Raw genomic sequence first — 57671 nt, 5'->3', positions numbered from 1 at the left:
TTATGTTCTCACCAAACTTGACTTTGCTCTTCTCAGCCCATACATTAGTTGCAGCATGAGCTTTGTTTTCAATAAAAATCCCGTTAAATAAACCAAAATAAAAAATAACTCCAAGAATAAATACCAATGCGAACTTTCGATTAAATGTTTCTCTCACGATATAAGCTCACTCTCTTCTCTACTAATTTATTCACAATAAGATTCATCACTACAACTTACTTCTTTGCCCTTGTCAATTACAATTGAGACATGATTGACATTCGCTTTGTCTATAATAACTAGCCTCACGTCTGTCTCAAATGACATACTAACTAGTGGCTTAATCTCGTTTTTTTGTAAATCTCCTTCCGTTTTCGTATTCATATAGACAACCGTTCGAATCGCTTCATCCTGGGTTTGTCTTTCACTTACTTTTTGATCTATAACAAATGGCAGTTGGTTACGATCAATAACTTCTTGAACTTGACTTTGAATCTCCGATTGGACATGTTTCGAAGGCGTTCTAAAAAAGTCGAGAATTGCGCTTTGGTTTGGAACTACTATAAAATACATTACAACAGATGCTATAAAAGAAACGATAATGGTTCCAATTATTCCTGACTTCTCCTTCTTGTTAAGTACATACACCGCGACAACAAAGGGGAGAAGTGTTAACACAAGATACAAGAGAGTATGACTTGCTGGAGGAACGTCAAAGATAATGAGGCCATCGTCTCCGGATAGCATTAATAGCAATATTAAATAGGCAAAAAGCCATCCTCCTCCAATACTCAATATCGATGCGATAATAGGTAAAATAATTCTCAAAATGAAATTCACCTCCTTCTCATATTAAAATCGGAATAAATTACAAATAATTGAATAGAGAATCAAGCAAATTGTACAACTATTTTTACAAATTATTTCAAGTGAAAAATTAGGCAACTACTAACACATAGCTAGATTTAGAGCCTGTAGATTTAAAAACAACAGAAAAAAGACTACCTCCTGCCGTATCATCCAGCAAAAGATAGTCCTTTTTCCTACCACTTCATTCCGTTACCTACACCAGCTTCTTCCGAATATACCCCGAGATCAGGTCAATGATCGTGATCATCACGATAATGCCGAGCAGGATAATGCCGACACGCGGCCAGTTGCGTGTGCTGAGTGCAAAGATCAGCGGTGTTCCGATCCCGCCCGCACCGATCACACCGAGGATCGTGGCAGAACGAACATTAATTTCGAACCGATACAATGTATAGTTCAGGAATCCCGGAATAACCTGCGGCAAGATGGCAAACCATAGCTGCTGCATCCGGGTCGCTCCGGAAGCCAGTAACGCTTCGGACGGGCCGTAGTCAATATTTTCAACCTCATCTGCGTACAGTTTACCCAGCATCCCGATCGAGTGAAGTCCAAGGGCTAACACCCCTGCGAATGATCCGGGACCTACGGCCTTAATGAACAAGAGAGCCATAATAATCTCGGGAAATGTACGGATGAAACTAAGCATCATTTTACCCGCGCCCGAGATCGCCCGATGGCCGCTCATATTCCGTGCAGACCAGAAAGCAAACGGGATACAGAGCACAGCGGAGATCACAGTACCTAACACAGAAATCGCCAGAGTATCCAGCAGTCCGCGCAGCAAATCCTCGCCTTCCGGCAAATAGACGAAATTCCAGTCGGGCGAGAAAATACCCGCAATAATAGCTTTCATGATCTGTCCAGCGGTTTCCTTGAATCCGGTAAAGGGTACGCCCGCAAGCGCCCACGCATAGACCAGAATTAACAGCAGAATGATAAGCCAGCGCAGCGGATTTTTCCGTGGTTTGGGTCTTGGCCGAATACGGCTCGCTTCATTTTTCATCATAACAATTTCTCCCGCAGCTTAGTGCTCACATAGTCGATCATCAGAACGATGGCCAGTGTGAAAATAATAATGGTATTCGTCTTGTCATACTCCAGGAATCCAAGTGTCGCTTCGTAATAAAGTCCGATACCACCCGCTCCAACGAGTCCAAGGATCGCGGCGGCACGTACGTTAATTTCGAAGGCATACAGTACATAAGACGTGAACTGGGCTGCCAGTTGCGGTACGACACCGTACACAATAAGCTGAATTCGATTCATGCCCACAGCGGTCATCGCTTCAAGCGGCCCTTTGTCAATCGTCTCCAGCGTTTCATACGTGAGCTTGGCGATCAGACCTACCGAGAATACAGCTAGTGCGAGAATACCCGGAACCGGCCCCAGTCCAAATACAGCAACGAACAACGCAGCCAGCAACAAGTCCGGAACGGTTCGAATCAGATTTAATAGAAAACGTGCCGGATAATAAATCCAGCGGCTCGGCATGAGATTCCCCGCACAGATGATGGAGACCGGGATGGCAAGAATGGCACCAATCGTTGTTCCGATCAAAGCCATACGGATCGTCTCCAGCATGCCCTGCACGATATTGTCAAAATAACTCCAGCGCGGCGGAAACATTTCCTTCAGCAGCTTCCACATCTCCGGGAAACCCGTGAAGAGTTCGGCAAAACTCGCATCTGTCTGCTTTGCGCTCGCCCACAAGAGCAGCACGATGATGACTAACGTCAGTAGATGTTTGGTCTTCCCCGGTGGTTTGGGGCGATTCACGATCTGCTTCGGGCTTGAGCCAGGTTCCTTGCCTGCACCTGAGCGCCCTTCATGTTCAAGTGAAACGTTGGATTGTCCTTTCATACCAGCACTTCTCCCTGCTCATGCACAGCTTGCTTGTCCAGCAACTCATCCGCCAGAATCGGTCTGCCGTAAATTTCAGCAAAACGCTCATCCGTCGCTTCTTCCACCGGACCGTCAAATACAACTTCCCCTGCCCGCAAACCAACAATACGTGTCGCATAATCTCTCGCCAGATCAATAAAGTGCAAATTAACAATCATGGTAATCCCGAGATCCTGATTAATCCGTTTCAGGTCATCCATGACCTGTTTCGTCGTCAGCGGATCAAGTGAGGCAACCGGTTCATCGGCCAAAATAATTTTTGCTTCCTGAGCGAGTACACGGGCAATCGCCACACGCTGCTGCTGTCCACCAGACAACTGATCTGCACGAGAGTAAGCCTTCTCCGAGATATTCACCCGATCCAATGCATCAAAGGCCAGTTCCACATCCTCTTTCGGAAAACGACCCAAAATGGTACGAAGTGTGGAATGGTACCCCACCCGACCAGCCAGTACATTGCGCAATACGCTGGATCGTTTCACCAGATTGAAGCTCTGGAAGATCATGCCGATATCCCGGCGTATCAGACGCAGGCGTTTGCCTTGTGCTTTGGTAATGGAGCTGCCGTTAATCAAAATTTCACCTTCACTAATATCATGCAGCCGGTTGATCGACCGCAGCAAAGTGGATTTGCCTGCACCAGACAAACCGACCACCGCGATGAATTCTCCCTGCTTAAATTTCAAATTTATGTTATTGAGGCCTTTCGTGCCGTTCGCATACGTTTTGGTCATGTTGTGAAGCTCAATCATCGCGTTAATCCTTCTTTCATCCATAATATTTATATCGTTTCCGTTGTTTCTATATAAATTGAACTATTCATTTACACTTGAACGGAGAGGACAGAAAAAACCTGAAAAAGCGGAGCGTTCGCCTTTATCACCGGATTTTCCCTTTTCGAAAAGGGAATCAAAAAAATCTGGGGATAACAGCGATTGGAAGGTTATTCTGTCATCGGAGTGGATTGTGTAAAAATTTCCACTTCAGCTTATATAGTTGAAACTTGTAATAACGGCACAAGCCAGAACAGCGTCAATCACGCTGAACTGGCCTGCTCACTGTGCAAAGTCACGAATGGCTTGTTGGAACGAAAAACTACTCGGTTTTCACTTTCTCGTTATACTGGCGAACGATATCGAACTTGCTGTCATCGGACTCCACATAACCTTCGTGCGTGTAGATTTCTTTGATGATCTGGTGGCCTTCTGTATCTTTACCGATATCGATGAAGGCTTGTTTGATCTTCGCTGTCCAATCTGCGTTCATGTCGGTACGAACGGCGATCGTATCGTTAGGAATAGGCTCAGTGAAAGCAAGTACACGTGTATCTTTGAACACATTCGGGTAGTCTTTAGAAACCGTGTTACGGGCATCCTGGAAAATAGCTGCTGCATCTACGTCACCGTTCAATACGGCAAGAACAGCTTGGTCATGGCCTTTAACGGTTACAGGCTGTACATCTTTGAGCGGATCAATGCCGCGATCCAGCAACAAGGCTGCAGGCCATACATAACCAGCGGAAGACGTTACGTTCTGGTAAGCCATTTTCTTGCCTTTCAGATCCTCAACCGATTGGATCGGGGAGTCTTTTTTGACAATAATCATCGATTTATACGAATCGGCCAGTTGCTCTGTCGGAGCGCCCGTCTCATCATTCACACCAAAACGTTGAGCTTGCAAAATAACTTGTGCTGCTCCTTTTTCTTTCGCAAGTACATAAGCTGTCGGAGGCAGGAAACCTACATCTACTTTTTTGGAAGCCATCGCTTCAATAATCGTGTTGTAGTCCGTGGATACGCTGACTTTTACCGGGATGCCCAGCTTGTCGCCAAGCAGTTTTTCCAGCGGTTTTGCTTTTGCTTCAAGGGTGTCTGCATTCTGGGAAGGAACGAATTGCACTGTCAGTTCCGTAGGTACATAACCTTCAGCGGTTTTGTCTTTCTCTGCTGTGTCGGTTGATGTGCCGGACGCGCTTGAATTGGCTTCAGCGCCGTTTGACGAATTGGATGTAGCATTAGACCCACATGCACTCAGGAACAGTACCAAAATCAACAATGGTAAAAATAAAGCCGACTTCTTCAATCGAACACCCTCCAAAAGTTTTTCTTATTTTCAATACTTGTCTACTATAATTGGCAAATATTTGCGTGATGTGAAACGAAATTTGGAGTTTTGTAAAGTTTCCTGGCAGGCTGTCAACGTGACATTCTTCTGTTAAAATAGGCTCATTATGGTCGATGAATTCGGAGAAACTACGTTTGGATTAAGGCTTTACACCCGTTATTCAGGCTAGTTCTTCTGCTTCTTTCTACGGTTTATGCCATATATCTAAACTTATATATTAGAGGAGATTGTAAAATGACACGCATTCCCCCTACGACAAACTTCGATATCTTGTTCACAAGTGACCTTCACGGAGCAATTCGCCCGATCCATTACAATACCAACGCATATCGTCATGCCGGTCTTGCTTTGCTGGCTTCCCTGATTCGGCAGGAACGTGAACGTTCGCCTGAATTACTGTTAATCGATAATGGAGACTTGCTGCAAGGCTCCCCTCTGGCTTCTTATGCAGCTTCTCATGCACCCAAAGCGCAGACGCATCCTTTTGTTCACGTCTTAAATGAGCTTGGATACGATGCGGCGGTCATGGGTAATCATGAGTTTAACTATGGTCAGGAATTGTTACGCGGTGCAGTGGAAGGTTCCACTTTTCCTTGGCTGTCTGCCAATATTGCAGAACTGCCGCTTGCCCCTCAAGGAGCAGGTATTCCGGCTTTTGGCGAACCGTATCTGATCAGGACACTCTCTAGTGGTGTAAAAATCGCCTTGCTCGGTGCAACCACCCATTACATCCCCAACTGGGAGCATCCGAAAAATATTGAAGGGCTGCATTTCATGGATGCGATGGATACGATTCGTACTTGGGTGAAGTACATTCGGGAACATGAACAACCCGACGTACTGGTGGTCAGTTATCATGGGGGATTCGAGTGTGATCTGGAGACGGGTGAACCGGCCGAGCGTTTAACGGGGGAAAATCAGGCATATGCCATCTGCCGAGATATTGATGGCATTGACGTACTACTGACGGGTCATCAGCATCGCCAATTGACCGGCGAAATCCATGGAGTAACTGTAATTCAACCAGGGTTTAATGGCAGTGGACTCGGTCAAGTGTCTGTGCAACTTCAGCAATCACCGGACACGGGCAAATGGGTGGTAACGGAGAAAAAAGCGGAGTTGCTGTTGCTTGAGGATTACCCTAACCTAAAGCCTGATCCTGCAGTAATGAAGCTAACTAATGAGCTGGAAGCTTCGGCACAAACATGGCTGGATCAGCCGATAGGCGAAGTAGCCGGAGACGGGGATTTATCGATCTCCAGCGCGACACAGTTGCGGCTTCAGGCGCATCCTTTTATTGATTTTGTACACCAGGTTCAGATGGAAGCAACCGGAGCCCAGCTTTCCAATACGGCTATGCTTAGCGAAGAAGCTCGTGGTTTCGGCAAGCAAATTACGGTGCGGGATGTGTTATCAAACTTTATTTATCCCAACACTCTAACTGTGCTTGAACTCAGCGGAAAGGATATTCGGGAGGCTTTAGAGCAGACTGCACGTTATTTCGAACTGAACATATCGGGGGAAGTCATCGTAAATCCGGCGTATATGCAGCCCAAACCTCAACACTACAATTACGACATGTGGGCTGGCATCGAATACGGACTGAACATCTCACAGCCTGTAGGCAGCCGTGTGGTGAAGTTGGAACGTGATGGAAAACCGCTGGAGATGGGTAGTACATACTCTGTCGTGATGAACAGTTACCGCGCGGCAGGCGGTGGAGATTATGCGATGTATCCCGGCAAAAAGGTGCTGCACGAAGGCGCTACGGACATGGCCGCACTGGTGGAAGACTTCATTCGCAGGAATCAGCCATTACAAGTTCGGGAAGTGCATAACTGGAAGGTGACCAACTGAAGTTTGGATTGTGAGAAAACGAGAATTAAACGAGTACGTGAAAAAGGACGGAGCCGGCTTTATCCGGTTTCGCCCTTTTTACTTTTTATGGAACGAAGACTATGGAATCAGTAGTAGGATCTACATTGCCCTATTAAAACAATGAATCCGAGAGAAGCAGTACAATGAGAAAAGCCCCTAACCAGACCAGAAACAAATTTGCAGTTGCGGTAGCCCATTTACTTTTGCCCGAATGATAGAACGCCCAGCATACGAAGGAAAATAATACACCCATGGGATACGTTGCCATAAGGATTGCCGCGATCGTATCTAATAATGGGTGGTCACCAGACTCCCGATAGCCATAAAAAAACAAACTAATCATCAGTGCATACGGATAGGCTACAAGCGTTAATCCATAAATAATATTGAAGAATATAAGCCGATGTGCAAGTTTTGGATTTTTCAAAACAGATGGACAACCTCCTTGGGAACACCAAACTCATTTCAGTATATCCACCTGTCCCTATCACGTCATGGTATATTTTACCATTCATTAATTTCGTATATCTCCACATACATCTTTTCAAACAGCAAGCTGTTGGTGTTCTCTATTCATTCGCCCAGCATATCAAAAAAGGATTGAAGCCCCCTTCCGGGCCCCAATCCTTCTGCTGTTACATCGCTAGCCTAAGTCCCACTCTCCTGCTTGCTTCATGCCAGCCTACACTCTATTGTGCTTTCTTCCGCAGTTGGCTGTTATACAGATCACTATAAAATCCACCCTGCTTCAGCAGTTCGTTATGTGATCCCTGCTCCAGCAATTTCCCGTCCTTAAGTACCAGAATCCGATCGGCTTGACGAATCGTATTCAGCCTGTGGGCAATGACAAAGCTGGTGCGGCCATGCATGAGACGTTCCAGCCCCTCCTGAATTTTGATCTCGGTCACCGTATCAATGCTGCTGGTCGCCTCGTCCAATACCAGAATGGACGGATCAGCCAGGATGGCCCGGGCAATGGCAAGCAATTGCTTTTGTCCTTGGCTAATGCCGCTCCCGTCCGCTTGAAGCACCCGGTCATACCCGTTCTTCATTCGCATTATAAAGGAATGTGCATTCGCCAGCTTGGAGGCAATCTCCACTTCTTCATCGGTTGCATCCAGACGTCCGAACCGGATATTTTCACGAATCGTTCCCTGGAACAAAAATGAATCCTGCAACACAAACGCCATGTGCGAACGCAGGTTTTCCCGCCGAATGGTTGTCACCTTGTGCCCATCCACCGTAATCGTTCCACTTGTCGGATCATAAAAGCGGGATAAGAGCTGAATCAGTGTCGTTTTCCCTGCTCCTGTTGGACCGACCAGCGCGATCATCTCGCCCGGCTTCGCTTCAAAACTTATATCGCGCAGAATATCACGACCCTCATCATATCCAAAGGACACTTTATCGAACCGAACGTTACCCTGAATATTATCCAAGGAAATCGCAGCCCCTTCATCCTTGGATTCCTCATCCTCATCCAGCACCTCGAACACCCGCTCTGCCCCCGCGATCGCAGACAACAGCGTGTTCCACTGATTCGCCAGATCGTTCAACGGACGTGTGAATTGACGCGCATACTCCACAAAAATAATGATAACCCCTACCGTAACGGAACCCTGTATCGCCAAAATACCGCCAATCCCCGCTACGATTGCAAAGCTCAGGTTGTTGAGTCCATTCATCAGTTTGGGAATAAAACCTGAAATCGTCTGTGCCCAGAATGCGGAAATACGAATGCGCATATTACGCTCCTCAAAGCCGCGAATGACCCGTTCTTCCTGCGAAAAGGCCTTGATGATCCGCTGTCCGGATAACGTTTCCTCAATATAACCGTTGAGTTCACCCAGATTGCGCTGTCTCTCTTTGAAAAGCGGACCCGTTCTGCGCGTTATCCAGCGCATCCCCAGAGCCATTAGAGGTACAACAATAAATGTGAGTAACGTAAGCAACGGGCTGAGCCACAACATCACACCCAATGTGCCGATTAGCGTTAACACACTCGAAAAAATCTGAATCGCTGAGCTGTTCAGCGTACTGCTGACGTTCTCGATATCGTTGGTGACCCGGCTCATAATCTCACCTTGCTGGCGCTTCCCAAAGAACGGAATCGGCAGCTTATGCAGATGAGCAAACAGATCATAACGCATACGGAATACGGTCTCCTGCGCAATTTCAATCATCCAAATATTCTGGAGCCAGGATGTGAGTGAAAAGAGCACATACACCGCTACCAGTCCAAGTAGAAACCAGGTCCAACTTGAACTGGTCACCTCTCCAGCGATAAATTGGTCTACTGCTACACCGACCATATAGGGCCCAAGTAGAGCCAGCCCAGAGCTGGCAAATACCATCAGCAGCACTAGCGAAAGCTTTATTTTGCGACGTGAGAGGTAGCTCCAGATCCGACCAAGTGTGCCTGACCAGTTTTTGGCTCTCACTTTCGGCTTACGCTGGCCTCCTGAACGGAGTGACTCGGAATCCAGAACAGGCCGTGGCTGACGGAAAGGCTCAATGAATGCTTTGAACATACTGTGCGCCCTCCCCATATTGTGATTCATGAATTCGGCGGTATAACTCCGACGACTCCATCAAGTCTTCGTGTTTTCCCTGTCCAATCAATCGTCCATCATCCAGGAGCAGAATCAGATCGGCCGAAGTGGTTGAACTGATCTTTTGCGTAATAAGAAACGTCGTACAGGAGAGGTCTTCAAGTGCATCTAGAAGTCTGCCTTCAGTCGCTACATCGAGTGCACTTGTGCTGTCATCCAGAATAAGAATGCTTGGACGGCGTACCAAAGCTCTCGCAATGGAGAGGCGCTGCTTTTGTCCACCCGAAAGGTTAAACCCCCTCTGACCGAGCAACGTATCATATCCGTTCGGCAACTGCTCGATGGTCTCATGAATCTGAGCCCGCTTTGCCGCTTCCATAATCTCTTCCATCGTGGCATCTTCTCGTCCCCAGGCAATGTTTTCACGCACGGAACCCGTGAACAGTACGACTTCCTGAGGAACATAACCAATGGCTTTACGAAGGGTCGGAAGATCCAGCTCGGATGCATCTGTAGCATCAATGCGCACCTTACCTTGTTCTTCCGTATACAAACGTGGAATGAGTTGCACCAGCGAGGATTTTCCTGATCCGGTAGCTCCCATAATCGCAATCCGCTCACCTGCTTTTGCAGAGAATGTAATATCTTCCAGCACTTTAATCTCGCTATTGGGATAACTGAAACCCACTGCGCGGAACTCAACTTCACCTTGTACGGTACGCTGCTCCTGCTGTATGGAACCAGAGCTATGCATTGGGTTCAACGAACTTTGGGCATCCGTGTGTCCGGCCTGTTCCCGCTGACCCGTACGCTCCGTCTCTGACGTATCCTCGGTTTCAAACACTTCATTCAGACGCTGTGCTGAAGCACTCGCCCGTGAAAATGTAACCAAAATCCAGGAAAGCGCCGACATCGCTCCAATCGTACGTAATAGATAGTTAATCACCGCAACGACTTCACCAACGGTTGCCGAACCTGATACGATGTCCCTCCGACCAAACCAAAGTACGGCGATAATACAACCGTTCATCATCAGCAGCATGAATGGCATCGTGGTCTCCGTCAGGCGAAGCGCGGAGATCGTGCCTTTCATCAGCTTGCCGCTGAAGCTGGCAAAGCGTTCAATCTCGTGGCCCATCCGTACAAAAACACGGATCAGCCGGATGCCTGTCAGATTCTCCTGGATGACACCGTTCACGGCATCCAGTCTGCGCTGCACATTACGGAACAGCAGCGCTGCCTTTTTAATCATCCAGATGACAACAACAAGCAACACCGGCACCATAACAACAAGCAACAATCCTAGCCTCGGACTGACCACCACTGCCATAATCATGCTTCCGATCACTACAAGCGGAACACGGGTCATGAAGCGAAGACTCATAAAGATGGTATCCTGCACCTGGGTCACATCCCCGGTTAACCGGGTGATTAGCGATGATGTCGCAAAACGGTTGAACACGGCATAGGAAAACGTTTGCATCTTGTCATACAATTTCTCTCGCAGATCATACCCGAATCCAAGACTCGCATGCGAGGCAAAAAAAGAACTTGCAATCCCGGCGGCAAATGCGATAACCGCACTGACAACAAGCACGCCACCCCACATCCATACGACGGCCAGGTCTCCCTGCTGGATGCCATTATCAATGATTTTGGAGATCAGATAAGGCTGAGCCAGCTCCACCGTTAATTCAATCAGCATCATAACTAACGCTGCAATGGCGGCGACCCGGTACTTTTTCAAGTGAACGAACAGCTTGAGCATTCCCATTCCTCCGGCCCGGAGCACGTTACTGGCGATACTGCATTACAATCACACCATCAGCTCCGTTATTCTCTTCCTTATAAAGCTATGTAAAATTTCACGTAACCAATACGACTATTATATCGCATTTTCCATCTGTACACCGTTATGTTCTTCTCATTCTTAGTATTAACCTCAAATTTTAACCTGCAATCGACTGCTCAAAAACATGCTATATAAGTTGAACTGAAGAATTTACACAGTCCACTCCGATGACAGAATAACCTTGAAGGCAGCTTATCCCCAGATTTTTTGGATTCCCTTTTTCAATGGAAAAATCTGGTGAAGCGTATGCTTTCGAAATATAACTTATTAAAAAATACCCGAGGCAGCGTCGCCCGTTGCCTGGGCATTCTTTTACAGCTGTTTTAACGCGGTGCCCACGTAATCACGGCGCTCTCTCACATACGTGCGAATCTTCTCCGGTTCATTCAGAAAAACATTCATGGGCCACTTCATATAAGGGTCGTTCCCTACATCTTCCCGGATTCCATCGTGTAATCGATATACTAGCGGCATGATTCTTTTCTCCGTAAAGGTACCCTCCAGATGTTGTTTCATCAGCTTCTTGTACTGCTCACGGAACGTGCGGAATGCGAGCAATCGCCCCGTAAGTTTATTGTACCCCTGAATGCGAACCAGATTCGGATTGACCTTGGCGCCGTAACAATTTCTCCCCCAAGTCCCTTCGTAATCCCAAGGTAGGATACCGTATTTTCCACTTTTCACTTTTTCGTACCATGTATAGTTCTGATGGAAGCCGTCGAAGTTGCCTGTCAGCACAGCCCCGCTCAACCATCGTAAATAGTTGTCAATATCCACACGCGATTGTAAAAAACGAAACAGATCCATCTTGGACTTCATATTCAATTGTTGAATAAACCTGCGTAGCCTTCGGCGGTCCTCTGTATTGCCGCGGATCAGGCTGTATCCAGATAACTGGCTGTTTTCTGAATGAGTTGATCCGGTTGATAATGCAAAATTGGCATTGTCGTTGACGGCATAGAAAATACTCCGGACAGGCATTCTTCGCTGGCGAAAATAAGAAGATTTCACGCCTTCAATTCTTACATACACCCCTGCGAGTTGATCATTGAGATACAGCACACAGTGGCGCGTAGCAGGTGCCGGAACTCGAATGGACTCAAAGAACTGAAATGAAAGTGCGTTCCGTAACAGTGAAGGGTCATCATATTCCGCATTGAAATGGAACGTACGGCTTGCCGTGCGAATCTCGAATGATTTTTTCTCATAAGCGCGTGTATGCCCACCCCGGTACCGAATTCGAATGGGAAGCTGCTTGCCGTCCATCTGCATCGTGCCGTTCACAAACGTTTCTGACCATATGTTCGATGTTAATCGCTGGTATTCATTCGTCGACACATGGATGTGGTAGACAGGTAGAGTCATTTCCATCCGCCTTTCGGTCACCTGTGAGTTAAGCCCGTAGGCTATTACATCATCCTATGCACAAGCACAGCAGACCGTAAGGGCGAATGCACAGCCCATTTGTGGAACCATCCGCGAAGTCACAATGTAAATTTGCTGAAAACATATCACACCAATCTATAAATTACCATTTTTCTCATAGATTACTGCCAATTTGCTATACAAATGGTTGTCTGCTGGTTCCTGAGATGCTAGGTACACATATGATTAAACTACAGACAGACTCCAATGACGAGTGGCAGGGATTCAACAAACATCAACGAACAACCGTCAGCGGCCTATCTGAACTTATATCTGGGAAGGGGCAAAATACAATGTCTATGAATGGTCAGGGAATGAGAGGTTTGGTTGGAAGGGAAGTCAAGATTAATCGTGGTGGACCCGATTCAATCCAAGGCACATTAATGGATGTACGCTGGGACTACATGGCTGTGAGCTGCAAAGAAGGTATGGTGTATGTGAATGATGCTCATGTCAAAAGTATTACTGACACAGGTCGTTCCGGCGGAGCCAGAGGACCTATGGGGAATCCGATTCCGGCGAACACATTCCTTGGCGTTATGCAGGCACTTCGCTTCCGTCCTGTACAGATCAACCGTGGAGGCCCGGAAAAAGTGGAAGGCATTCTGGCCGATGCCAACCAGAATCAATTAATTCTGACGATGAAAAATCAGGAGATCATCCGTATTCCTTTACAGCATGTGAAGTCCGTTTCTCTGGTTCGCGGAAGCAGCAACAACAATAGCAATAACAACGGTAAAAACACAAGCCAAGGAAACAAAACACAAAATACGCAGTCTGGCGGCAATCGTTCCCAAGGGAATCGCAGTGCAGGCAACCAAGCGTGCGGTAACAAATCACAGGGAAATAAATCGGGCAACAACAAGTCGCGTGGCAATCAGTCTCACGGGAATAAATCGGGTGGTAACAAATCACGGGGAAATCAATCTCGCGGAAATAAGTCCGGAGGCAGACGGTAATTTGTAAACAACAAGAAGCCCAGCTACTACCAGTTTAAAGGGGGGAATGATCATGCTGATCTTTATCGCAATCGTCTTGACAGGTGTGCCTTTGTATTGGATCGTTATGCCAGGAAGGCCCACTTCGACTCATGAACATCTGAAACAGTCTTCACAAGGACTTCTCCCCCTGGGAGGTGAATCACAGTAAATGCCTGATTACCAGTTGTGGTTAACCTTCGGGGTATTTATCATCACTGTCATTTTCCTGATGTGGCGGCCTGGCGGATTAAATGAATCGATCCCCACTTCGCTTGGCGCGCTGCTTCTTATCCTGACCGGTGTAAGCAGTTTGGGGCACATCCTGGGTATTTTCGAAATTGTATCTGGCGCAGCGATTACGATTCTTTCCACCATTGTCATGTCCATTATTCTGGATAGCATCGGCTTCTTTCGCTGGATCGCTGTGAACATGATTGAAAAGGCACGAGGTTCCGGCTTCCGATTGTTCTGGCTGATTCTATTGCTTTGTTTTCTCATGACCATCTTCTTCAACAACGACGGTAGCATTCTGATCACTACCCCCATCATCATTCGAATCTGTTCTATGTTACGTCTCAAAATTCATCAGCAGTTGCCCTACCTCATCTCTGGTGCACTCATCGCTACAGCTTCCAGCGCTCCGATCGGACTCAGTAATCTCGCTAACCTGATCGCCTTGAAAATGGTCGGATTAAACCTGAACACCTATACTCAGATGATGTTTGTACCATCCATGCTCGGAATTATCGCTATGACTTTGCTGTTACTCTATTATTTTCGCAGAAGCATACCCAAAGTTATTCATCAGTTCCCCGTATCCATGCAAAGTTCATCTGGATCAGGCTATCATCCACTGCAGACCACAGAATCCGAATCGGATAACTCCAAAACGAATGTAGACTGGTGGTTGTTCCGTGTTTGTATCGGGATTGTTGTGTTCATCCGGGCAGGATACTTTCTGGCTGAGCAGATCGGTATACACATGGAAATCGTCGCCATTACCGGTGTGGTTCTGATGCTTGCTGTACGGTGGTATCGTACACGATCAGGACTGAAAGATGTCGTCACACAGACGCCATGGCATATTCTTCTCTTTGCCTTCAGCATTTATATTATTGTGGACAGTCTTCACCGAGCCGGGATGACAACATGGATTACCGAATTCACAGGCCCGATTGCCGAAAGAGGCAATGCCAGTCTGATTGCTGTATCCGGGTTATTGCTAACGGTGCTGTCTAATTTATTCAACAACTTGCCCTCGGTCATGATTGGAACATTCGCTGTTACAGACCTTCATTTGAGCGATACTCAACTTCATCTAGCATATCTCGCTAATATACTAGGCAGTGACATCGGAGCATTATTAACACCCATAGGCACGCTTGCCACCCTAATCTGGATGTATATATTACGGACCCACCATATTCGGGTCTCATGGAAACAGTATATGAAAGTAACCTTCATTGTGATACCCATCAGTTTAATTATCAGCCTATTTTCCTTATATATCTGGGTGGCTATGCTGTATTGAGAGGAGGTATACTGTGAAATCTGCAACGACGTGGTTAGGTAAAACGATAGAGTTTGAATTATCCGGCTGCAAGTTGCCTATTCAGGGCGAGGTCATTGATGCAGGAGAAGATATCATCGTTGTCTATGGTAATCATCGCTACATTTATGTGCCGCTTCATCATATTCAAACGATGCATTTTACGAAATCAGAGGCAACTTCTACTAGCATGGACGTACCTTCACCTGATCCCGAAATGGACCATGACAACATCTCTTATCGAAAAGTACTAATGAATGCTCGCGGGAGATTTAGTGAAATTTCCATTGGTGGGCGTACGCTACACGGTTATGTTACCAGCATCATGAACGATTATTTTATCTTCTATTCTCCGTTGCATCATTCGGTCTATGTTTCCATCCATCATCTCAAATATATGATTCCTTCTCCCGCCAATAGCAGGCCATTTGCGATGGAACATCAACATTTCCCCATACAGCCATCATCCATCTCGCTATCTCGCACACTCGATCAACAGCTGCAAAAAATGGCCGGAGAACTCGTCATCCTAAATCTGGGTTACAAACCTGAACAGACAGGACTACTCAAAAGTATCAACGACAAGTTGCTTGAAGTCATTGATGCTGAAGGTTCCACGAGGTTCATGCACACCAGCCATGTTCAAACGCTTCATTTACCTTAATGGTTAAATAGAACGCAAACAGGGATATTCCAAGGTTCGCACGACGACCCGGTATATCCCTGTTTCATTTATTTTTCCGAGCCTTAACTTACTCTGATTTGAAACCATGCCCATTACAGTGCATAGATGGCGATAACCCCGTAAATCTAGTGACTCATTATTCCAAAATTATCCGCTTTCACCTTTACTCGTGTATCTGTATCTTCGCGGTTTAATTGCTTATAAATTGCCTATTTAATTCCTTTAGCTTTCGCCATATGCTCGGCCCGAATCTGATGATCCGTTGAATTTACAGCGTTCAGCATGTTCCAGATCGCCTGAGTGTCCTGTTCTTGATACAAGGTCTCCGGAAGCTCTGTCTCCAGTCGTTCCGTTTTGCGCTGAATGGTCTCCACCAATTCATGATCATAAATAATCATTTCATCGGAATTAACATACCTTACCGCAGGATCAACACTGATCCGGCAACGGTTCGTGAACGTCACCATGGAAACCAGCCGAACACGCTTGTAATCTCCGAGATGTGCCTGAATTGCTTCAACATGAGCGCGGTGTTGCATGAGCGGATTATACATTTTGACCCTGCTGCTGCTCACGGACCAATTTGCCTCGCGGCGGCCCCCGCGAATCTCTCCAGTTGTCAGATTCCGGGTTTCGATGACAAAGATCGCCCGCGGGCCAATCACGACATGATCAATCTGGGAATATCCCGAACGCGACTTCGGATTGGTCACCAGCAGATCGTTCAACACTTTATATTCACTGGGCAAACCAAGCAGTAATTCGGCGGTTGTTGGTTCTTGCGGCGTGCTGATCCAATCGGGTTCGGACTTCTTCTTTTTGCGCCGACCACGGGCCAGACGTGGAGGAATTGCTGTAACTGGCTGCAGAGCCGATGCTGCAACAGAATCGGTAAGCGGGCTCACAAGCTCTGGCTGCGCCTTGAACAGAGACCAAATTTTCTTGAACATGGGCAAGCTCCGTTCTATTTGGAATGGTTAATAAAATATAGCTTATGAATTATGGTTTATGTAGATGTGTAGAACCTTTTACATGAAAACTTCTATACCTTATGTCGGATAAAGTCGAACAAAAATAAAGAGACATTGGCCAAATTCATTGTTTCGTTAAATGTGCACGACAGTATATACCCAAACCTGCGACTTTAGACGCACATTAAATCCATAATAATTCCATATCAAATCCCTATCAAGTTCATTTCGATTTCAAGATATAAAGAAAAAGCAGCATCCCCTTTTCCCTAAGCAAAAGAGTCCGCTGCTGTCTTCCCATGTTCATCTTCTAAGCCTGGAGATAGTACGTATAGAGCACTTGTGTACCTTTCTCATCCAAGCCATTTTTCGATATTTCCTGATAGAGCGATTCCGCCAAAGCCAGTCCCGGTGTGTTCATGCCCATCGCTTGAGCAGATTCCAGTGCAATGCCCATGTCTTTGATAAAATGTTTCACATAGAATCCAGGCTCATAATCGCCTGCGATCATGCGCGGACCCAAGTTGCTGAGGGACCAGCTTCCGGCTGCACCGGTCGCAATACTCTTCAGCACATTCTCCGCGTCCAGCCCCGACATCTTGGCATAGGCGAGTGCTTCGCATACGCCAAGCATGCCAGAGGCGATGGCAATCTGGTTGCACATTTTGGTATGCTGTCCGGCGCCCGGCTTGCCTTGCAGCACAATGTTGGTGCCCATCTGCTCAAAGATCGGACGAACCGCTTCAAAAGCTTGCCCGTCACCACCCACCATAATGGACAGCCTGCCGTCCCTTGCGCCGATGTCGCCGCCAGATACAGGCGCGTCCAGGGCATGCAAACCTTTGGCTTCCGCAGCTTCGGCGATGCGCGCAGCCAGCAGCGGGCTGGAAGTCGTCATGTCAATCAGGGTTGAACCTGATTTGGCATGAGCAACAAGCCCGCCTTCTCCGAGATAAATTTCCTCGACATCCTTGGGATAACCGACCATAGTGATGATCACATCACAAGCAGCAGCCAGTTCTGCGGGCGTTTCATGCCAGACAGCACCTTCCTTCACGAGCGCTTCTGCCTTAGCGGCAGTGCGCGTGTATACATGAAGCGGATAGCCTGCACGCTGAATGTGACCAGCCATGCTTTTTCCCATAACGCCTGTTCCAATAAAGCCTACTTTGATCTCTTCAGGTGATTTAGTTGATTGTGTCATCGCAAGTTTCCTCCCTCGTATCTTGAGTGATCCATAGTGTGACATGAAATGCTACATGGTGAGATTGGGTGCTGCATAGTGAGATCGGGTGCTACAAGTGCTTATCCATACTCTGTTGAAGAAGATGCAGATACTCAGTCACGAATGAGGATAAGGCGATGCCATTGTTACTCCATAGCCCCGGGACCGATTGCATATTTTTTCTAACGATCACCAGGAACGCTATTTGAGCAATATCACACCTTTTTATATTCTAACGATCCCAGGAGACCTTATTTCGGAGAATCGGTTCAACAATGGGTGTTAATCTTGTCTTTTCAGCAAAATAAGGCTTCTCGTGATCGTTAGAATTCCATAACTCCCCATTTCGCTTAAATAAGCTCATCTGAGATCGTTAGAATATTTAAGTGGTGAGCGAGAGCTCACTTCTCATACCTTCTGCTTCATACCTTGACCTATACCTTATATCGTATATGTTATAGCTTTCTTTCCCCTCCGTCCATCTCGGGCTGATTTTTCTGTGAAAAAATCTGAAAAACGAATCATTTTCTCATAGACTGTACAATCTAACGAAAACACATCGAAATGGGAGGGGATGGACATGGATCAGGAAAAAGGACAGATCACCATCTGGTTATCCATCTCCATTATTTTGCTCAGTGCCGGGCTGGTCTGTCACGTCTTGTCTGTCCCCGCCATTCTGGATGTGGCCGGAAGAGATGGCTGGCTCTCTGTTCTCGCTGCAGCGCCATTGTTCATGCTGTTCCTGGGTATGATGTACATCATTATCCGCCGTATTCGCGGACAGCGCTTGACCGATTGGATCACGCGTGAGTTCGGCGTCGTTCCCTCCTGGATCTTTCGCATTACTGCGGTCTTGTTGCTCTTCTCGCTAGGGACACACACCTTATATGAAACCACCAACTGGACGGTATCCACCTATCTCCCTTTTACACCGACCTATGTGCTGGCTGGTGGAGGTGCTCTGGTTGCTGCCTGGTCAGCAGCCAAAGGCATTCGTTCGATTGCAATGACATCCAGTATTCTATTACCTCTGGTCATTCTGCTTGGCTACTTTGTCATGTCGGCCAATATGAAATACAAAGATTACAGTCAGCTCTTCCCCATGATGGAACATGGCTGGACTCCCGTCATCCGAGGAATGATCTACTCTCTAGCGGGACTCATGGAGATCTGGGTGTTGATGCTCTTTCAACATGACATTAAAGGCAAGCTACGCTGGTGGCATGTGTTGTTGCTTGGCCTCTTCATGATCAGCATGGCGCTGGGACCTACACTCGGAGCCATTGTTGAATTCGGGCCAGAAGAAGCGGCTAAACAGCGGAACAGTCCATACGAACAATGGAAACTCGTCAATATCGGCAAACTGTTTCAGCACGTTGATTTTCTCTCGATCTACCAATGGCTCAGTGGTTCATTTGCACGTGTTGCCATCTCCATGTACCTGATTGTTGATCTGCTGGATATCCGCAGACCTAAGAAACGCTACATTACCATCCTCTGTCTCACGCTGATCATGTGCGCTTTGGCTATTCAGTGGTGGCGCATTGATTACGTTGATTATTATGTCGATCACATTCAGTTTCCAGCCATGCTCTCTTACGTGGCAATCATCACCACTCTTTTGACACTGGCCGCTCTTATTCATAAAAAGGACAAGGAGGCTCCTGCTCATGGCTCAAACGCCGCGAACGAAACCAACCCGTCCAGGGACTAAACGGTTCCGTATCGATCAGCATCATCTGGAAACTTTTTTTGCAGGCTCCGATGATGTGATTATCGACAGCCACCGGCTTGGTGACGGACAGATGAAGCTCGTTGTCGCTTATTGCAGCGGCATGGTCGATACACAGATTATCCATGACATCATCTTGCCGGAAATGAAGCGAACCTACGAGATCACACATTTCATACGCAAGTCTGACATTGAAAAAAATATTAACCTACAATGGAACAGCGTTGACCTTGATGATGCGCAGTATGGAACGGAGCTAATATCGCTTCGTGTTTTTGAAGGGCATCTGCTCCTATGCCTTCCCTCTCTGCAGACCATGTGGAGCATCGATATCTCCAATATGGCTACACGGACACCAGAAGAGTCAACGACAGAAGTCTCGATCCGTGGAGCAAGGGATGGTTTTATTGAACCACTTGCAGTCAATGTATCCTTGATTCGTAGCCGGTTGCGTACGGCTGAACTTGCATGCAGTATCGAACTCATCGGATCACGTTCAGCAACCAAAGTGGCTCTGATGTATATGAAAAACATTGCCAACCCAGAGTTGATCAAGGATATAAAACATCGTCTCCATGCCATTCAAACCGAACGTCTTATGACGGCAAATGATCTGGAAGAATTGCTCTCACCTGCCAAGATCACCTTGTTTCCATTGACGCATTACACGGGCAGACCTGATTTTGCATCGGAATGCTTGCTGAATGGTCGCTTCGTTCTGATCGTAGACGGTAATCCCAGTGTGATTATCGGACCTGTAAACCTGTTTTTGCTACTTAAATCACCCGAGGATGCCAGCTTCCCCTTCCTTCCGGTGAACATGGGGCGTTTGCTTCGATTCATTGGTCTATTTGTCACTATATTTTTGCCCGGTTTCTATATCGCGCTGACTTCTTTCCATATGGATCAAATTCCGTTTCCCCTCGTCGCAACGATATCTGTCGGCCGCATGGGGCTTCCTATGGAGTCTGGCATTGAGATGTTTCTCATTATGCTGCTCATGGAGCTGTTCCGGGAAGCCGGCGTCCGTTTGCCTAGCGCCATTGGACAGACGTTAACCGTCGTCGGTGGTCTAATTATCGGAGATGCAGCCATTCGGGCCGGTATGGTCTCTCCGCTCATGATTGTCGTCATCGCCGTTACCGTTGTAGCTGGAGCAACCATTGTCAATCAAGTCATGACCAGTTCTATACTCATTTTGCGCTTTCTTTGTTTTATCTTGGGAGCGACACTGGGGATTTACGGGTTCATTCTGTCCATGATCCTTTTTCTAATATATCTGACGGACTTAAAATCGTTTGGAATCCCATATCTTACACCCTTAACACCGCTGAATTTCAAACAAGCTATTGCCTCTCTGTTCAAAGTCCCTACGGGTTTGGGAAAACGTAGACCTGTCTACCTGGAGACACAAAAACCGCGCAAGGATGGCAAAGGTCGATGAGCCGTATACTACCTAGCTGGTTACAACGCTGGTTACTGAGTTTATTGAGTCTGTCGCTATGCATCATGACCACCGGATGTTGGAGCGCATATGAAATCCAGCAAGTAGACTATGCCAAAGCGATTGGTATCGAATACAAGGACGGTATGTATCATATTTACGTGCAGACTCTTGATTTTTCGAGCATAGCCAAAAGTGATAATTCAGGCAAAACAGCCGAAGCCCCTCCCATCTGGGTCGGACACGCTCAAGGAAAAACAATGAGTCTCGCCATTAACGAGTTATGGCGTGCCTCGCAGCTTCACATCGCCTGGGGACATGTCACAGCCATCGTTATGGCTGAAAGTGTGCTAAACACAAGACACATCAAGGATGTATTTGATATGCTTGGACGATTCCCGGAAGCAAGGTATACCACTTGGGTATACGGTACAAGGGAGCCTTTGCTGAACATTCTGAGCACCGCTTCAATCTACAACTTGTCTCCACTGGACAGCATCCTTCACAATCCGTTGCCCAGTTACATGGAAAATTCGCTGTTTGCGCCTGTACTCAGCTTCGAACTGATTGCCAAGCATAATGATCCTGCAACCACGACGTATCTGCCTGTCATTGCCTTAAACAAGGACTTATGGCTGCAAAATAAAAAGGAACATGACTTGTTTCTGATTGAAGGAGCTTATTTTGAAAGGATGGGTGAAAAGTTCAATTTTTTGTCTCGAGACGAATTGTCCGGCTATCATTGGTTGATTAAAGGTATGCGCCGGGCTCCTCTACTGGTTCAAAAAAATGATGTAATCTACGGAGCACTCAGTGTTGGACTGCCCACAATAAAAATAGAGCCGATTATCCGAGGAGAGAAAGTTACCTTTCGAATTGATGCCAAATATCTGACCGCACTGTATGAATACCTCGTTCCCATGACTTATGACGAGATGACCCGCTTGAGTGAAGCCAAACTCAAAGAACAGATAATGCAAACCTATCAGAATGGCTTGAAAAAGGGCGTAGACGTATACGGTCTGCAAGAAAAACTGTATCGTAAAAACCCGAAACTGTGGCACAAGTTATCCGGGGATGGGGAAAACCTCATTCTCACGGAGGATTCCATTGAAACTTTAAATATTCACCTGACGATTCCGTATACCGGTAAATACAAGAGGAAAGTGTAATGGAAGAAACCCTTCTGCTGAGCACCAAACATGTTCAGCAGGAGGGCTTTTAGACATCATTTTTTTCAACGTAGGTATGGATATAAAGGTAGGAAATAACAATCAGGCTCTGCACCTGGACAAGCAACAAACGTTGCCATCAAGACTTCGAGCGTAAACGCTGCACTAGCTCCAGCACCCAGCCGATGATGACTGCGAAGGATACGCCAAACAGTAAAATCGGAAAGTTGTAGTATAGCGTATTCGTATATTGGTTCAGCCATCCAAAACGATATACTGCTGATTCCGGGTCATGTGTATAACCGTTAAGCTGTACGCGCAGGTCTTCAAAGATGTAAATCTCCCAGAAGACAGACAATACACACAATGCTGCGGCAACAACACTGACCACCGCATTGCCCCATCTCCCCCAATACTCGCGTTGGTCATAGAACCACCATTTCGTGACATATGCCGTCCAGAAACATAAGATCAGAAATGTAAGCACGGATGGAAATAAAGCCAGAATACCCAGATTGCCATTCCCAGATACCCCTTTACCCATTTCATGCTTAATGGTCATTCCATCTACGGCAAAAACCATGAGCACATTCCATATCAGGAAGATAAGATACGGCTTGTTAATGCGTTTGATCACTTTCATTCTATCCCCTCCTATCCTGTTTTACTTCCTAATCATGCTGAATAGGGATCTATCCTTAAAAAATCAGGCATGTTTTTGGAAAAAATAGCTCATACTACCTTCAGGAAAATATTGAAGGAGTGACAACATGAGTTTAAAACGCATCGTTGCTATTGGAGCGATACTGGCATGTACCTCTCTAGTTTGGGGATGCGGCAATGGCAACAACAGTAACAACATGCCTACTGCCGAGCAAACGAACCCGAGCGGACAACAAGCCCGAAGCTGGGGAGATCCCAAACGGTTAGAAGCTTCTCACCTAGAAGCTCTGGAAAGAATGGAGAAAGATCATATCCATCGCATGGTTTCTCTAAGCGTCAACACGGATGGAGATCAGGTCATGACAACGCTGGAGCGTTCAGGTCAAAAACTTGAAGAGATGAGACCACTCGCCGAGATGCTCCAATATGAAGGTCACCCTGCTTTATTGCAGCGGATTCAGGAAATGTCAGGAAATATTGAGGGCTCCAAGAATGCAGTCACCCAGATGAAAAACAATCCTCCGTCCGGAAAAATTAAAATCCAGTCTGCGAAAACAGATGCCCTGCAACACATCAACAGTTTTCGTGACTACCATGAATATGTGCAAGATCAGGTCAAGGTGATGAATAAGTAACAGCCCACCTCGTTCTCTCAGGCCAGCCACATTTATATTATAAATATAAATAGTTAGACTCGGAGCTTCTTGCTTCCCGATTCTAACTATTTCCTCGTTATTCGCCGTATTCAAGGTTAGTGAGACATTCGTCTTGCTCTGCGATCTTCCCGATCTGCTTCCTCCATCTTACGAATATATCGTTTGAGTTCCTCTTTATGGGCTTCAAGTTCGGCAAGTTTAGTGGAGGCTCCTTCTACAAAAGACTGCATTTTGGAGGTTAGTTCAGTTGCCGATGCACCTACCCAATCCTGCTCTAATCTTCCATGGATCGTTCGCATTTTCTGCTCCTGCTGCATAAGCCGTTGTTGTAACTGCTCACATTGCTGAACTGCTCTTCTTAAGTCTGATAAGGATACGGAAATTCTGCCCATGTCCTTCCTCCTGTTAGTCTGAATAAGATGCCTTGTTCTTTACTGCTGGTCTGCAATGACAAAATCTTCTCGCTTACGCTCAATGTAATCTGCAATCTCACTAATCGATTCCTGGTACCAACGATTGATCCGTTGCAGGGTAGCTGTCGCGTTATACGCAATTGGGGTAAAAGACTGACTTTCGCTTGTGGAAATATGCGTCTGAAACATCTGAATCGATGCTTGCGCATCACTGGAAAATCCAGTTAGACTCATTCTCATTTCACGAGCAGACTGAGCTAACTCTTCCGGTGTTAATTGTATCTTTCCTCCGCCTAGTCCCCCTTGGTTGCCAGCAATAGCAGATATCAAAGTGCCGACAGCTCCTGAGGTAATCTTAGAGAAGGCCGAAAGAGCCTCTTGGTGCGCAGTCCACCTAGGTGAGATGTCGAAGGTAGCCCCTGTTTTCCGATCAATTAATGGACCGATCAAGTTCCCTTTCTCATCAAAACGATATTGTTTCATGGAGTGATACCCTTTCCCCTCATCCTTGGAAAAGGAATCCATGAGTCTGACAATGTTGCCCATTTGCAATTTATCCAGATCAAAACCGAGTTTTAAATCATGCACCAGCATCGGTGATCCAGCCCCCAGAGGTTGAAACGGGAGTTTCAGCTGTAACTGAAATTTCCAATCCTGGTACATCGCATTGGCCGACTCGAAATCTTGCCCTTTATATACGGTAACACCGACATGTCTGTCATATTCGACTAATCCGCCCGCACCTACAGAGTCATTGGGATGAACAACATTAAGTATTTTGTTATCGAAGTATCCTTCGTTAACCTTGGCAATGCTGGCATCATCCAGCAGATTCATCACACTTGGGGCACTGTAGGTCATCCCGGATACATCATTCCGAGCGGCAACATATTGAGCCAAGCCACCACCAAGAGAATGACCTGTCACCGTAATATCGGAGTCAGGATATGCCTTCTGTACCACCTCATATAGTTCCTCAGCTTGGTGAAACTGATTGTTTTCCCATTGTTCATTATCCACTATAGCTTTAAATGGACTATTCTTAAAAATGTTATAACGTTCCGGGTCGTTCACTGCATCTTCAAGTCTTCTGGTTCTACCGCCTAGAACGTCGAAGACATCTGTTTCCCAATCCGCTGCCTTATCTGTAAGCTTGCCTGCCGGTTCTGTTCCACGATAACCTATAATTACTTGATTCGTTTTTGGATTCTCAAGTACAACTGCATCAAACCCGGAATACTTTCTATGCAATTCTGCACCATCAGGTTCAACTGTAGTCCAATCTTTATATTCATCCTTATCCAAAACATTACTTCTTCCAGCAGGGACATTCGTATAAGCAAGTTCTGATATTTTCATATATAATTCGTCCGGCTTGTAAGAATTCAATCAAATCATCCTTTTCTCAATTTAGAAGAAGTTGTATAATGCACAATATCTAACGACAATATTAGGAATATGAGGTGAAATATTGAAAAAGTCATTTTTTCTTTTTCTAATACTAGGCACGGTTGCACTTACTTTATTAGGTTGTATGTCCGGCGAAAAAAAGGAGATTATCCAAAAGGCCGAGGAAGTAAGCTTGGTTTATTTCAAAGAAACTTACGACATTGACGTTGTGTTTACAGATCATAAGTTCATCCCCGCGGATCTATCTCATACGGTTTCACTGACAGGGTATGTACAAGGACACAAAGATCAGGAAATTTTTGCAATGGTTGATTATGATACGTATACGGTAAAAACCGGTTCAGTACCTGATGCGATCAAATCCTCTAAATAGAATATAATGTCACCAGCTTGACCCTGCGTAAGAGCCTGATACTACATCAGGCTCTTTTTGGTGTACACGTATAGGATTGAAGCTATCCTGCATTTTCCAAAGAAGTAGAATCATTATAGATCATCTAATACATATCGTGTATAACAACGCCTATAAATGAGTAAATGGTCATTATCAACATCCTAATCTAAACCTACTTTATTTGATTTATTCATAGGACGTTGTTACCAGAACACTAATATCCATTGCATCTTTACACGTGCTATATGAATCGTTCTTCAACCACGCATCACGCTTCACTCCACCCAAAGGGATGCCCAGATAAATAAGCAGAAAAATACAACAGGAGCCATTGCTCCAGCGGCAATCCAGATCCATAACTTAACTGGTTTAGCTTCCCTCCAGTACTCCTTGATCCCATCCAAACGTCGATTGCGCCAGTTGGCGGACTTTAACTGACGAATCAGTCGCTCCATCACTTGCTCCCGTTCTTTCCCTTGTGGCACGTCTTCCAGTGCACAACGAAGTTCCTCGTATAAACGCGTCTCTTCCTGGCTCATGTTGCCGTTCGGTTTATTCATAAACTCACCTCCTCGATTCAATGCTTTCAACTACATTAAATAACACTGTAAAAGACGGCCAAGTTTGCTGTTTTACTAAATATTCTATCACATGATACGCAATCGGTTTACAAATTCAGGATTGAAATCCAGTTTACATTATCATACATTTATATTATTCCAATTCAACAGTCAACCTGGCTAGTATGAAAAAAGACCAACATTTCATCTACGAAACGGAGGAACGAATGAAAATCGAATCAAAATCTACGAAACATAACTACTCCAAGCTGTTCGGTGCCTTTTCCCTTACTTTTCTAGGGGATGGATTAACTCTTGCCGCTGTCCCTTGGCTCGTCTCCACGCTAACGACGGATACGTTATACGCATCCATTACGATGACAGCCTTGCGTCTGCCCTGGCTTATTTTTAGCTTGCCAGTTGGCGTGCTCATCGACCGATATTCACGCAAACATATGCTGGTCGGAGCCAGCTTTACCCGTATGATGTTTCTATTCATGCTAACGATCTGTATCTGGGGAGGGTGGATCAGTATACCGCTGCTTGCCTTGTTTATGTTTGGGATTGGTCTAAGCCGCGTTGTCTTCGACAGCACCGTGCAGACGATTATTCCTCAGATTGTGGATGAGAAAAAGCTGGAAAAAGCCAACGGCCAATTTACGGCTGGTCAGCTGATTACCAGTGATATTCTGGGCGTTGCGTTAGGCGGATTTATTATTACGATGCATATCGTCTATCCTTTTGCCATCGACACCGTAACGGCTCTCATCTCACTGCTACTCATTATGGGTCTGCGAGGTAGCTTCAAGCCTGCGACGAAATCCAAAGAATCGCAAGCCCAAGAGGCGTCAGCGGGAGCTGCGAAACAAACGACTCCAGATGAATCAGAGCAGAAAACCCGTCCGATGAAAAATTGGAGACGTGAGATGTGGTCCGGTATCCAGTACGTGGTTCAAGATCGGTTTCTTCGCGGCCTAGCCATCTTGTCGGTTACGATTACGTTAATGTTCTCTATGATTCTGGTGACTCAAATTTTCTTTGTACGTGAAGTATTACAACTGGAAGCGTATGCATTTGGCATCCTTATATCGATTGCAACCATCGGTAGTATTCTGGGTAGTCAGGCTGTAGCTTATATGCGAAAACGCTGGAGTTCCAAGCAATTAATTCTTTTGTCCATCCTGTCGATGGGTCTGCTCTATGGGGCTGTTGGTCTGACGTCCAATGCCTATGTGGTGGGTGGTCTGTATTTCTGTGCAGCCTTCTTCATTGTTGTCTATAACGTGGTTCGTTCTTCGATCCTGCAACGCTCCGTCCCGAATGAACTGCTCGGGCGTGTAGGCAGTGTGTTCCGTTTCCTGTCGTTTGGCATCAGCGCTATTGGAACCTTGCTGGGCGGATTGCTCGTTCGCGTGAGCGAAACCTTTTTCGACCGTCTGTTCTCGCTGCAATTGCCTTACCTGTTACTAAGTGGCGTTTACATTCTCGCTTGCTTCCTGTTTGCATCCAAAATGCGTAATGTAGCTGAGAATTGAGTACAGCATTCGTCAATATAAAGATATCGTCAATTCGATTCCTGCAAAAGCAGTGACTATCTCAAAATTTCTGCATGAGGCTATTGGTGAATCTCAGTCTATAATAAAAAGCGGACTCGGAAGGAATATCCTACCCGAATCCGCTTTTATTTTATTCTGTCTTCTTATAGCTATAACCCGCCTGATTAATTCAGTTCTGCATTCAAGCAGATCGAACCATGCTGACGCACGTTAACGACAATAACTGGTGTATCCAGCATACCGTGCATCCAGTTCATATACTCTTCTGCCTTCTCGTTTGGCACAATCGCCAGAATAACACCTGCGAATCCACCACCATGCACACGACATGCGCCATCGCCAAGGTTGCTCAGGTAGTTCTCGGTCAAGGCAAGTGCCACGGAAATCTCTTGTTCACGGGAAGCCCCGCCTTGATACACGTTCTGCAACCATTTCCATGAAGAGTTACCCGATGCAGTGATCAGTGACAAGAAGTCAGCAAAACGTCCTTCGCGCAAAGCGGATACCTGTCCATCCACACGTTTGTTCTCAGCCAGGAAGTGCAATGCACGTAACACCGCACGGTCTCCGGCTGCTTCACGAATTGCAGGCAATTTGGCATAAATATCTTCTTCTGAAATCTCACGAACATACTCAGCGCCAAGTGCTTTCGCAACGGCTTTCATCTCGTTAGGCACTGAAGCATAATCTTCTGTCAGGTCGGCATGGTTGCCACCTGTATTCACGATGACCAGGGAATATCCGTTCTCTTGGAAATTCCATTCCACAGGCTCAATCACAGGTTCAGCCGGATTTGCAAAATCAATCGAGATCAGACCGCCATATGCACAAGCCATCTGATCCAGCAGGCCGGACGGTTTGTTCCAGTAATGATTTTCCGCATATTGTCCGATTTTCGCCAGCGTCACGACATCCAGCTTGCCATCGTTATAGAAATGGTTCAGGATCGTGCAGATCAACATTTCGAAGGATGCTGAAGAACTGACACCCGAAGCCGCAAATACGTTACTGGAGATATCCGCTTTGAATCCACCAATGTTGAATCCAAGCTCTACAAAGCCAGCTGCCATACCACGAATCAATCCGGTAGTACCGTCATCTTCCGCATTAGGTTTCAAGTCAGCAAGGTTGATGACATACTTTTTGTCGTATCCCTCGGAGTAAAACGTAATGACGTTGTCGCCTGTCGGCACAGCCACGGCAATCGTGTCCAGCGTAATGCTTCCCGCGAGCACTTTACCATGGTTATGATCCGTATGATTACCGCCGATCTCACTGCGGCCCGGGGAACTGAATAGATGCATGTGCTCCTGCTCACCGAAATGCTCGCGGAACGAAGCGTCCAGCTTCTCGTAACGGGCACCCTGCTCCTCTACATGCTGTGGTCCGTACATTTGCGCAAGCAAAGCCTGTCCCTTTTGTGATTGAATGAGTTCTGTTACCTGTGTGGTCATCTCTATTCCTCCCATTTCATATGCAAGCGGCATGTAACCGCTATCCCTTATGTCGTCTAAAATCCTTCATCGGATTAGCCATCCCCATTATCTCAGCTTCTGAGCCGAAAAGGTAGGGCAGAATTGAAATTTTGGAAGCGTTTTTTGAAACATGTGTCCATTTGTAAAAATGCGTAATCCCCAACTTGAACGAGATTATGGAATATGAATCTTGATGGTGTATTTTCTTCCATATTTTCGTTGAAAAGGGGCGGTAATATACGTACTGACTACAGGAATTTATTTGAGTAATATACATACTGATGTGCTTTAGTCTTTTTGGTTGCATATCTGGTCTGATCTTATTTTGTTTTGTTGATTTGTTCGCCCGCCTGAAAAAAGAAAAAACCTTTAAGACTTATGCTCCGTTGTGGGGGCATGGCTTCAAAGGTAAGGTTCGGATGGATCGGACTTCCTTCCATGAACAGTCTGCAAACATCGACCCATATCGTATCTAACTCAAACATCGTTGTGGACATGAAGCTATTGGATGCTCGACATTTGCGCTGAGATGGACACGTTCCCCTCTTTTACAATAACCTCGTTGAAAAAAGGTTCAAAGAATGAAGCAGGCACATAGGTTATGCCTTTTCTGGATTGAACGGGCACAGGCAATTCTACATCCTGAGTCAGATTGATGACTTTCAGTTTACCCGTAAACTTAGCTAGCGTGTTACCTTCCTTCACGATAACGGATTGAATGCTGTCTTCTACACGAATGGCCTTCTCTGCTGGCAACCAGCTAACCTTGTATCCCAAAGACTCTGCCGTAGCGCGCAAAGGCACCAAAACCGTCCCCTTTTGCTCGAAAGGCATCAGTTCCGTTTTACTCGTCTGTATCTCTTTGCCGTTCACGGTTAAGGTGTAGGCTGTTGTGGATGCCGCTGCACTAGCTTTGGTAGCTGAAGCATACAGCGCACCGGCTACGGTGACAACGCATAGTGCGGTAGCAAACAGTATCCATTTTTTCATAGCAATGTCATCCCTTCTGTTTCAGTTTCTATTGTCAACTTCTCTATTGTGGTAAACGTGATCGCAACGGGTTTAGTTTCATAGAAAAAATATTGTTTTGCTGATTTATGTATTCACTCTATAAACAAATAATTATAGTAGAATGATTACTATAGGAATTTCCTAGATTAACTTGTATTATTCCCCACCAAAAGATTTGAGCAATTATTTCGAATTCCAAATGTAATACTGTAATACTGAAATTATCAAATAACTCTATGAATTGATCATTGAAAAAACGTAGTCTATCTAACGCCTTGTAACAATAAAGGTATGTGTCTGCGTTTACCTGTGTTTATCAAATCTACTGGAAGGTGATCTCATTGAAGCATGTCCTTTTTATGCTATTTTTACTTTTTAGTACTCAGCTAGTTTCCTGCACAACCATAGATCAACATTCTGTTGTAGATTACACTCAAATAGATATCCAAGAGCCGCATCAACCTTATAGCGATTCACCATACAAAGATAAGATGGTCACTGCTGCCATCAACTATCTGGAGAAATTTTTAATTGATATGAAAAGTGGCGAACAAGCAAAGGATTGGGATCATGTGCAAGGATATTTGGTGAATTTCCAGGAGTATGACGAAACAGCGAATGCCTGGTTCATTAAAAGTAATGGCGAAGCCGTTTACGTACCATTTGCGTTTATTGAGAACAATGGAACGATAACTGTGGATGGCATCACAGGATATAGTGTGAAGAATATGATGGACAAGGCTACAGATGATCCGGATCGAATAATGTTCGAACGCCAGATTAATGATGCGGTTAAACAGCTATCCAGTTCATCAATTAAATGGGCGAGCATATCTTCTTGATTCTAAAATTGCTCTTCACTAAGCATCCAGAACAGCCAGGATACTGGACTACTCATCAGATTCAAGATCCATATTGCAAGAAAAGCTTATCCGCTTCAATAAGATGAAGTAATGATAAGCTTTTCTTTGTTTATTTTAGCTTTACCGCCTATTTCACAAGGGATGCAGAACCAGATGTAGGATTATTCGCTTTCTGCCGTTGAACCTCATCAAGATATTTGGTGAATCGGGATTCTCCAGAGTAGCTTAGAAATAACCATTCCAACGCTCGTGTCATTCCGATATAGAAACGAGACACTTCACGTTCATCGACTTCATCTTCTTTCCCCGCTTTGCGAGGCATTGTCTCAATCGAGATGATAAACACGGCTCTGAAATCCAGTCCCTTTGCACTGTCAATCGTTAATACTTTGATACTGTCCTCTTCGCGATTAAAATTCTTCTTGGACTGATCATCCCGCGTTACCCAATTATACGTCAGACTGTTATCGTCCAGAGTTTTTCCCAATTCTTCAATAATATTTACTTGATTGGATTCCTGTACCCTGTACAAAATGGCAATATCCTTCAGAGCAAATGATTTTTCACGACGTAAATAGTCTATGGATTTTGAAACAAACTCCATTTCAAGTTTTGTACTCTTACTTCGATAGATCAGAGGTTCAGGACCTCTGCGTTTCGTGAACTGAGGAGGAATAATCTCAATCGCATCAGCCCCGTTACTAATAACTTTCTGCTGTAACTTGGACTGATCTTTATAGAAATCCCAGGCAAACTGCACAATCTGTGCCGTATTCCGGTAATTAATCGTTAAAATCTTGGAACGACCACGGAAGTCTAATCCGGTATCCTGTGCCAGGCTGTTTTTACGTTTGAAGATGGTTTGTGCCCGGTCCTCTACGAGTAACAGCGACTGCGTCTCATCATTGAGGCATAAGCTCACCAGCCTCAGCCAATCTGCATCAAAGTCCTGTCCCTCATCAATCAGAATGGCATCATACTTCGGTAATTCTTGTTGCCCCTGTTCCACCTTTTCCAACAAATCGGGCAGTTTCCTGTCTATGATTCGAAACTGCTGTCCAAGCCACGAGTGGAACGTTTTCACCTGAATATTAGATTGGAGCTCGGAAGACGTAGTCTGCGCAGCAAAATCAAATAAATCCTCAGGCTCCGCCAACTTCTGTACAATGGCCTGTTTTAGATACTGTGACAAGGTTGAACCATAGCAAAGTACAAGGATATTCCAGTCTGGATGCTCCTTAGCGAGCATGCTTGCACGACTGACAAGAACGAGCGTTTTACCACTACCGGCAACACCGCGAATCAAACGATGCTTATCCCCAACCTGCTTCGACATCTTCTCCTGATGTAGGTCCATCGTCTTAATATTATGCAAGGATAATAGGAGCTGATCCTGATGAGGCACAACTTCTTTGCGCTCCGCACTGATTCGCACTTCAGGAAACAGATGGTAGCGGATCGCCTGTATATCTTCATGTGTCAAGCTATAACGATTCCGAGTAGGAACCGTGAACATATGTAGTAATTTCTCAATCAATATCTCTGCCGAGAAATCTTCATCATCTGGGTCCATTTCTTCTCTAGTCAGTACAAATAAGGGATCGATTACACTGTATAGGTCCATGTGTAGAAAATCTTGCTGCTTCAAACGACTGAATACCACACCGTAGCCGTAATTGAATTTTAAATATCCTGGTGTTCCCTCTTTGATCAGATTCTTATCCTTCTTCAACTGGTCTGTAATCAAAAAAGCATAATCCCTCGCTTGCTTCAAAGGGCTTCGGGCAGTGACCAACTCACCTGCTGTATTACGAAGCGTCCATTCATCCCGATTCACTTGATACAACGTGCCTTTGGTATAATCCTTCACTTCCAGTACCAGCAATCCTAAATCAGGTCCGATAATGACAAAATCCGGTCTTCTCCCGCGAATTTCAGGTTCATAATAAATGATATATTCTTCAGGCAGAAGTTTCTTTAACGTCTCAAATAATAGTCGTTCTCCTGCTGTCGCCTTCTTCGGAATTACTTCTGGTACTGTATTCGCCATGCCAATCGCTCCTAATTCTAATGATCTAAACTTGCTATAATTTCATTATCCACTAGTCCACCACAATTTTCCACATTTAAAATTCGCAGTTGTGCAAAGGTACAGATTAAATTCATTCTTTTTTCCTGAATCTTTTGTAGTAATGTATCTCATAATCGCATATTAGGTTTCTTAATAACTATATTTATGTTAAGGTTTACCAATCCATCCATCAGATCACAGCCTTAGACAGATAGAAGCACTATGAAAAAAAGAGGTGACACTACATGCAAACCAAAAATGAAAGGCTCCTCTCACTCTTTTTACTTATATACATGGTTCTATTACTTATCAGTTACAGCATGTATGTTATTTGGGAGAATACACGGTTAAGCCATGCTCAACAGTGGCTTTCTGAGACGAACATTACACAAAACGGTGTTGACTCCATTAGCCAGCTTGGAAGATGGACAACGCTCTCAGAATCGATGTTCCTCGTAATATTTGTGATCGCAATGATTGTTGTAATGTATCGGTATCAGAAGAAACCTGTCAGCCAATTTTTCATTGGGAATCTAGCACTGTTTGTTGGGTTTGCAATAGTCAGTTACGTCATTTCGCTTATGAGTTCCCTGCCTATTGGCAATTTAATTCAACCCGTAATCATACCTACGTTTATACTCATTGCTGTTTATATTTATCGATTATGGAAAACAAGATATGAAAAATAGAAACCAGACTACATACTCTAAAAGGGTGTGTAGTCTGGTTTTCGTTTAAATGCTCTATACTAGTTCTATTGGAGATATTAATCCCATCTGAAGATAAAGCTATATTAAGATTTAGAATTGAAGAGAGTTTATCCCCGCTCAAAATACGCATGCAACCGATACAGACATATTTCCCGTGTCCAGCGATATAACACTGCTCTTTCCTCTGAGTTATGCACCTCTATATTCAACGAGAATACGCCATCTTCGAACCACGTCATACTTCCCTTTGCCCTGCTCCACTTAGACATGGGCATGTCGATAATCAGATTCTTGATCTCACTTTCCGTTTTCTCATTCCATTCCGTGAGCGCGACCTTACCTTTATCCGAAAAGTCCTTTCGTTTCCGATACTCCTTTTCCGTCAGGTACGTATGGAAAAATTCAGCCATCTCACTCGGTGTGATCGGTTCCATCCAGTGTATCTCGCCTCTCTCCAACATATAGAGCAGCACGACCATCTTATAGCTTTTGTTCATGATCGTCTTCTCTACATCTCGCAGCCATGCCTCATGCCGAACATAGATTTCTCCCTCAGCCGGGGATAATAATTCCGCCCAGTAAAGGAAACCGACATATGAGCCAAATTCGCTCCGGTATCCGATGCTTTTAGACTGCCCCATAAGATGAAGCTCCAGATAAGTCGGGATGCGACCAAGCTCACGTTTGACAGCCAGAAAATCCTGATGCAATTTCTCGCGGCGTGGCATCCGCTTGCGGCTTAGTTCCTGAAGCAGATTCACTACCCGGGTCTCCAAATGAATGCCGCAGTTATCCGGAACCTCCGGTATAGCTACGTCCAGCGCTTTTCCACCGCGTTCCTCTTCTCCCCGTACATCAAACAGGCTAAGCTTCACATCCGCATTGCGATAATTCCCGATCAGGTCGATGACAACACAGTGTGACTTTCCTTCGGCTAACCTCAACCCGCGACCTACCTGCTGGGTGAATACGGTAAGTGACTCGGTTGGACGAACGAAGAGTAGCGTATCTACGCTTGGAATATCCGTTCCTTCATTAAATAGATCTACGGTCAGCACAACTTCGAGTTCTCCCGCACCCAGTCGCCGGATGGCTTCCTCGCGCGACATTTCCGATGTACGGGAATGCAGACTAAGCACCTCTACCCCCTGACTGCGGAAATACGCAGCCAAGTAGTCCGCTTGACGAATGGATGAGCAGAAACCGATGGTTCTCGTCTGCTTGTGCCGCATCCAGGCCGCATAGATCGTTTCCACATGCTCCTCTTGCAGCTGAACGGACATAAGCTGTTCCTCATCATACTTGGTGCCGATCCAGCGAATCTGCGAATAATCCGTATCGTCGAATACACCGTAATACTGAAATGGCGCAAGCCATCCACGCCGAATCGCTTCGATAAAATGCATCTGGTACGCGACATTCCCGTCACACAGCGCATATACATCCTTACCATCCAGTCGATCCGGGGTTGCCGTAATGCCGAGTAGAAACTGTGGACGGAAATATTCAATGACCTTCATATACGTCTTCGCCGCCGCATGATGGAACTCATCCACCACGATCAGATCAAAGGCATCAGCCGCAAACACATCCCGATGCCGTTGCAAACTCAGCGTATAGATCGAAGCATACACACAGTCTGCCTCTCCGTCCTTATGCTTGCCGTTAAATATCCCATGACTGCGTTCCGGCATGATCTGCTGGAACGATTTTTTCGCCTGATTCAAAATCTCTTCCCGGTGCGCTATGAACAAAACCCGATTAAACCTTTGGGCGAAAAAACCCGCCAGATAAGTTTTACCAAGTCCTGTAGCCATCACCACCATGGCTCTTTCATACTGCTCCTCCATCGTGGCGTTCAATGCTTCGAGCGCATCTAACTGAGCAAATCGCGGCTGAATAGGCAAAAGAGAAAAGACAGCAGACTCTTGTTCGGTCTCCTCCTCTGGCAGCCTTGTACCAAACTCCGCTTCCTCCATCTCCATGATCCGCTGGATCATCTCCGGGTTCTTCTGGTGATACTGCCGATACTCTTCTTCATACAACGCGATGGAATCCGGGTTCACTGGCAAAGTTGTCTCGTGATAGAAACTCTGCATGAACTTCTCCAAAGCCGACTGGAACGTATACGGCTCCGCCTCGGCATTCATTGCCAAGTTCCATTCATAACCCGTCTTGAGCGCCGTGAATGAAAAGTTGGATGAGCCGACAATCAGCATGCCTTCCCCATGTTCATGATCAAACAGATACGCTTTCGGGTGAAAAGAAGTACCCATGCTTCGCCAAAGTCTTGCTTCGATTCGTGAATCAACTTCACAAAGTGCCCGTAATCCTTCAGGCTGTGTGATGTACAAATAATCTCCCGCGAGCATTCGCACCTCTGCCCCGCGTTCTGCCGCTCGTTTCAAATGCGGAGCAAGCAGCTTGACTCCAGATTGCATAATAAAAGACGTCATAATATAAATCCCGGACGCATGCTGCATCCGGGTAATAAGTTCATCGGCCAGATTGTCGGTAATCAGTTTTACATTAAGCTTCGTCGACATCGATCAGATACACTCTCTCCTGAAATCCTCCGCGAGCCTCGGCTTTATCTGCACGCAGCTTGTCCAGCTGCGCCGCATTAGCTCCATGAACCTCTGCCAGCGCCCGGATCACTTCGAGCATATCTGCCAGTTCTTCCAGTGCTTCCTGATCACTTTCTGCACTCATGTATTCTTCCGACTCTTCACTCAGCTTTGTTCTCAATTCTTGCTTATATTCCTCCGGGTCCAGAATGCGCGTCCGACACTCCTTACCGCTGGATGTGATAATATGCGGAATCTTGTCCCGTACCAATTTGTTGTATGTAGGCATGTGGTATATCATCCTCTCTACTGTGGCAGCTTTCCAGCACCGCGCCAGAATCTCCCTTTTTGCCATTATACCATTTGCCATGAATGGTGAACGGTTGATTTTGTAAAGTGGCGGGAGCAAATAAGAGGTAAAAAAAGCCCATAACTACTCGTTTAGGAGTTGAGATGGGCCTACTTCGAAATTCGTGTTACCTATAAGGAATTCGGGTTCACATAACACCAATCAGAGAGATTAGAAGTTTTCAAAGCTTTATCCAGATCAGACAATGTATACACCCAATCTTCCTCTATCCAAACTATCATCTGTGGGTGTCTCGTAAGAAAATTATACAGAAAGGTCAGCGTGACCTCTTCATTTTGATAAACCTCATCAATAATAAGTGTGTTAAAGTATACCTGCCCATCCTCTCTCCATTCCAGCTCTCTGTATTGATGTAGAGCAGGTTCATCGTACACATCGACTCTGATCGTATTATTTACCTTGCCATGGTCTGACTCTTCTTGGTTTGGACATGAAATACCCAAGGCACAATGTTTCATGTTCTGCTCTGAATCTACATCTTGAATTCCATCAGTTAAATGTAGGTTTGATTCCAGACAAACTTGTCGTATATCTCTCACCAAACGATCTATGGATATATTACTGTTCTCTTCTACCAATACAAAAGCCGATGCCATTACTTCAGTACCTCCCTTAATTCATCCAACGAGTTAACTACTTTTACGCCCTTACTTTTTGCATAATCGATTTTCCCAGATGCAATTGGACCCGTATTTTCCAGCGGTGCGTCAATATATAAAACAACTTCCTTCTTATTATGATTAAAAAACTCTTTATGATTTATATCCACGAGTCTATCGATTTGGTCTATTTTCACTGCTCCCGCTGATTTTTTCACTTCAATAATTTGCGAGTTTGTAACAACATCCAGATCCGTAACTCTTAATTTATTGTCCACATTTTTAACTTCCACTCCAAATCCAGTTACCCCAACATGACTTTCTACAAATTCACCGACTTTCCCCTCAACAACTTTACCTGTATCACGGCTATTTTTTGCAGCATCTATAGCATGAGGTATATTTTTAGGATTTTGCTCGATCCATACAATTCTGTTGCCAGCATGGTTAGTATATTGTACTTCTAATCCTTTGTTCGTTTTGCTGAGTATCGGATTATCATGCAATGTTTTGTTGGGAACGTGACCGGGCTTCGCTGCTATATCTTTTGATAGCTTTAACCCACTTTTCGGAACCTTGTACCCCCTATTATACATTCCCGCAAAAGCCATCAACATATTACTGGCTTGCAGACTGGTTATTAGCAGTCTAGCCCTATTCTCAGAAACGGGTTCTCCTGAGAATGGGTATACCCCGTTCTTCAATTCATCGACCTGATACTGCATGATATCCTCACCCTCAGGCCCAACATCAGGTGCAGATTTCATGTCCAGTGACCCGGTATCTCTTTCATACGCACGAAGTGTTTCTGGTATTACATTACCGTCTTTATCCGTTGGCATCATTTTACGGAATTGCGTATTATATACCATCGTGTACTCTGGTGTGTCCGGATTATGGTTCGAATCAGACACCAATTTCTGCAATGCGATCGAACCAGCAACTGCCCCCACGCTAACCTGTTCCTGATCCGCTTGTTGGAATCTCACAGCAATAGCCTTGAGATCTTGAGAGGACTTCACCATACTCTCCAGTGCACGATCCAGTACAGGACGAGATTGCTGAAAATCATAGAAAAACCGTTCCTGTGTGGCACCCTCCCACTGTGACTCGATGTAACCGATCCGTGCGCTCAGGTCACTTCGTATTGATTCCAGCTGCCGTCTTCCCTGCTCGATCTGTTTGGATACATGTAGTAGTTGCTCTGGTGTTACTTTAATTGTACTCATAGATTTCTCTCCGAAGTAAATAAGATTTTACTATGTTAGCAGAAGTACGTGATATATACATCCGTCCAATATCCTGATTTTTCCTTATTATAAAAAACTTTCGCTAAGTACCTGTACTCTTGAAGTCCTATTTTTAATAAAGCTGACCACTACATTCAATTAATAGTTTATTTCAATTCTATATCATTTATCAGTCGGTTCTCTAACTCCTCTAGTATTTCTTCTGTTCGTTGAAGCAGCTTCTTGATGTTGTTTGGTTTTAGCGTCCGATCCTGGTTAAACTCTTCTATGGAAGACATATGTTGAATCGTACCGATAAACAAAGCGATATCCAGTCCGGGCACAGTATCCGTATGCACTATATTCAAAATCTCATTCATGGTAAGCTCCTTCGATGGATGTACTACATGATACTTTTGGATATATAACGCCTTGACCATAGAAGCTAGCGCACAATCGCAGAGGATCAGACAAGCCTGGAACTGATTGTGACTATGCATGATGTTGGCAAGTTTGATGTGATATTTTGTATGCTGGTGATAGTCCATTATGGTATTACGCACTATATAGTCATCTGGACTACGTCTGGACACAGATTCTATAGAGTCATAAGATCCTTGAAAACGTGGAGTAGAATCTTCTTGGTGATTACAATGTGCTTCGGTAATGGACCAATTTCTTGCCATTGTCATCCCTCCAATGAGTTAATACCAATATTATACAACAAAATGATACTCATAGTAATCAAATTTATATTTTGTATTCTTCGTTTGGTGTTTACCTTTAGGAAACTTGACTACACTTTTGAACATAGAGAGGTGAATACCATGAATGAGGATAGAGAAGTTTTAAAATTGGTCGGAGCCAGAATTCGTGCACTACGCAAAGAAAGAGGGTATTCACAAGAATCCCTCGGAGAAAAAGGCGGATTTCATTTTTCATACATAGGTCAGATTGAACGTGGTGAAAAGAACGTTTCTTTGGTGAACTTAGCAAAGATAGCTGAGTCCCTTGAAGTGAACTTAATTCAATTATTTGCGTATGTGGAGGAAGAATTTGAAGTAACCGAAGATGAGAAACAAATCAAGGAAATTGTACAACTGTTAAGAGACTCTAATTCAGAACATATACGCACAGCTAAAAATGTTGTAAAAGGAATACTAATGTAAATAAACCCTACCATCTTATCAGAATGATAGGGTTTATTCATTACGTGCAATCAATAATTCATTGTATTTTAGTTCTACTTTGTAAGTAACTCATCAATTCTTTATCCCGGCAGTAAACATAACAACCTTTCATCCCCCGAGACATCAAAATTTTATAAATGTTTTTCACCAGCTTAGTTAACTCCTCGTTTTTAAACTTAAGCCCTTTTTCCCCATTCTATCCTTGTACTCATCATATTCTGAATAAAGCTTCATTTTTTCTGAATCAAACTTTAGATCATTTCCTATAATTACGCCCACATAATCAAATTCAAGACCCTGAGACGTATGAACACATCCAATTTGATCTATACCACTCTCATCTATAGCCCAAGTGCTTGATATGGAACGAGCATTCCAAGGCATAGCAAATTGATGTTCTTCAATGTTCACATCAGGAATTTCTCCATTGCGATTACCGTCCTTATCAGCAGTCCAATTCCAAGCAAATCCCGCTAGCATTCTTGCTTTATACCCCTGATCGTTTTTACTTTTGATAAGATCGTATAATTCATTTGGTGAGTCCATTAATTTATACTCAAAAGAATCTTGATCCCACCCATCGAAATTAGCAGTAGGGCGAATTTGCAATGCATTATCAACCCAATTTAGAAAACCCTCTGCTCCGGAGCAACGAAACTGTGCTGCTAGTGAGTATTCATGCACTTCCGAATTATAAACTTTTGCTAAACGTTTAATCTCTGCAATGGAACCTATATCTTCAGGTCGAATGCGTTGAAAATCATCTATGAAAAATACATTCACTTTAGAAGCTTTAATAATATCCTCGATCTGATTCTCCCCAAAGTATTGATATGCTCCTTTGCCCTTCAATCGGTGTGCTTCATCCACAACAAGCACGTCATACATGTTAGCTGGTTCTTTGTATAATTGACTCGATCCCGAAAATAACATCTTTGTCCGTGTCTTGTTTTTAGCCTGTCGTTTTGTCAAAGTTTCTACCATAACTGTTCGAAATGATGAATTGGGGGCAATAAATTTAACATTTAACTTGTTTCGGAGTAATCCACCAAGAGCATTCATGGATATTACGGATTTGCCTGTTCCAGGACCACCTTCCACAATAATGGTTCGTTTAACATCTGTTTGCTTGGCGAGACTCATTATAGCTTCATATGCAACCTTCTGCTCATCAAGCAATACAAAATCAGAGTTTCCCTGAAATAATCCATCAATATGATCAATTAGCTTTCTAGAGGGACGAATCTTACCATTTTCAATTAAATAAAGTAAGTTAACACCCTGCCCTTGACCTACGTGCCGTTTTAGGAAATTTTGAAGTTTAGATGTATCATCAGCTAAAAACAAGGGAGCTTCACGTATAATATCTTGATATTGATCATATTGGAGGGGATCAGGATGAACCGTTCTGTAATTATGTAGATATGCACATGAGTATCCATTAATATCCTTGGAATAAACAGCCTCATTCATATCACTTAAATATTGTTTATATGACCAAGCCTGATACGAAGGGTGTGGTGTCTCCCTTGTTCTTCCTCCAATAAATGCCCTCACAATATCTTCACGATCCATAGCCTCGACTGCATCCCACTGTTTTAACTCCACAATCACAAAGTTGTCATTTTTCTGTTCATCCTGACCTGCAATGATAAAATCTATTCGCTTACTTGTAGAAGGAATATTATATTCAATCAATATACCGCAGTCATCTGCAACCTTAGAATTGCGAATAATTTTCTCCATAAACTGCATCGAATTATTCCAAGCTCTTACCTCACCTTTGTTTGGTCTCTTCCCCATACCTTTAATATAGGCTTCCTCAATTTGAAGTGTAATCTGATTATTATCAACTGATTCCCGGAAAGCTAATGCGTTACTGCTGTAGATAATCATGATGCACCCCTGAATTAATTTTCTTTAACTTCTTTTTTCTGTAATCCTAAAGCATTCGACATAAGGGTAGCTATCCCCGCTGCAAATAAGTGTAATTCCAACAATTTGTTTTGTATGTAATGAAGGAATTGAATTATTTTCATATAAGAGTTACTCATAATTGAATTTTGCATATTAAAATAAAATTCAGTTGTAGGCATAGGAACAGCAAAATGTAAGCAAAAAGTGTAATAAAAAGCTTTGCTATAAAAAACAATCATACTTCCTATATCAAAGTTATCTGCATAATTAAGAAACTCTAATGACTCACTTGTCTCAGCGAAAGATAGGTAGAGATATGAAAATACCATATCAGGAAATATTAAGGCAAACAAAGAAAATAGAAATATAAATATGATTTGATATCGAGATTTATTGTTCAATACTTTAGTCTTTACAAGCTTAAAAAGAGATTCGAAAATATAGAAAGCAATTATTAATGTAAACAATGCTACCAGAAGGGTTTTCAACATATCCCATGTTAGGTATCCTACTATATAAACTAACATATTATTGCTCGAATATTGTTCAAATACTTTTATAAGGAAAGCATAATAAACAAAAAATAGAACCAAAAACATAACTAAACTTAACATAAGCATAATAACAACGGAAATATAAATGCCTAATTTCAATTTATCATTTATAACATGATGTAACACAACAAGAATATAAACAGGTATAAATAGTATCGTCACCGTGCTCAAAACAAAAAAGAATTCTACGGTCCATAAATGGATAAGCACTAATGAAATTGCCCCTAAGAAACAATATGCAATCCAAGATTTTTTAATCTTCTTGTGAAATTGAAAAGCTAATAGTATGATTGTTGACCAAATAACTATGACTTTCATATTTATGTCTTTTGAAAACAAAAATATCAGAAAATTAAATATATGTGGAATATATAACATTATAAAATAAGTTATATTACTACTTTTAATTTTATTATATCCCCTTATTTATTTAATTCCTCAAACAATACACTTATTCGCCACCGCCACCATCTTCGCTGGCATCTCTTCCCGCAGTCGCCATACAAAGCTCATGGGTTTGTTCCCTTCATGACTCACGTAATCCGCTTCACCCAGGAAGACAAATGGAGACGTATAACCATTCTCCTCCTTGTACTCCCGCACGAACAACGCGATACGATGCCCCGTCTCACGATGATGAATATACCGCTGCGCCGTAGCCGTATGCTCCGATACCCGACTCTGAGTCTGCCAGTGGAACAAACGCTCGTTGATCGCATAATCCTCATACAGCGTGGAAGGAGAAAAGTCTTTGTCCGATTTGTTCAGTGTAATGAAGAAAATATCGGTCTGTTCATCGGCAAAATATTTGACGCCTTCGCGGAAGGTTGGCGATTGCTCGACATTCCAGTAGCCGAAGGCGGCGAGCACTTGGTCGATGGAGTACATACAGTGGATATCCAGTGGACAAGTGTACGGGAACGCATGGCTTTTATCCACAAATCGCAGGTGAGCCAAGTTATATTTGAAAATATCCACAAGCTCGTCCCGGAATGCTGCGCAAGACAGGACGCGTGTAATCCCTTCTTCGATGCTGCTTAGCCCCAGCTTCTCCGGTGCAGCACGGTGGAAGGTGTAGTAGAACATGATCAACATGCGCTGTTCATCGGCAGTGGTGGGCTCTTTCCCTTTTTCAATATAGTCGATCAGGAAATTCAGCCAGCTTCGGGAGTTGATTGTCAGCACAGACGGCAGTCTGCGGATATATTCCTCTTGCTCATCCTTTACTGGCTCGGTTAGCCCCGCTTCGGCCAACAGGCCGCGGAAATACCTTTTACCTGTACGTCCACCGTACAATTCATATAGTGTCATCCCGTGATGCTCTACAAAATGAGCCAGCGTCAGCGGCAGTCCAGTGTCCTGCTGGAACGTTTGCAGCTTCTGGATCAGCGCTCTGCGATTACGGCTCATCTGTTTTAGATTACGCATCACGTAATCCTTGGCCTGTTTTTCCAACTGAATAAAAGTGCCGCGAGGCAGGTTCGAAAAGCCGTTCTCGACATAATACGAGATGGAATGTTTGGTCGCACCGATCAGGGCGCGGAATTTATCCTGGTATCGGTACTCCTGATGCGCTTGCCCGATGAAGTCGAGCACGGTCAGGCACTCTTTGCCTTCTGCCATACGTAGTCCACGACCGAGTTGTTGCAGAAATACGGTTAAACTTTCGGTCGGACGCAGGAACAAAATCGTATTCACCTCAGGGATATCCACACCCTCATTGTACAGATCGACAACAAAAATCAGGCGCAGTTCCCCGTTCACCAGTTTTCCTTTTGCAGAATGACGCTCCTGTTCACTTGATCCACCATGCAGCGCTATAGATGGAATTCCAGCTTCATTGAAAACTTTAGCCATATACAGCGCATGATCTACCCCTACACAGAAACCAAGTCCCTTCACATCATCCAGATCGGTGACGTATCGGTTCAGACTTTGCATGATCTGATTGGCACGGATTTTGTTATGAGTGTAGAGCTTCTCCAGTTCGTTCAAGTCATAGCCTTTACGCGACCATTTCACTTGGGACAGATCAACGGTATCCGTGACACCGAAATATTGAAACGGGCTAAGCAACTTGCGGTCGATGGCATCCGTCAGACGGATCTCGGCGGCAATCGTATGATCGAAGTACGCGGTTATGTCTTTGCCATCCATTCGTTCAGGCGTTGCTGTAAGTCCAAGCAGAATCTGTGGCTCGTAGTGAGACAGCAGTTTCTGGTAGGAAGGTGCAGCAGCATGGTGGAATTCATCCACAATGATATAGTCGTAATAATCTGGACTGGTGATATCCGTTAACTTCATGGCATTCAGGCTCTGTATACTGACAAACAGATGCTCCAATGCCTCCGCCCGGTGACTCCCGACGTGTAGCTCGCCAAAGTTCATGTCCTTCAGGATATACCGGAACGTGTCCCGGCTTTGCTTCAAAATCTCTTCCCGATGGGCGACAAAAAGAAGCTTCGCTCCCGCGTGGCTTGCGCGGAATCGCTTGTAATCGAAGGCAGATATGACCGTTTTGCCAACGCCTGTGGCGGCGACGATCAGGTTACGGTTTCGTCCATACAGCGTGCGCTCGGCGCTCAGCTGTTCGAGCACTTCCTTTTGATAATCGTAGGGCTGGATGTCGAGGTGGAAGTGTCGGGATTGGTCTTTTTTGCGATTCAGAGCTGCTCTCAGTTGTGCCTCATGCTCCTGATCATCAGGTATGTATCTCGTAAATTCGCGATCATTCCAGTAACTCTCGAATGTTGCTTCGATCTTGCGCAGCACATCCAGGGAATCCTTCTCCGTCACCTTGAGATTCCACTCCATGCCACTGGTCAGGGCCGGGTTGGACAGGTTCGAAGAGCCGACATAAGCGGTGGTGAATCCCGTATCGCGGTGGAAAATGTACGTTTTGGCATGCAGCCGCGTGACTTTGGTATCGTACGAAATCTGGATTTCGGTGTTCGGCAATTTGCTAAGTTCGGTGATCGCCTTGAGATCGGTTGCCTCCATATAGGTGGTTGTAATGATCCGCAGTTTGCCCCCACCTGATGTGAATTGCTGAAGTTGTTCCAGCAGCAGGCGAAGCCCACTGAATTTGATAAAAGACACCAGCCAATCGATCCGGTCGGCGGTCACGATCTCTTTTTGCAATTCCAGCAGCATACTTGGTTCAGATTTGGCCCCTGTGAATAACGAGCTCTGGGCAATCGGCGTATCCGGGCGAATGATTTTGGTATCTCGAATGGCACGGATGCTGTTCAGCTTGGAATACACATGGGTCAGCACCTCACCCCGCTCATCCAGTTGCAAGTCGTTATACTCCTCTTCCCCCAATGTGCCTTTCAGGGTTGCAATAATCTCATTGCAGGTTCGAATCTGCTCTAATACGGCCATCTTGTCTTCCGTCTGTTCCCGTACAATCTTGAGCGCTCGCCGTGTCACTGCCGCCAAATACGTGGACAGCAGCTTACGCGCTTCCTCCGCATCCAGCTTCTCGGTCCCAATGTGATACACATCCGGGTCAAGCGCCGAAATCTCCTGCCTGGTGATTGTGTTGATAAGCTGTTCATATATGCCTTGTCTCATGAATGTACCTCGCGAGGGTTAGAATGGTTGTGGATATGTAGTTGTGTTCCATTGATATTGCTTGGTATTGGTAAATATGGTCTCTACTCTATTATCGTCCAGCACGTGAGAAATTTCATTAGTAGTTTGGATGGAATAGCAAACAGCACCTCTACTTGTGGTATGGTAACATATGTATATTACTATTTATTCAGAAGTTAAACCAAGCATCACGGAAAAACGATACAAGGAGGATTGAAATGGTAACCAAAGTTATTTATTCATTTATATTATCTACTGTCATATTGTTTAGCATAGTTGGCTGTACAACAGAAACTAGCGCTACTCAAGAAATGGCTCAAACTTTAATGAAAGAGGACAAAAATAGTGATCTATTTTTAATCGAGTCGATTCTCTATAAGAAGGTCAAAACCGTTAACGAAACAGAATTTAAATCTGTAGACACTACTCCATACGGTCAAATATCCATGAACTATAAAAAAAATGAAAAGTTTCAATCCGGTATGGCTTCTGTATTGCCTCCAGGCACAAAATTGTATCGTTCAATAGAACATCCTGAGTATGTATATTCCAGTGAAGAAAACGGATATACCATGTATCAGTCTGTTCCTGAAGGCTAATCCAAATTTGTTAGATTTGTGGACCTTGTCATGCAATGAAGTATGCACAATCGCAAGCTGAATTCGTATTGAGCAAAAAAACGGCTCCTATCACAGATAGAAGCCGTACAATGCTTTGTTAAATCACTTCAAGCAATCCTTATGACACTACAAATTGTACGACAATTGGGGTGCCATCATTTAATGCATCTCCGCCGGGGATGGTAAGTGTAGTGGTGGTAACCGAAGATGTGTCAGCTGTTTGCATAAGGCCATTAACGTAGAGATTGTAGTAATTGAACGTGCCTGGAAAAGCTGTTGCGGCTGTACCTGCATCATTTGTAAAAGCCGTCGCAGCGATTGCAAACGTTGCTCCGGTTCCTGTTCCATCCCCTATAGTCGCGGCGAATCTTAAACTGTTCTGAAATGGTGTAACCAGTGGCATGTTTCTCACCTCCTACCTGACATAGTATATGTAGTAGATTTGAGAGTAGTGAAGGCAGAGAGATAAGATGATATAACCATTTTCAATTATTTAGGATTACCGCTGTTAATTGAACAATCTCAATGATAACTGGTGTTTCAGCAAACAGGACACCGCTTTGAGACGGAATAAATAAATCATCTGCAGTTAACACATACGAATTGCCAGGTTGCACGATCCCATTAATATAAAGATTGTAGTAACTCGTCATGCCGATCCCTGCGAATTGAGATATACTTCCTCCCTCATCATTAACAAATTCACCAGCAGCAACTGTAACCGAGTTCGACAAATCCAAATCAGTGTCAGGGAAATAAAAGTAGCGATCAGATGTAGGAATGATCTGAATTCCGGGGATACTGCCCGGCGGTCCTTGCTCACCTTGGGGCCCAGTTGGCCCCTGCACTCCGGGAGGCCCTTGCTCACCGGCGACACCTTGAGGACCAACCGGACCTTGGGCTCCCGGACTTCCCGGTTCGCCTTGTTCACCACGAGGACCAGCAGGTCCCTGCACTCCAGAGGGGCCCTGCTCACCGCCGACACCTTGAGGGCCAACCGGACCTTGAGCTCCCGGACTTCCCGGTTCGCCTTGTTCACCACGAGGACCAGCAGGTCCCTGCACTCCAGAGGTGCCTTGCTCACCTGCGACACCTTGAGGGCCAATCAGGCCTTGGGCTCCCGTGCTTCCCGGTTCACCACGTTCGCCGCGAGGACCAGCCGCACCTAGTGCCCCTGTACTGCCAGCTTCACCTTGCTCACCCCGAGGGCCTGCCAAGCCTTGGAAACCTTGTTGTGAGATCAGTCCTTGCGTGTCAGGAAGACTGACAGTTTTTATTTCCTCCATTTTAGCGGGGGTAGAATTCATAGTGGGCTCAGGACAGGCGAGAGGAATATTTCCTATTCCAGAGAATGTACTATTTCTGTGTCTGCGGGATACTTTCTTTTGTCTCACGCGTTGCTTGCAAGCACATCTTTTTCTTCCCACAGCTTTACGTATCACATACCGTTTCTTACGTTTTCTCGGAATCTTGTTACAGCGTTTCGTTGAAGGATGTCTCTTTCTTAATGAGTGAAGAGTCGTTTTCACCTTGTTCGTATGCTCCAAAGTCGCCACCCTCCTTAGGCCAGTAAACACAGTATATATGCCCTATACTATGTCTTCTGCACATGCAGAGAGTGTGCGAATAACTATTACAACCGCCCAATAAAAAAGAACTACAGCTTCTGCTATAGTTCTCCCTCTTACCTGCTTTACTTCATCAGTCTGGATATCTCCCACCAGCACTCTCTCCAGTTCACATCCATACACATTTAGTTTAAGTGAATATTCCATAGGCTTATCCCCCTACTTTTTATGTAGTAGAAGTTATTCACTGATATTATAAGGCTCAGTTATTGAAAACGTATCATACCAGTTGTTCAATGGTATATACTTTACATTTTGTATTTCTAATTCTTGTGGCCTAAGGACGAAAAATCCTCCTTTTTCCAATATTCTGATTAATGGCTCATATACATGTAAATAAACAGTGTATTCCGGTTTTTTTTCAACAAATATTGATAATTGTATATAAAATTCAAATATTTTTTTTAAATACTGGTAATCATCAATAAATTCCAGAACCTCTGGATTGCAATACATGGCAATCGGAAATTCATTCTCAGTATCACCAAGTAATTTGGCTATATTAGTAAACATCGGTGGTTGGGGTCTAAGACCCTCATTTTTATAAAATAAAGCCAACCTTCTTAGAAATTCATACCCTAAATCTGCATCTTCATTAGACACAATAGTACCAACTTTTCCCCAGTTAATTTCGTTTATTCTGCATACCGTATCATTTAAGTACATTTTTTTCACCTCTAAATTTAATAGTCCAGGTCCTTATCAATATTCTCTTCATATTCCTTATACTTGTCATAACCCGGGAAATCACGTGTAGGTTGTTTATCAGTTAAATTTGCCTTATCATGTGCATTCTTCTCAGGTTGTATATCGAACCCTTTTCCATTCCAAGTGGATGGGTCTCTTAAAGGCATACCTCCATCCATTAGTTCTTTTTCTTTCAATTCATGGTTCGCAAGCTCTCTAAACCAGGCTTTCTGTTTGTCATTTAGTTCTCCCTTTTGAGCTAACTGCCATGCATGTGCAACATCAGGATCTGCTTGGAAATATAAGTTTTCATAAGGCTTACCACCTACAGATAAATCCTTTGTATCTAAAAACAAATGCTTCTTCATGTTCAATACCTGTTCGTCTGCCAATCCTGTATTTTTAGCTACTGTGCTAATATCTTCAATCCCTGATTTTCGTATATCAATATACTTCCTCTCAAGAAATGCTTGAAATCCATCTTCTGGTGAGATGATGTGCTTTTTCATTTCAGCAGGATTGGTTATAAAACTTGACTTACCCTTTTCCTCTTTCACATTCCCCTGCTCAGTCCCCTTCTTACCTCCCCCACCTCCACCCGATTCATGACGTTCCTTCGAGTGTAAGGCTCTGCCGAAGATAAAATAAGAGAGGGCTTGGCCGACCATCGCACCTTTAACATAACCTGACTCGTCCTCGTCGAGTTGCTTCTTCTTTTCATCCACAAACTGCTTGATATCAGACCGTGCTGTTCCGTTGCCCCAGGCCGCATCCCAAGCAAAAGCGAGTCCACGTCCAGCGTCAACTACCTTACCTATAGTCATCGCATAAGCCAAACTGCCTAATGTGCTTAACGGATTATAGATGAGTGCTTCGGCTGTCTCGCCCAGACCTGTAACGGTGTCACCAATGGCTTTGTCCACGGCTCCAGTGAAAAAACTTGGTTTCAACTCATTGGGAATGTACAGAGCCACCTCACCTGTGCTGTCTGTCGTCCTGAAATTATTTGCAATGAAGGTAAACTCCTTCTGAATATTATCCAACATGCCGAGTGTTGACGGGAAAACATGCTTGACCTCCATGAAATCCCAGAAGAACTTTTCTTGTGTAACCCCCGACCATTCGGATTGCAGCTTATTAAGAGATTTATCCAGTTCACGAACCATTCGGTCCAAATCCAATTTACATTGCTGAACATAACGTGCCTTGGCATCCAATTCATCGGGGTGTACCTGAATCCGCAACATGCCGTTTTCACCACCAAACCTGTTCATAGTCGTTATACCTAAATTTTAACAAACTGAAATTATCTTTGGAATTGAACAGAAGAATCATTTCCTTCCTCAACAATTCAGTATTTAGGTAACTACTCTAGTCAGCCAAGCTTGCACATGTACGTAAATCATATCTAATTTGATGTATTTATTCCGGCTTCCATATGAAGAACAGGCGTTCAGCGGAGGCATCATTTCAATCCATGATAATTAATCTCCACCCCCGCCCGAGTCCCCGCCTCCGCCGGAATCCCCGCTGTCTGATCCGTGATGATGACCGTCCCCGCTGTAGCTATCCGTATTGACCGAAGTGTGACCGCTGCTTCCACCCGAGTCAGGGAATATCGTGGCGAAGATATAATTGGTGCGATCAAATGGAAACTCTGCCGCAAACATCGGCCTGAATATGCCCCGCAGATGCAAAGCTAGCACCAATAGAGGTGTATGTTTTAATGTTGTTGATCCAGGTACACTGTTATCTGATGCAGGTTCACGATCCGCAAGGCGTCTGAGCTCTGGATCATGGTGTTGCTGTAACACAGACCAATCTGTTTTGCGTACGCATCGTGATCCAATGCCCAGCACCAGAGCGGTCTGAATGATCTGTTCCAACACTTCTGGCGACTCACTCAGGCGCTCGACTGGAATGCCCTTTCTGTATCGTTTACGCCAGTGACGCATAGAGGCCTCCCAATCCCTCTCAGAAGGAGCCACTTCTCTAGCAGGCAAGAACAGACGAACAAAAATAGACAGAAATATAATACTGTATAGCGATGAAGTAAACGCTGAATTGCCGTTAATCGCCACGGTGAGGCTGATTATTAATCCTACACAAGCCGCTTGATAGAGCAAACGCACATGAATTTTCCGAATGACCAAGAACCAGATCACCACCGTAACTACCAGACCTATCACGCCCGGCACAGACACACGATCTACAAAACACACGATACCTGTAAGGAGCATCAGAATAGGAAACATGACATAGACAAGCAATCGCAAAAGCAACGGTGTTCGAATCAGCTGTCCCCAGTCTCTCGTCTCTACGACTTGTTCTTTCCACGACTGAACGCCTTCGCTCAGAGACTTCTCTTTATGCCGGTAATATTTCATGGCTTCTCTCCGCTTGCTTTCCCCTTCGCTTGGTCCGGCCAAAGCATCGAGCCTCAGCCGTTGTTTACCGAAACCATAGGTAGAGAATAGCCATTGCAACAGACCCTGTTCATCCGGCGAACTATTAGTAACCGAGGATTCCACACTGTACTCCAACGTTGTTTTGGGTCTAAGTTGAGGATTGCTTTCCCCTGGATCATTCCGATATCGTCCTTTCGTTTTCACAACTCGCATTGACAATATGCCCTTACGAATTAACTGGAACATGGTCGCCTGCGTGTCCTTCAACTTCAGCCTGCCCTTGCTCCGCAAATAGGCGAGAAACAGTGGATCTGCTTGCTCCACCTCTTCGTCCGTGAACGGCCCCTTGCTCAAGCGAGCCCTCACCCATAATAGTAATTGAACAACAATGATACCCAGAAGCACCCACATGATCCCTTCCATAAGCTGCTTCAACCATGTCTCCTGCAAGATCGGGGCCAGCTGTCTCTGGACAAGTACCGAATGATAGAACTGAGATGAAGCTTGCCAATCTGTTAGTGCATCTCTCATGTGATGACCCCTTTCATAGGAAAAAATAAAAGTTCGGCGATCTACCCTACTCTATATAAACCTGTTCATATCCCAAAAGAATCCCACCCGGGCACCTCTTTTTCATCGATATGCCTCTCAATGTTCATCCTTCAGAGTCCATCCACTTTCATCATTCATAATTCACTATTCTTCTCTTCCTCCTGCATGCTTGGAATGTAGAATACATTCTGCTTCTCACAATCGGTTAAGACGTACAATGATTCTCCTCGCTCGACTTTGGTCAGTTCCAATCCCTTGCAAGTATTCGTCGTGATCTCTTCTCTGGAGCCATACTTATCTCTTGTGGCATCATAGGTGGATCGAAACAGCGTACCGTCATAACTTAGCTCATGGATGATGGGATCGCCTTCAATCGTATACATGGTGACCCGGACGTTATCCGGTTGATTCTGTTTCACATTTTGCATAAAAGACTCCCACTTCTCTCGGTTTCGCATCTCTCTATGGAGGAAGACAACATCTCCACTTTTTTCTGCTTGCTCTCCGTTATGCGGCTCAACTATAGCAGGAAAAGGATTTTTCTTCTCTACCGGATCGACAGTCTGCTGCGGATCATTCGGACTACAGCCTGTTGCGAGTACAACTGCCAGACATAACATAATAAAATATTTTCCCATTGCAATCACCTCATATGTACAACGTGACCTGGACTGGATAAGTTACATTTTTTGAAAATGAGTGTCCGAACTTTGGAACATCCCCTGCAACTTTTTTAGTGAAATTTCTTCAATTCATGTAACCTTCATGCTAGTTCTTACGTTTATTTAACAGCAATTCCATTTTTACCATTAACCTTCCAAAAGAGGCGATCTTATGTATTCCGATAATCAAGCTAATCATGTAACAACAGAAAAAGCACTCTCTTCCTCACTGGTCAAGCCGGCGTGCAAGCAACAAAGTGCAGCCATTCGCCGCTTCAGTAAAATTATCATTTCAGCTGGTGTTGTCTCTACTCTGCTCATAGCTACGCTGCCTTCAGTGTCTACTACTTACGCAGCCAAGGACGAGCAGGCTTTCACGGGGAGCGCTCCGGATCGAGCAGTCTCGGCTTCATCTCCGGGCTCCTCCCCTAAATCCTCTCTAACTACCAATACAGTTCAGGAGCTCCACTACACTCAAGTAGCAGGAGGTTACTATTACACGGTGGCGTTAAGAAGTGACGCTTCTGTCTGGACATGGGGACGAAACCTGTTAGGAGAGCTGGGAATCAGCGACACGGTGAGGTATCGCCATACATTCAGCCCTGTCCGTATTCCGCACTTATCCAATGTCACAGCAATCTCTAACTCCGGTGGGGGGGACAGTTTAGCTGTTCAAGCAGATGGAACCGTGTGGCAGTGGGGAGATGGCAGAACCCCCAGTCAAGTTCCTGGCATCACCGATGCTAGACATGTTACCGCAGGATCTTTCATGAGTGTAGCCCTCCTTCGGGATGGTACCGTTCAATCCTGGCAGACCCCACCTCAGAAGCTTCCTAACACGATGAACGAGGAGGCTGGGAAGAAGCCTACCCTGCACCGAGTCAGCGGTTTGAAAAATGTCGTGCAAACGACTCTATCTGGTTACGATGGATATGCGTTGAAAAAAGACGGTTCTGTCTGGACATGGAAAGAAGCGGATAAAGCGGGCAGTCCCCCTTCCAAAGCAATGCCAGTCAAAGGCCTCACCAATATCTCGTTCATCACAAGTAACGGCGGGCAACTGATGGTGCTCGATTCGAAAGGTAGAGTTTGGAGAATGGATGGGCAAGGAAAACGGATTCCATACCACCACGAACTTAAAGTGAAAACGTTGGATGCAAGCTCCAATTATGTACTTCTGGTGACTACAAAAGGCGAGGTATACAGCTTCGGAAAAACCGTAACGGGCAAACAAGGGAAAATAAAGCAGTTATCGGATATCAAAGGTGTGTCTGCCGGGTACTACCATAGTCTTGCACTTTCCTCCGATGGAAACGTCTGGGGATGGGGTGGTGACAAATATCAGGAGGCAGGTGCACCGGCCACATCACCGGGAGGCATGGTGTACATCCCTGTTCAAGCTAAGCTAGGTACAGATATCTATGTGAACGGCAAGTTACTACAATCCGTATATCCTGCAGTAGAAACGAGCGGAACGCTCCAACTTCCGATCAAAACGATTGCGTTAACACTTGGAGCAACATTTGAAGTGCATACCGCAGAAGGATTAATAAGTCACTATACCTTAAAATATAACGATCGGATCATTACGATCAAGCCGAATGAACTGCAATACACGGTATCCACCTTAAATAAGCTTGACCCGCAGGAAGAACAGGTTATATCGCTACGTGAACCCATTGGCAACTACTCTGGAGCCACCACAGCACCTTATGACATGTTTCAGGGGCTTGGGCTGAACGTAACCTGGGATAGCAACACCGCCAAAGTAACGATTGATGAAGTGAAGTAGATTAGGGTATAGGCAATACCAGATGCGATGCACATACGCATATAAATTAACACTTGTAAAAGGCTTAGATAGCTAGGCTTTCACACGAACTGAAAAAATCCTCCTGAAATTGATGGCTGTTAAGAAACAGCATCTGAGATTTCAGGAGGATTTATTTATTGTCGCTAGGGGTGTTTTTTATTATTGATATAAACTTGTATAATTCGTACGTTTCCTTGCGCATGGTACTTAGGTGTATGTGCTCTTCCTTATTTACTTCTCGAACCGGAACCAGCCAAAGTCAAACTGACTACCTGGCAGAAAAATAAAGGTTACCTTTTGCTCGCCGTATACCGGCTCCAATTCAAATGTCCGTTCCTCGTACCCTTCAGATTGGGTAAACTCCACCAATTGATTACTCTGCCCGTCCGCACCCGAGAAGCGGATATGAATCGTATTTTTATCTATCGCTGAAGCGCCGTAGATCACTAGTTTCGACGTGCCTTCACTTGTGAAATTCATCTGTTCAAACTCCAGCGAAACGTTATTCCCGATGCCTGCCACACGGTCGTTCTCAATCGTGAACGTATCTCCGTACAGATGATCGCAAGACGCAGCTGCATTGGTTTCAAAAGCCCTGCTTTGGCGTTCAAACGAGAAGCCCTTAATATGAATCTTCTGTTTCAGCACAAAGCAGATCGACGTAATGCCGCTGAGTCGTTTGGACAGACGGTACGTCTCCTCCTGGTATACATTCCATATCGATTCCTTGTCGTACACGACATCGGCAATCATCACACTGCCCTCTTCACCCGGCATACCTTCCCAGATTTGAATGAAATATGTTTCACTCGACAGCGCAAAAATGGGAATCGTGATCGTATCCGAGCCGTATAGGCCGAAGTCGATATTGCGGAAGCCCACATGAGTTTCGCTGTCCCTGCTGGTAGCTACGCCACGTTCATTACCGTTGCCCACATCACCTTTCGTATAGTCATACAGGCCACCTGAGATAAATCCATATGGATCTTTGTAGGCTGTACCCAAACCTTCTGCCTTGAACTCCAGTTGGGAGATGAGTTTGGGTTTGTCTGTACCGTTGTGGCTGGTTGCACGCAGGCGGAACGCCCCGTCGCCCATAGCTGATACTCTGACCCTATGCCTTTTCTCGTCTACGTCTATACTCTGTGAACCTGGCTCGTCGCCTGTTCCAGAAGTGATCACTTCTACCTTGGCAATATTGGACACGATGCCAGCATCATTTACAACAGACCATTGCACATCCCGATAAGTGGTATTTTCCGGGTACAGTTTGGCTGTAACCATCACTTCCGGGTTAGAGGCATCAAGGATCTGTCCTGATTCACTGATGATTTCAATTTTGCGAAGAGGAATCTCCTGAGCATTGCCCGTCAGTACAGGATGCTCTTCATTTTTCATGAAGACAGGTTTTGCATCCACTGTTATGGATTCTCGCTCCACATCCGCTACCTTAGATTCGAATGTAGCTGTTGCTCCTTCTAGTCCTTCCGAAGACACTTCGACCTGAATTGTTCCTGCCTCATGCGTTGAACCGATAATCGCCATCAGCTTGCCGCTGAACAACCTTCTGCTAAGCCCTTTATACGGGTCATAGTCCGTGCTATCCCCGTTATCCAGACCGAGCAAACGTCCCGCACCGGACACCTTCACCTGCACACGATTATTGGCATTGTGTACCGGATGGCCTGCTTCGTCTTCCACTGTAATCTCTACAAAAACGAGGTCTTTTCCGTTAGCCTGCAACTCCTGACGATCTGTCGACAGGCACACTTTCTTCGCATCGGTAAAAGAACGCTGTACATCGGTGGCAATCACCGTACCATGCTCATCGTATGCGATAGCTTTCAGCTCACCTTCTTCAAACGGCACTTTCCACCAGCCGGACAACTGGGTTCCATGGGCATGGTCGATATCATACGTTCCGATGGTTTCACCATTGAGCTTTAATTCAATTTTGGGCGCATTACTGCACACACGAACATCAATGATCTGACCAGGGCTAAAATCCCAGTAAGGGAAGATATGCACCATTGGACTTTTTTTATAATCCGTCCAGGCGGCTTGATAGATGTAATACGAGTCTTTCGGGAACGTGGCTGTGTCCAACTGTCCAAAATACGAATTTTTCGTATGATACGGCGTCGGTTCGCCAATATAGTCAAACCCTGTCCAAAGGAATTGCCCCAAGGAAAACGGATGATCGCGCTCAGCGATGATGCAATACTCCGGCGATTTCGCTCCCCAACTGGTCGTGCTGTTTCCGAGTGCCGAGCACTGCTCGTCATCATCGTCCAGAACAGGTTGTTCATATGGGAAGTGATAAATGCCCCGACTTTGCACAACTGAAGAGGTCTCACTACCATAGATAATCCAGTCCGGATGTTCGGCATGATGCTGGTCATAATATTTTTCCGCATAGTTATAGCCAGCGAGCTTCACGATATCCGCACATTTCTGGGCATTTTCCCAAGGCATGTAGTTCGAACCAATCGTCACCCGTGCGTTTCCTTTCGGATCAAATTCCTGCACATACTCCATCAGCATGCGCGTCACTTCCTGCCCACGCTCATCCGCATGGGTATCATAGATTTCGTTCCCGATGCTCCACATGATCAGACTGACGTGATTCCGATCACGTCTCACCCAACTTCTTACGTCGGCATGTGCCCACTCGGTGAAAAACCTGGCATAGTCATACGGTGTCTTCGCCCGTTCCCACATATCAAATGCTTCGGACACCACCAGCATGCCCATCTCATCAGCCAGTTCCATGAACTCTTTCGCCGGCATGTTATGCGCGGTTCGAATCGCGTTGACTCCCATCTTTTTCAGCAAAACAAACCTTCTTCTCAGCGCTGTCACATTAAACGCTGACCCTAATGCACCGAGATCATGGTGTTCGCAGACACCGTTCAATTTCATTTTGACAGCGTTGAGATAGAATCCTTCGCTGGCATCCAGTCTGACCTGTTTGAACCCGATCCGCTGTGGAACAGACTCGATAAGCTCCTCATGTTGCTCTCCCGAGATCAGACGTAGTTCTGTTACGAGATCATATAAATGGGGTTTATCCGGGCTCCATAAGTTGGGATTAAGGACGTTAAGCTGCTGGCTGTTTGTAAACTGAATTGGATGTTCATGTGCTTCAACACC

General features: G+C 45.0%; 50 protein-coding genes (1 of these 50 cut by a window edge). 15 read left to right on the top strand and 35 right to left on the bottom strand.

Features of this window, described 5'->3' with window-relative positions; genetic code table 11:
- Positions 1-186: 186 nt before the first annotated feature.
- The 5 genes from M3629_RS15025 to M3629_RS15005 all read right to left on the bottom strand — a co-directional run bounded on the left by M3629_RS15025 (position 187) and on the right by M3629_RS15005 (position 4833).
- Entirely contained in the window at positions 187-807 is a 621-nt protein-coding gene (locus tag M3629_RS15025) for a hypothetical protein (RefSeq protein ID WP_251507802.1), read from the bottom strand.
- Positions 808-1042: 235 nt separating this feature from the next.
- The gene (phnE, locus tag M3629_RS15020) at positions 1043-1855 is read right to left on the bottom strand and encodes a phosphonate ABC transporter, permease protein PhnE (protein WP_154890680.1); all 813 of its coding nucleotides are present in this window, start codon (positions 1853-1855) and stop codon (positions 1043-1045) included.
- Positions 1852-2709, bottom strand: coding sequence for a phosphonate ABC transporter, permease protein PhnE (phnE, locus tag M3629_RS15015; protein WP_251507801.1), 858 nt, complete (start codon positions 2707-2709; stop codon positions 1852-1854). The genes phnE (M3629_RS15020) and phnE (M3629_RS15015) overlap by 4 nt, the downstream gene beginning before the upstream one ends.
- Complete coding sequence (gene phnC / locus M3629_RS15010) at positions 2706-3503, bottom strand: phosphonate ABC transporter ATP-binding protein (RefSeq protein ID WP_251507799.1); 798 nt, start codon at positions 3501-3503, stop codon at positions 2706-2708. Before phnC ends, phnE (M3629_RS15015) begins: the two co-directional genes overlap by 4 nt.
- Positions 3504-3846: 343 nt before the next feature.
- The gene (locus tag M3629_RS15005; RefSeq protein ID WP_251507797.1) at positions 3847-4833 is read right to left on the bottom strand and encodes a phosphate/phosphite/phosphonate ABC transporter substrate-binding protein; all 987 of its coding nucleotides are present in this window, start codon (positions 4831-4833) and stop codon (positions 3847-3849) included.
- A gap of 276 nt (positions 4834-5109) precedes the next feature.
- Between M3629_RS15005 and M3629_RS15000 the strand changes: the two genes are divergently transcribed.
- A complete protein-coding gene (locus M3629_RS15000; protein WP_251507795.1) occupies positions 5110-6732 on the top strand; it encodes a bifunctional metallophosphatase/5'-nucleotidase in 1623 nt (540 codons plus the stop codon).
- Positions 6733-6865: 133 nt separating this feature from the next.
- Here M3629_RS15000 and M3629_RS14995 read toward each other — a convergent pair whose 3' ends face one another.
- The 4 genes from M3629_RS14995 to M3629_RS14980 form a co-directional block, all read right to left on the bottom strand.
- Positions 6866-7180, bottom strand: coding sequence for a hypothetical protein (locus tag M3629_RS14995; protein WP_251507793.1), 315 nt, complete (start codon positions 7178-7180; stop codon positions 6866-6868).
- A 262-nt stretch (positions 7181-7442) separates the two neighbouring features.
- The gene (locus tag M3629_RS14990; protein WP_251507791.1) at positions 7443-9284 is read right to left on the bottom strand and encodes an ABC transporter ATP-binding protein; all 1842 of its coding nucleotides are present in this window, start codon (positions 9282-9284) and stop codon (positions 7443-7445) included.
- Positions 9265-11073, bottom strand: a complete 1809-nt coding sequence (locus tag M3629_RS14985; protein ID WP_435368230.1) for an ABC transporter ATP-binding protein — start codon at positions 11071-11073, stop codon at positions 9265-9267. Before M3629_RS14985 ends, M3629_RS14990 begins: the two co-directional genes overlap by 20 nt.
- 396 nt (positions 11074-11469) lie before the next feature.
- Complete coding sequence (locus M3629_RS14980; protein WP_251507786.1) at positions 11470-12528, bottom strand: CotH kinase family protein; 1059 nt, start codon at positions 12526-12528, stop codon at positions 11470-11472.
- Positions 12529-12875: 347 nt separating this feature from the next.
- Between M3629_RS14980 and M3629_RS14975 the strand changes: the two genes are divergently transcribed.
- The 4 genes from M3629_RS14975 to M3629_RS14960 are packed head-to-tail and all read left to right on the top strand — an operon-like array spanning position 12876 to position 15775.
- The gene (locus tag M3629_RS14975) at positions 12876-13541 is read left to right on the top strand and encodes a hypothetical protein (RefSeq protein WP_251507784.1); all 666 of its coding nucleotides are present in this window, start codon (positions 12876-12878) and stop codon (positions 13539-13541) included.
- A 52-nt stretch (positions 13542-13593) separates the two neighbouring features.
- Positions 13594-13731 (top strand): hypothetical protein, encoded by a 138-nt coding sequence (locus M3629_RS14970; RefSeq protein WP_167375667.1) that lies wholly within the window; start codon positions 13594-13596, stop codon positions 13729-13731.
- The gene (locus M3629_RS14965) at positions 13732-15093 is read left to right on the top strand and encodes an arsenic transporter (RefSeq protein ID WP_090917646.1); all 1362 of its coding nucleotides are present in this window, start codon (positions 13732-13734) and stop codon (positions 15091-15093) included.
- 13 nt (positions 15094-15106) lie between these two features.
- Complete coding sequence (locus M3629_RS14960) at positions 15107-15775, top strand: DUF2642 domain-containing protein (RefSeq protein ID WP_251507782.1); 669 nt, start codon at positions 15107-15109, stop codon at positions 15773-15775.
- A 230-nt stretch (positions 15776-16005) separates the two neighbouring features.
- On the opposite strand, the gene M3629_RS14955 is transcribed toward M3629_RS14960, so the two are convergent.
- Together M3629_RS14955 and M3629_RS14950 are read right to left on the bottom strand one after the other, a co-directional pair.
- A complete protein-coding gene (locus tag M3629_RS14955) occupies positions 16006-16746 on the bottom strand; it encodes a nuclease-related domain-containing protein (RefSeq protein WP_251507780.1) in 741 nt (246 codons plus the stop codon).
- Positions 16747-17077: 331 nt separating this feature from the next.
- Positions 17078-17971 (bottom strand): NAD(P)-dependent oxidoreductase, encoded by an 894-nt coding sequence (locus M3629_RS14950; protein ID WP_251507778.1) that lies wholly within the window; start codon positions 17969-17971, stop codon positions 17078-17080.
- A 601-nt stretch (positions 17972-18572) separates the two neighbouring features.
- On the opposite strand from M3629_RS14950, the gene M3629_RS14945 reads away from it, so the two are divergent.
- The 3 genes from M3629_RS14945 to M3629_RS14935 are packed head-to-tail and all read left to right on the top strand — an operon-like array spanning position 18573 to position 22343.
- Complete coding sequence (locus M3629_RS14945; RefSeq protein ID WP_251507777.1) at positions 18573-19709, top strand: GerAB/ArcD/ProY family transporter; 1137 nt, start codon at positions 18573-18575, stop codon at positions 19707-19709.
- Positions 19666-21171 carry a spore germination protein gene (locus M3629_RS14940; RefSeq protein WP_251507775.1) on the top strand — a complete coding sequence of 502 codons (1506 nt, stop codon included), beginning with the start codon at positions 19666-19668 and terminating at the stop codon, positions 21169-21171. Before M3629_RS14945 ends, M3629_RS14940 begins: the two co-directional genes overlap by 44 nt.
- Positions 21168-22343 (top strand): Ger(x)C family spore germination protein, encoded by a 1176-nt coding sequence (locus M3629_RS14935; protein WP_251507773.1) that lies wholly within the window; start codon positions 21168-21170, stop codon positions 22341-22343. The genes M3629_RS14940 and M3629_RS14935 overlap by 4 nt, the downstream gene beginning before the upstream one ends.
- A gap of 139 nt (positions 22344-22482) precedes the next feature.
- On the opposite strand, the gene M3629_RS14930 is transcribed toward M3629_RS14935, so the two are convergent.
- Positions 22483-22986, bottom strand: a complete 504-nt coding sequence (locus M3629_RS14930) for a hypothetical protein (RefSeq protein WP_251507771.1) — start codon at positions 22984-22986, stop codon at positions 22483-22485.
- 127 nt (positions 22987-23113) lie between these two features.
- On the opposite strand from M3629_RS14930, the gene M3629_RS14925 reads away from it, so the two are divergent.
- A complete protein-coding gene (locus M3629_RS14925; protein WP_251507769.1) occupies positions 23114-23641 on the top strand; it encodes a hypothetical protein in 528 nt (175 codons plus the stop codon).
- A gap of 116 nt (positions 23642-23757) precedes the next feature.
- On the opposite strand, the gene M3629_RS14920 is transcribed toward M3629_RS14925, so the two are convergent.
- Positions 23758-24054: a WXG100 family type VII secretion target gene (locus M3629_RS14920; RefSeq protein ID WP_251507767.1), complete on the bottom strand. Its 297-nt coding sequence runs from the start codon at positions 24052-24054 to the stop codon at positions 23758-23760.
- Between the two features lie 39 nt (positions 24055-24093).
- Entirely contained in the window at positions 24094-25464 is a 1371-nt protein-coding gene (locus tag M3629_RS14915; RefSeq protein ID WP_251507765.1) for a lipase family protein, read from the bottom strand.
- Between the two features lie 82 nt (positions 25465-25546).
- Here M3629_RS14915 and M3629_RS14910 point away from each other — a divergent pair, with 82 nt between their 5' ends.
- A complete protein-coding gene (locus M3629_RS14910; RefSeq protein WP_251507763.1) occupies positions 25547-25858 on the top strand; it encodes a DUF1433 domain-containing protein in 312 nt (103 codons plus the stop codon).
- 296 nt (positions 25859-26154) lie between these two features.
- On the opposite strand, the gene M3629_RS14905 is transcribed toward M3629_RS14910, so the two are convergent.
- Positions 26155-26439, bottom strand: a complete 285-nt coding sequence (locus M3629_RS14905) for a hypothetical protein (RefSeq protein ID WP_251507761.1) — start codon at positions 26437-26439, stop codon at positions 26155-26157.
- A 227-nt stretch (positions 26440-26666) separates the two neighbouring features.
- On the opposite strand from M3629_RS14905, the gene M3629_RS14900 reads away from it, so the two are divergent.
- Positions 26667-27974, top strand: coding sequence for an MFS transporter (locus M3629_RS14900; RefSeq protein ID WP_251507760.1), 1308 nt, complete (start codon positions 26667-26669; stop codon positions 27972-27974).
- Between the two features lie 185 nt (positions 27975-28159).
- Here M3629_RS14900 and M3629_RS14895 read toward each other — a convergent pair whose 3' ends face one another.
- Together M3629_RS14895 and M3629_RS14890 are read right to left on the bottom strand one after the other, a co-directional pair.
- Positions 28160-29449 carry a galactokinase gene (locus M3629_RS14895; protein ID WP_251507758.1) on the bottom strand — a complete coding sequence of 430 codons (1290 nt, stop codon included), beginning with the start codon at positions 29447-29449 and terminating at the stop codon, positions 28160-28162.
- Positions 29450-29971: 522 nt separating this feature from the next.
- On the bottom strand, positions 29972-30460 hold the full coding sequence (locus M3629_RS14890) for a copper amine oxidase N-terminal domain-containing protein (protein ID WP_251507756.1): 489 nt from the start codon (positions 30458-30460) through the stop codon (positions 29972-29974).
- Positions 30461-30822: 362 nt separating this feature from the next.
- On the opposite strand from M3629_RS14890, the gene M3629_RS14885 reads away from it, so the two are divergent.
- Positions 30823-31323 (top strand): hypothetical protein, encoded by a 501-nt coding sequence (locus M3629_RS14885; protein ID WP_251507754.1) that lies wholly within the window; start codon positions 30823-30825, stop codon positions 31321-31323.
- 148 nt (positions 31324-31471) lie between these two features.
- On the opposite strand, the gene M3629_RS14880 is transcribed toward M3629_RS14885, so the two are convergent.
- From M3629_RS14880 to M3629_RS14855, 6 genes are all read right to left on the bottom strand, one after another.
- Positions 31472-33394 (bottom strand): 3'-5' exonuclease, encoded by a 1923-nt coding sequence (locus M3629_RS14880; RefSeq protein WP_251507752.1) that lies wholly within the window; start codon positions 33392-33394, stop codon positions 31472-31474.
- An 838-nt stretch (positions 33395-34232) separates the two neighbouring features.
- Entirely contained in the window at positions 34233-36671 is a 2439-nt protein-coding gene (locus M3629_RS14875; RefSeq protein WP_251507750.1) for a DEAD/DEAH box helicase family protein, read from the bottom strand.
- Complete coding sequence (locus M3629_RS14870) at positions 36655-36981, bottom strand: nucleoside triphosphate pyrophosphohydrolase (protein WP_111270300.1); 327 nt, start codon at positions 36979-36981, stop codon at positions 36655-36657. The genes M3629_RS14875 and M3629_RS14870 overlap by 17 nt, the downstream gene beginning before the upstream one ends.
- A gap of 191 nt (positions 36982-37172) precedes the next feature.
- Entirely contained in the window at positions 37173-37658 is a 486-nt protein-coding gene (locus M3629_RS14865; RefSeq protein WP_251507748.1) for a hypothetical protein, read from the bottom strand.
- The gene (locus M3629_RS14860) at positions 37658-38890 is read right to left on the bottom strand and encodes a WXG100 family type VII secretion target (protein ID WP_251507746.1); all 1233 of its coding nucleotides are present in this window, start codon (positions 38888-38890) and stop codon (positions 37658-37660) included. The genes M3629_RS14865 and M3629_RS14860 overlap by 1 nt, the downstream gene beginning before the upstream one ends.
- A gap of 167 nt (positions 38891-39057) precedes the next feature.
- Entirely contained in the window at positions 39058-39576 is a 519-nt protein-coding gene (locus M3629_RS14855; RefSeq protein ID WP_251507744.1) for a hypothetical protein, read from the bottom strand.
- A gap of 141 nt (positions 39577-39717) precedes the next feature.
- Between M3629_RS14855 and M3629_RS14850 the strand changes: the two genes are divergently transcribed.
- A complete protein-coding gene (locus tag M3629_RS14850; RefSeq protein WP_154959738.1) occupies positions 39718-40059 on the top strand; it encodes a helix-turn-helix domain-containing protein in 342 nt (113 codons plus the stop codon).
- A gap of 58 nt (positions 40060-40117) precedes the next feature.
- On the opposite strand, the gene M3629_RS28675 is transcribed toward M3629_RS14850, so the two are convergent.
- The 4 genes from M3629_RS28675 to M3629_RS14835 form a co-directional block, all read right to left on the bottom strand.
- Positions 40118-40228, bottom strand: a complete 111-nt coding sequence (locus M3629_RS28675; RefSeq protein WP_353056750.1) for a DNA/RNA helicase domain-containing protein — start codon at positions 40226-40228, stop codon at positions 40118-40120.
- 8 nt (positions 40229-40236) lie between these two features.
- The gene (locus tag M3629_RS14845; RefSeq protein ID WP_251507742.1) at positions 40237-41976 is read right to left on the bottom strand and encodes a DUF2075 domain-containing protein; all 1740 of its coding nucleotides are present in this window, start codon (positions 41974-41976) and stop codon (positions 40237-40239) included.
- Between the two features lie 14 nt (positions 41977-41990).
- Positions 41991-42869: a hypothetical protein gene (locus M3629_RS14840; protein ID WP_251507740.1), complete on the bottom strand. Its 879-nt coding sequence runs from the start codon at positions 42867-42869 to the stop codon at positions 41991-41993.
- 120 nt (positions 42870-42989) lie between these two features.
- A complete protein-coding gene (locus M3629_RS14835) occupies positions 42990-46127 on the bottom strand; it encodes a DEAD/DEAH box helicase (RefSeq protein WP_251507704.1) in 3138 nt (1045 codons plus the stop codon).
- A 239-nt stretch (positions 46128-46366) separates the two neighbouring features.
- Here M3629_RS14835 and M3629_RS14830 point away from each other — a divergent pair, with 239 nt between their 5' ends.
- Positions 46367-46747 (top strand): hypothetical protein, encoded by a 381-nt coding sequence (locus M3629_RS14830; protein ID WP_251507665.1) that lies wholly within the window; start codon positions 46367-46369, stop codon positions 46745-46747.
- Positions 46748-46886: 139 nt separating this feature from the next.
- Here M3629_RS14830 and M3629_RS14825 read toward each other — a convergent pair whose 3' ends face one another.
- From M3629_RS14825 to M3629_RS14795, 7 genes are all read right to left on the bottom strand, one after another.
- Positions 46887-47171: a DUF4183 domain-containing protein gene (locus M3629_RS14825; RefSeq protein ID WP_090917548.1), complete on the bottom strand. Its 285-nt coding sequence runs from the start codon at positions 47169-47171 to the stop codon at positions 46887-46889.
- A gap of 82 nt (positions 47172-47253) precedes the next feature.
- Positions 47254-47985 (bottom strand): DUF4183 domain-containing protein, encoded by a 732-nt coding sequence (locus tag M3629_RS14820; protein WP_251507663.1) that lies wholly within the window; start codon positions 47983-47985, stop codon positions 47254-47256.
- 372 nt (positions 47986-48357) lie between these two features.
- A complete protein-coding gene (locus tag M3629_RS14815; RefSeq protein WP_251507661.1) occupies positions 48358-48543 on the bottom strand; it encodes a hypothetical protein in 186 nt (61 codons plus the stop codon).
- Positions 48544-48576: 33 nt separating this feature from the next.
- Positions 48577-49062: a hypothetical protein gene (locus tag M3629_RS14810; protein ID WP_251507659.1), complete on the bottom strand. Its 486-nt coding sequence runs from the start codon at positions 49060-49062 to the stop codon at positions 48577-48579.
- Positions 49063-49079: 17 nt separating this feature from the next.
- The gene (locus M3629_RS14805) at positions 49080-50330 is read right to left on the bottom strand and encodes a WXG100 family type VII secretion target (RefSeq protein ID WP_251508126.1); all 1251 of its coding nucleotides are present in this window, start codon (positions 50328-50330) and stop codon (positions 49080-49082) included.
- 237 nt (positions 50331-50567) lie between these two features.
- Positions 50568-52022 (bottom strand): DUF2207 family protein, encoded by a 1455-nt coding sequence (locus M3629_RS14800; RefSeq protein ID WP_251507657.1) that lies wholly within the window; start codon positions 52020-52022, stop codon positions 50568-50570.
- Between the two features lie 155 nt (positions 52023-52177).
- Entirely contained in the window at positions 52178-52681 is a 504-nt protein-coding gene (locus M3629_RS14795) for a DUF4362 domain-containing protein (RefSeq protein ID WP_251507655.1), read from the bottom strand.
- A gap of 196 nt (positions 52682-52877) precedes the next feature.
- Here M3629_RS14795 and M3629_RS14790 point away from each other — a divergent pair, with 196 nt between their 5' ends.
- Positions 52878-54497 carry a stalk domain-containing protein gene (locus M3629_RS14790; protein WP_251507653.1) on the top strand — a complete coding sequence of 540 codons (1620 nt, stop codon included), beginning with the start codon at positions 52878-52880 and terminating at the stop codon, positions 54495-54497.
- A gap of 252 nt (positions 54498-54749) precedes the next feature.
- Here the strand turns inward: M3629_RS14790 and M3629_RS14785 are convergent, their stop codons facing one another.
- Positions 54750-57671 carry the 3' portion of a glycoside hydrolase family 2 TIM barrel-domain containing protein gene (locus M3629_RS14785; RefSeq protein WP_251507651.1) on the bottom strand. The gene runs 708 nt beyond the window's last position, so 2922 of the gene's 3630 nt are visible here — the last part of the coding sequence; the start codon falls outside the window, past its right edge — the gene reads right to left on this strand; its stop codon occupies positions 54750-54752.

It is taken from the genome of Paenibacillus polysaccharolyticus, from assembly GCF_023714295.1.
GTDB classification, from domain to species: Bacteria; Bacillota; Bacilli; order Paenibacillales; family Paenibacillaceae; genus Paenibacillus; species Paenibacillus polysaccharolyticus_A.
Note: the sequence above shows the minus strand (reverse complement) of the source record. Positions and strands in the feature narration are given on the sequence as shown.

Coding starts and splice junctions, on each gene's coding strand:
- M3629_RS14880 (WP_251507752.1), bottom strand. CDS start 33,394: ATGGCGAATACAGTACCAGAAGTAATTCCGAAGAAGGCGACAGCAGGA.
- M3629_RS14900 (WP_251507760.1), top strand. CDS start 26,667: ATGAAAATCGAATCAAAATCTACGAAACATAACTACTCCAAGCTGTTC.
- M3629_RS14955 (WP_251507780.1), bottom strand. CDS start 16,746: ATGTTCAAGAAAATTTGGTCTCTGTTCAAGGCGCAGCCAGAGCTTGTG.
- M3629_RS15000 (WP_251507795.1), top strand. CDS start 5,110: ATGACACGCATTCCCCCTACGACAAACTTCGATATCTTGTTCACAAGT.
- M3629_RS14815 (WP_251507661.1), bottom strand. CDS start 48,543: ATGGAATATTCACTTAAACTAAATGTGTATGGATGTGAACTGGAGAGA.
- M3629_RS14970 (WP_167375667.1), top strand. CDS start 13,594: ATGCTGATCTTTATCGCAATCGTCTTGACAGGTGTGCCTTTGTATTGG.
- M3629_RS14905 (WP_251507761.1), bottom strand. CDS start 26,439: ATGAATAAACCGAACGGCAACATGAGCCAGGAAGAGACGCGTTTATAC.
- M3629_RS14990 (WP_251507791.1), bottom strand. CDS start 9,284: ATGTTCAAAGCATTCATTGAGCCTTTCCGTCAGCCACGGCCTGTTCTG.
- M3629_RS14795 (WP_251507655.1), bottom strand. CDS start 52,681: ATGGGAAAATATTTTATTATGTTATGTCTGGCAGTTGTACTCGCAACA.
- M3629_RS14860 (WP_251507746.1), bottom strand. CDS start 38,890: ATGAGTACAATTAAAGTAACACCAGAGCAACTACTACATGTATCCAAA.
- M3629_RS14925 (WP_251507769.1), top strand. CDS start 23,114: ATGAGTTTAAAACGCATCGTTGCTATTGGAGCGATACTGGCATGTACC.
- M3629_RS14830 (WP_251507665.1), top strand. CDS start 46,367: ATGGTAACCAAAGTTATTTATTCATTTATATTATCTACTGTCATATTG.
- M3629_RS14810 (WP_251507659.1), bottom strand. CDS start 49,062: ATGTACTTAAATGATACGGTATGCAGAATAAACGAAATTAACTGGGGA.
- M3629_RS14980 (WP_251507786.1), bottom strand. CDS start 12,528: ATGGAAATGACTCTACCTGTCTACCACATCCATGTGTCGACGAATGAA.
- M3629_RS14975 (WP_251507784.1), top strand. CDS start 12,876: ATGTCTATGAATGGTCAGGGAATGAGAGGTTTGGTTGGAAGGGAAGTC.
- M3629_RS14870 (WP_111270300.1), bottom strand. CDS start 36,981: ATGCCTACATACAACAAATTGGTACGGGACAAGATTCCGCATATTATC.
- M3629_RS14935 (WP_251507773.1), top strand. CDS start 21,168: ATGAGCCGTATACTACCTAGCTGGTTACAACGCTGGTTACTGAGTTTA.
- phnE (WP_154890680.1), bottom strand. CDS start 1,855: ATGATGAAAAATGAAGCGAGCCGTATTCGGCCAAGACCCAAACCACGG.
- M3629_RS14850 (WP_154959738.1), top strand. CDS start 39,718: ATGAATGAGGATAGAGAAGTTTTAAAATTGGTCGGAGCCAGAATTCGT.
- M3629_RS14950 (WP_251507778.1), bottom strand. CDS start 17,971: ATGACACAATCAACTAAATCACCTGAAGAGATCAAAGTAGGCTTTATT.
- M3629_RS14920 (WP_251507767.1), bottom strand. CDS start 24,054: ATGGGCAGAATTTCCGTATCCTTATCAGACTTAAGAAGAGCAGTTCAG.
- M3629_RS14805 (WP_251508126.1), bottom strand. CDS start 50,330: ATGTTGCGGATTCAGGTACACCCCGATGAATTGGATGCCAAGGCACGT.
- M3629_RS14790 (WP_251507653.1), top strand. CDS start 52,878: ATGTATTCCGATAATCAAGCTAATCATGTAACAACAGAAAAAGCACTC.
- M3629_RS14945 (WP_251507777.1), top strand. CDS start 18,573: ATGGATCAGGAAAAAGGACAGATCACCATCTGGTTATCCATCTCCATT.
- M3629_RS14855 (WP_251507744.1), bottom strand. CDS start 39,576: ATGGCAAGAAATTGGTCCATTACCGAAGCACATTGTAATCACCAAGAA.
- M3629_RS14965 (WP_090917646.1), top strand. CDS start 13,732: ATGCCTGATTACCAGTTGTGGTTAACCTTCGGGGTATTTATCATCACT.
- M3629_RS14895 (WP_251507758.1), bottom strand. CDS start 29,449: ATGACCACACAGGTAACAGAACTCATTCAATCACAAAAGGGACAGGCT.
- M3629_RS14985 (WP_435368230.1), bottom strand. CDS start 11,073: ATGCTCAAGCTGTTCGTTCACTTGAAAAAGTACCGGGTCGCCGCCATT.
- M3629_RS14890 (WP_251507756.1), bottom strand. CDS start 30,460: ATGAAAAAATGGATACTGTTTGCTACCGCACTATGCGTTGTCACCGTA.
- M3629_RS14840 (WP_251507740.1), bottom strand. CDS start 42,869: ATGAAAGTCATAGTTATTTGGTCAACAATCATACTATTAGCTTTTCAA.
- M3629_RS14825 (WP_090917548.1), bottom strand. CDS start 47,171: ATGCCACTGGTTACACCATTTCAGAACAGTTTAAGATTCGCCGCGACT.
- M3629_RS14930 (WP_251507771.1), bottom strand. CDS start 22,986: ATGAAAGTGATCAAACGCATTAACAAGCCGTATCTTATCTTCCTGATA.
- M3629_RS14835 (WP_251507704.1), bottom strand. CDS start 46,127: ATGAGACAAGGCATATATGAACAGCTTATCAACACAATCACCAGGCAG.
- M3629_RS14940 (WP_251507775.1), top strand. CDS start 19,666: ATGGCTCAAACGCCGCGAACGAAACCAACCCGTCCAGGGACTAAACGG.
- M3629_RS14800 (WP_251507657.1), bottom strand. CDS start 52,022: ATGAGAGATGCACTAACAGATTGGCAAGCTTCATCTCAGTTCTATCAT.
- phnC (WP_251507799.1), bottom strand. CDS start 3,503: ATGATTGAGCTTCACAACATGACCAAAACGTATGCGAACGGCACGAAA.
- M3629_RS14845 (WP_251507742.1), bottom strand. CDS start 41,976: ATGATTATCTACAGCAGTAACGCATTAGCTTTCCGGGAATCAGTTGAT.
- M3629_RS14875 (WP_251507750.1), bottom strand. CDS start 36,671: ATGTCGACGAAGCTTAATGTAAAACTGATTACCGACAATCTGGCCGAT.
- M3629_RS14865 (WP_251507748.1), bottom strand. CDS start 37,658: ATGGCATCGGCTTTTGTATTGGTAGAAGAGAACAGTAATATATCCATA.
- phnE (WP_251507801.1), bottom strand. CDS start 2,709: ATGAAAGGACAATCCAACGTTTCACTTGAACATGAAGGGCGCTCAGGT.